This is a genomic window from Streptomyces sp. NPDC087422, from assembly GCF_044744145.1.
GTDB lineage: Bacteria > Actinomycetota > Actinomycetes > Streptomycetales > Streptomycetaceae > Actinacidiphila.
On the sequence record NZ_JBIUXT010000005.1, the window covers coordinates 680,024 to 728,863 of the forward strand.

A 48,840-nucleotide genomic window follows, 5' to 3' on the forward strand; every position below is an offset into this window, starting at 1 on the left:
CCACCTGCACGGCGAAGAGCTGACCGGCCAGGCTGCGCGGCCGGGTCCGAGTGCGGCGGAAGCGGCTCAGTCCGGGCACGGTGAACCGCGCGGCCCTGGAACGCCGGGCCGTCGCGCGCTCGCCGGTCGGGGCACCCGGGCTCGTCGGCGTACCTGGACCCGTCTGCGTACCCGGGCTCGTCTGCGTACCCGGGTTCGTCGGGGCGGCCGGGCTCGCCGCGCCGGACTGGTGCGTCGGTCCGGCCGCCGTGCTCGACGTGGGGGGTATGGCGGCCATGCACAACAGTGTGCACGCCAACCCGCGAACTCAATGAACGCAAACGTGACCTGGCTCACGCCCCGAGCGCATAGTCACCGGGACCTGTCCGATCGCGGGCGCTCGGGACGGCGCCCGCGGACTGAGGGAGACGAAGATGTCAGCCCAGGCCCCCAGCGACGTCACGAGCCGTCGAGACCATACCCACTACCTCTACACCGCCGTCATCCTGGCGACGATCGCGGGCGCCGTGCTGGGCCTCCTCGCGCCCGGTGTGGCCGTCGAGCTGAAGCCGATCGGCACCGGCTTCGTCAATCTCATCAAGATGATGATCTCGCCCATCATCTTCTGCACACTCGTGCTCGGCATCGGATCCGTCCGCAACGCCGCCAAGGTCGGCAAGGTCGGCGGCCTCGCGCTCGGCTACTTCGTCACCATGTCGTTCGCCGCGCTCGCCGTCGGCCTGCTGGTCGGCAACATCCTGCACCCCGGCAGCGGGCTGCACCTGACCGAGGCGCTGAAGAACGCGGGCCAGGCCCAGGCCACCGACGCCCCCACCGAAGGCGTGGACTTCGTCCTCGGCATCATCCCGACCACCCTGGTCTCCGCCTTCACGCAAGGCCAGGTGCTGCAAACGCTGCTGGTGGCGCTGCTCGTCGGCTTCGCCCTCCAGGCCATGGGACCGGTCGGGGCGCCCGTGCTGCGCGGCGTCGGGCACATCCAGAAACTGGTCTTCCGCGTCCTGTCGATGATCATGTGGGCGGCCCCCGTCGGCGCGTTCGGCGCGATCGCCGCCGTCGTCGGCTCCGCGGGCGTGGACGCGCTCAAGGCGCTGGCCACGATCATGATCGGCTTCTACGTGACCTGCCTGATCTTCGTCGTGGCCGTCCTCGGCGCGGTGCTGTGGCTGTTCGCCAAGGTCAACCTCTTCCACCTGCTGCGCTACCTCGCCAGGGAGTTCCTGCTGATCGTCTCCACGTCGTCGTCGGAGTCGGCGCTGCCGCGGCTGATCGCCAAGATGGAACACCTCGGGGTGAGCCGGCCCGTCGTCGGCATCACGGTCCCGACCGGCTACTCCTTCAACCTCGACGGCACGATGATCTATCTGACGATGGCGTCGCTGTTCATCGCCGACGCGATGGACCAGCCGCTCTCCCTCGGCCAGCAGATCTCGCTGCTGCTGTTCATGATGATCGCCTCCAAGGGCGCCGCCGGGGTCTCGGGCTCCGGCATGGCCGTGCTCGCCAGCGGACTCCAGTCGCACCGTCCCGCGCTGGTCGACGGCATCGGTCTGATCGTCGGCATCGACCGCTTCATGAGCGAGGCCCGCGCCGTGACCAACTTCGCGGGCAACGCCGTCGCCACCGTCCTGATCGGCACCTGGACGAAGGAGTTCGACCGCGACCGCGCGCGGCGGGTCTTCGCGGGAGAGCTGCCCTTCGACGAGTCGACCCTGTCCGACGAGGGCGACGCCTCCGCGCCGTCGGCCATGCCCGGCCAGCCCGTTCCCGGCCGGCCCGCGCCTGATCAGTCCGCGCCCGATCGGTCCGCGCCCGAGGGAGCCCTGGTCAAGAAGGAGACCGCCGCCCTCTGACCTCCCGCGCCCTCCCGAACGGCCCCGTCGGAACTCCCCCTTCCGGCGGGGCCCGCGTGTGTGCCCGGCACCCCGGAACGCCCGCCACCGGATCAACTCCCTGACGCGTGGCCGGAAGTGATCCACCTTCAGCTCGGACCGTCCACTCTTTTTGTCATCCCTATAACAACTTTTAGCAATCTCTGTGAAATCTCTAGACCGACCCTTGGTGCGGTCCTAACGTTCCGTCACAACTTCTGATGCCGTCAGAGGAAGTGTGGGCCTGTGAGCATCCAGTACCGCGTACTGAGCCGACTGCGTGACCTCGGGCCGCTGTCCCGGGCGCAGCTCTCCGACGAGCTGGAGATGCCGCGCCCACGGCTGGTGGCCGAACTCGACCGGATGATCGCGAGCGGCACGATCCTGGAGGCGGGACCCGCGGCCTCGCGCGGCGGTCGTCGCTCCACCCTCGTCCAACTCGACCCGGAACTGCGCTTCGCCGCGGTCGACCTGGGCGCGAGCTCCATCGACATCGAGATCACCGACGGCCGCCTGGCGGCGGTCGCCTCGTACTCCGAGAGCGCCGACATCCGCCAGGGACCGGGACCTGTGCTCGACCGGGTCAGCGAACTCCTGCGCAAACTGGGCGCGCAGAGCCGCAGCGCCCGGCTCGACACCATCGGCATCGGACTGCCGGGACCGGTCAGCTTCCGGGACGGCGTCTCCGTCTCCCCGCCGATCATGCCCGGCTGGGACCGCTTCCCGGTGCGTTCCACTCTGACCAGCGAGCACGGCTGCCCGGTCGTCGTCGACAACGACGTGAATCTGATGGCGCTCGGCGAACACCACAGCGGCGTCGCCCGCTCCGTCGACAACCTCCTGTTCGTGAAGATCGGCAGCGGCATCGGCTGCGGTGTCCAGGTGCACGGCCAGATCTACCGGGGCTCGGAAGGCTCGGCGGGCGACATCGGACACATCCAGGTCGAGGCGGCGGGCCTGCCCTGCTCCTGCGGCAACACCGGCTGTCTCGAAGCGCACTTCGGCGGTGTCGCCCTCGCCAGGGACGCCACCGCCGCCGCCCGCGCCGGACGCTCCGAGGCGCTGGCCGAACGGCTCGCCGCCCACGGAGCGGTGACCGGCGCGGACGTCGCCCAGTGCGCGGCGGGCGGCGACCTCGTCTGCCTCAACCTCGTCCGGGACGGCGGCCACCGTGTCGGACAGGTCCTCACCCACCTCGTCAGCCTCATGAACCCGTCGATGATCGTCATCGGCGGCGGCCTGGCCGGACTCGGCCACCTCCTGCTCGCCGAGATCCGCAGCGTGGTCTACAAACGTTCGCCGCCGCTGGCCACCGGCAATCTGGCGATCGTCCTGTCGGAACTCGGCCCGCGGGCCGGGGTCGTCGGCGCCGCGCTGCTGGCCAGCGAACTCCACTACGGGAGACAGCTATGACCGCCACCCCTCCCAGCCCACCCGCCCGTTCCCCCGCGTCCACGGGCCGCCACCTCGTCCGGGAGCCGATCCTCCGCCTGGACCGGGTCGTCAAGACCTTCCCCGGCGTCCGGGCCCTGGACGGCGTCGAGTTGGCGGTCCGGCCGGGGGAGGTGCACTGCCTGCTGGGCCAGAACGGCGCGGGCAAGTCCACCTTGATCAAAGTGCTCTCCGGAGTGCACCGGCCCGACTCCGGCCGTATCGAGTGGCGGGGCAGACCGGTCACCTTCGCCGACCCCCAGGCGGCCATGCGCGCCGGGATCGCCACCATCTACCAGGAACTCGACCTCGTCCCGCACATGACCGTCGCGGAGAACGTGCTGCTCGGCCACGAACCGCGCACCGCGGGATTCGTCCGCAGGCCCGGCATGCGCGAGCAGGCCCGCGCCGTCCTCGGCCGCCTCGGCCACGCCGAGATCCCCGTCAACCGCACCATCGACAAACTGCCCGCCGCCGCACGGCAGATCGTCAGCATGGGCCGCGCCCTGTCCCGCGAGGCCAGGCTGCTGGTCATGGACGAACCGAGCGCGGTCCTCGCCCACGACGAGGTCGCCAACCTCTTCCGGATCATCCGCGAGCTGCGCGGCCAGGGCATCGCCGTCATCTACATCTCGCACCGGCTCGACGAGATCCGCGAGATCTGCGACCGCGTCACCGTGCTCAAGGACGGCCGCACCACGGCCGCCGACCTGCCCGCCTCGACCCCCACCAAGGAACTCGTCGGCCTGATGACCGGCCGCTCCCTGGAGTACGTCTTCCCGCGCCGCCCCACCCTCTCCAAGCGGTCGGCCGCCGAGCGCGCCGACCGCCAGGAGCCGGAGACCGAACTGCTGCGGGTGGAACACCTCAGTCGCCAGGGCGAGTTCAGCGACGTCTCGCTCACCGTCGCGCCCGGCGAGATCGTCGGCATCGCGGGACTCGTCGGCTCCGGCCGCTCGGAACTGCTGGAGACGGTCTTCGGCGCGCGCCGCCCGGACCACGGCCATGTCCTCGTACGGGGGCGGCGGTTGCGGCCCGGCAGCGTCCCCGCCGCCGTGCGCGCCGGGCTCGGCCTGGCGCCGGAGGAGCGCAAGAGCCAGGCGCTGCTGCTGGACGAGGCGGTCCAACGCAACATCGGCCTGGCCTCGTTGACCCGGCACACCACCGCGGGGTTCGTACGCGGCGGCGCCGAACGTACCGCCGCGCGCGGCATCGCCGACCGGCTCGACCTGCGCCCGCGCGACGTCGGACGCAAGGCCGGCACCCTGTCCGGCGGCAACCAGCAGAAGGTCGTCGTCGGCCGCTGGCTGCTCGGCGGCACCAGCCTGCTGCTGCTCGACGAACCCACCCGAGGCGTCGACGTCGGAGCCCGCGCCGAGCTGTACCGGGTGATCAGGGACCTGGCCGACGAAGGCGTGGGGGTGCTGCTGGTCTCCAGCGAGGTCCCCGAGGTGCTGGGCCTGGCCGACCGGGTCCTGGTGATGCGCGAGGGCCGGATCGTACGGGAGGCCCCGGCGCGCGAGCTGGACGAACACCTGGTCCTCGACCTGGTCATGGCGGGGGCACTGCTGGAAGGGACGGACCAGTGACGACCGACCTCACCTCGCCGCCGTCGGCGAAGACCGAACCGACGAGTTGGTGGAGACGGGACGCGGCCGAGCCCGTACGGCGCAATCTCGGACTCACCGCGGTCCTGGCCGCACTCGTGGTCATCGGCCTGATCAGCGCCAACGACCGCTTCCTGACCAGCGGCAACATCCTCAATGTGCTCACCCAGGCATCGGCGATCGGCGTGATCGCCATCGGGATGACCTTCGTCATCATCGGCGGCGGCATCGACCTGTCCGTCGGGGCGCTCACCGCGCTGGCCGCCGTGTGGTGCACGACGGTCGCCACCCAGGACTTCGGCGTGCCCGGCATGGTCTTCGCCGCCGTGATCGTCGGCGCCGTCGCCGGTACGGTCAACGGCCTGCTGATCGCGTACGGCCGCCTCGTCCCCTTCATCGCCACCCTCGCCATGATGGTCAGCGCCCGCGGTCTGGCCGCCAAGATCTCCGACAAGAAGACCCAGGAGGTCGACGTCGGGGCCGTCAACCGCTTCGCGGAGAACAAGTTTCTCGGCATCCCGCTGCTGGTCTGGCTGTTCGCGGCCGTCGCCGCCGTCGGCTGGGTGCTGCTCAACCGCACCGCCTTCGGCCGCCGCACCGTCGCCGTCGGCGGCAACGCGGAGGCGGCCCGCCTGGCGGGCATCAACGTCCGCCGCCAGACGGTCTATCTGTACGCGCTGTCCGGCGTGTGCTGCGGCATCGCCGCGATCATGGTCGTCGCCCAGGCCAACGCGGGCTCCTCGGGCCAGGGCGACCTGTACGAACTCGACGCCATCGCCGCCGTCATCATCGGCGGGACCGTACTGACCGGCGGCCGGGGCACCGTCGTCGGCTCGCTGCTCGGCGTGGTGGTCTTCACCACCATCACCAATCTGTTCATCCTCAACAATCTGCCGGCCGAAGTGCAGAACATCGTCAAGGGCGCCATCATCGCGGGCGCCGTCCTGGTCCAGCAGTTCCAGCCGAGCAAGCTGCTGCTGCGCCGCCGCCCCTGACCGCCACCGGCGCTCTCCTCCTTCCGGTCTCTCCCAGCCGCCCGCCGTACGCCGTACGCCACGCGCACGGCACCACCCACCCTCGCGGAGGACGAAATGTCCGAACAGTCAAGAAGCTCCCGTGTCTCCCGCAGAAACATCCTCTTCAGCGGCGCGGCCGTCGGTGCCACCGCCCTGGTCGCCTCCTGCACCTCCAACAGCGAGGACAAGCCGTCCGCGCAGACCTCCGCCCCGGCCGCGCCCGTGGACAGCGGCGCACCCGGCAAGGCCATCACCATCGGCTTCTCCGCCCCCGCCGCCGACCACGGCTGGCTCGCGGCCATCACCACCAACGCGCAGCGCCGCGCCAAGCAGTTCTCCGAGGTCACCTTCAAGGCCGTGGAGGCGGGCGAGGACGCCACCGCCCAGCGCGCCGCGATGGAGACGCTGATCCAGTCCAAGCCCGACGTCATCGTGGTGCTGCCCTTCGACGGCGCCCAGCTCACGGCCACCGGACGCAAGGCCATGCAGGCCGGTATCCCGGTGGTCAACCTCGACCGGCAGTTCTCCGACGAACAGGCGTTCCGGGTCCTGATCAAGGGCGACAACTACGGCATGGGCGTGGCCGCGGGTCACTTCATCGGCAGCCGCCTCAAGGCGGACGGGAAGACCAACGCGACGATCGCCGAGATCGCCGGGATCGACAATCTGCCGCTGACCCAGGACCGCAGCCGCGGCTTCAAGGAGGCCCTGGCCACGTACGGCATGAGCGTCAAGCACCGCGTCTCGGCGCAGTTCACCATCGACTCGGGCCACCAGGTCACCTCCGACCTGCTCCAGGCGGCGCCGAGGCTGGACGCGGTGTGGAACCACGACGACGACCAGGGCGTCGGCGTGCTCGCCGCGGTCAAGCAGGCCGGGCGGGACGAGTTCTTCATGGTCGGCGGGGCGGGCTCGCGCAAGGTCATGGAGCAGATCCGCGACGACAACACGGTGCTCAAGGCCACCGTCACCTACAGCCCGACGATGGCGGGCTCGGCCGTCTCGCTCGCCCGGCTGCTGGCCAACAACCGCGGCATGGCCGACCTGACGGAGCTGGGCGTGCCCAAGGAACTGCGGCTCGCCTCGGAGACCATCACCCAGTCCAACGTGGCGGACTACCTGCCGCTGGGCTTCTGACCCCGGCGGCTCCCCTTCCTTTCACCGCGCGCTTGCGCGCACCGAACCCCGATGAGCAGGGAGACCACATGACCACTCAGCGGCTACGCGTCGGCATGGTCGGGCACGCCTTCATGGGCGCCGCGCACTCACAGGCCTGGCGTACCGTCGACCATGTCTTCGACCTGCCCGCCCGCGTCCATATGGCGGCGCTGTGCGGTCGCGACCCCAAGCGGGCCGCGACCGCCGCCGAGCGGCTCGGCTGGGCCGAAAGCACCGCCGACTGGCGGGAGTTGATCGCCCGCGACGACATCGACCTGATCGACATCTGCACACCGGGCGACAGCCACGCCGAGATCGCCGTCGCCGCGCTCGCGGCGGGCAAGCACGTCCTGTGCGAGAAGCCGCTCGCCAACTCGGTGGCCGAGGCCCGCGCGATGTGCCGGGCCGCCGACCGGGCGCGGGAGTCGGGCGTCCGCGCCATGTGCGGCTTCACCTACCGGCGGGTCCCGGCGCTCGCGCTGCTGCGCCGCCTCGTCGCCGACGGACGGCTCGGCCGGATCCGGCACGTACGCGCCGTGTATCTCCAGGACTGGATCGTGGACCCGCGGTTCCCGCTGGTGTGGCGGCTGCGGCGCGAGCACGCCGGATCGGGCGCGCTGGGCGACATCGGCTCGCACATCATCGACCTCGCCCAGCACCTGACGGGCGACCGGCTGTCGGGCGTCGCCGCGCTCAGCGAGACCTTCGTGCCGACACGACCGCTGCCCGGCGCCGTGCCCGCCGCGCGGGGCGAGGTGACCGTGGACGACGCCACGGTGTTCCTCGGCCGGTTCCACGGCGGCGCGCTGGCCACCTTCGAGGCGACCCGTTTCGCCACCGGCCGCAAGAACGCCCTGCGGATCGAGATCAACGGCTCCCTCGGCTCCGCCGCCTTCGACCTGGAACGCCTCAACGAACTGGAGTTCCTCGACGCCGCCCAGCCACCGGCGGAACAGGGCTTCCGCCGCATCCTGGTCACCGAACCCGACCACCCCTACCTGTCGGCCTGGTGGCCGCCGGGCCACGGACTCGGCTACGAGCACGCCTTCACCCACCAGGCCCGCGACCTGGTCACCGCCATCGCGGAGGGGCGCGACCCCGAGCCGTCCTTCGCGGACGCCCTGGAGGTCCAGCTCGTCCTGGACGCGGTCCAACGCAGCGCCGAGCACGACGCCGCCTGGACCCCGCTCCCTGCCCGTACCGCCGAGAACACCGACCCCGGACCGGGACCGGAGCCCACCGACCGGGGTCAGTGACCGAAAGAACGCCCCCTCACGGCTACGCGGGCGCGGCGGCGCTCAGCCCGCCGCGCCGAAGCGGTCCGCGCCCTCCACCGTCAGGCTGTCGGGAGCGTCGGCCCCCGCCCGGCCGTCCGCGTCGAGCCGTACGGCCAGCGGCTGTTCGCCGACCCGCAGACCGCTCATGGTCAGCGGGCCGAGACGGCCCGCCGCCAGCGGGGACATCCGCAGCGACCCGCCGGGCACATCGGCCTCGAGCCCGAGCGCGGCCTGGACGAGCAGGACGGCGGAGGCCGCCGACCACGCCTGCGGACGGCAGGCCGCCGGATACGGGGCGGGCGCGCTGTCCAGCTCGGAGCCGTGCCCGGCGAAGAGCTCCGGCAGCCGTCCGTCGAAACCTGCGGACGCGGCGATCAGGCCCTCGGCCAGCTTGGCGGCCTCGCGGGGGAATCCGGCGCGGACCAGGCCGTGCACCGCGATGGCGGTGTCGTGCGGCCAGACCGAGCCGATGTGGTAGCCGAACGGGTTGAAACCGGTGGAGTCCGTGCTCAGCGTGCGCAGCCCGAAACCGCAGTCCAGCTCGGGTCCCGCGATCCGGGCGGCCAGCAGGGCGCTCTCCTGCGGGTCCAGCAGCCCGGTGCCCAGCAGGTGGCCGAAGCCGGAGGTCACGGCGTCCACCGGACGCTTGTCGGCGTCGAGGGCGACGGCCGGGTAGCGGCCCTGCTCGTCCTCGACCCAGAAGCTCTCCTGGAAGCGGCTGCGCAGTCGGTCCGCCCACTGCTCCCAGCGCTCGGCGCCCGGCCGGTCGAAGGCCCGCAGCAGCGCCGCGCCCGCCATCGCCGCCTCGTAGCCGTACGCCTGGACCTCGCACAGCGCGATCGGCGCCTTGGCGAGACGGCCGTCGCGCCAGCGGATCGAGTCGCCGGAGTCCTTCCAGCCCTGGTTGGCGAGCCCGTGGCCGGTGGTGTCGATGTACTCCAGCAGCCCGTCGCCGTCCGCGTCGCCATACGTGGCCAGCCACTCCAGGGCGGCCTCGGCGTGCGGCAGCAGCTCGCGCACCTGCCGCGGGTCGAGACCCCAGCGCCACGCGTCGTGCAGCAGGATCACCCACAGCGGGGTGGCGTCCACGGTGCCGAAGTACACCGGCGGGAGCTTCGCGCCCTCGGCCAGGTGCAGGGTCTCGCGGCGCACCTCGTGCAGGATCTTGCCGGGCTGCTCCTCGGTACGGGGATCGGTGACGGTGCCCTGGCGCCGGGCCAGCGTGCGCAGCGTCCCCGCGGCCAGGTCCGTGCCCAGCGGCAGCAGCATCCGCGCCGCCCACAGCGAGTCCCGGCCGAACAGCGTCAGGAACCACGGCGACCCGGCGGCCAGGAAACGGTCCTCGGGGTGCAGCGGGTCCGACAGAAGCAGCCGCTCCAGGTCGCCCACCGACCGGGCCAGCAGCCGGTCCAGACGGCCGTCGGCGCTGCGCAGCTCGGTGGGCGACCACGGTACGGCGTCCCGCGCGACGGCCGGGAACTGGTCCGGCTCCGCGTCGCTGACACCGCACTCGACCGTCGCCCGCCAGGTGCCGCCCGACGGCAGCTCCACGGTGTAACGCAGCTCACCGCTGTCGGCGTCGACCAGCGGCTCGCGCGGTCCTGAACCGTTGCCGGAGTCCTGTTCCGGCATCGGCGGGCGGCCGGACGCCGGACCCGACACCGTACCGGCACCGGCACCGGGAGCGGTCACGGCCACCGACACCGGCCGCAGCCGTACGGTCAGCTCGTCGTCGCCCCAGGTCAGCCCGGTGTCCTCGGCCCTCGCGGGGAGCGCGGCGACCGTGCGCCCGGACTTGACGTCGGTCATCCGCGCCAGGTCCGTGGCCGCGGCGACCACCACGTCGAGACGGATCCGCCGCAGCCCCGCGTTGACGATCTCCAGCTCCTCGCGGAGCGTGCCCGGCGCCACCGAGCGGACCCGGCGCAGCGTGACCGCGGGGTCGGCGGTGTGTTCCCCGACACCGCGCAGGATCGCGCGGAAGGCGGTCCTGTCGGCGGGGCCGAGGGTGTGGCCGACCGGGATCAGGGGGACGCCCTCGACCCGGACCGCCAGGCTCGACAGCACCCGGCGGTCGCCGTGGAAGAAGCCGTCCGCACCGGCGGAGATGTCCCCGCCTGGTCGGGACAGCACCAGGCTGGGCGCGTAGAGCGTGGTGCAGGCGTCGTGCAGGAAGGGCTGCAAGCCCTCGGTGACGACGTCCGTGGGAGACGGGTTCGCGGTGCTGTGCCCTTGGACGGCCGTGTTCACAGGGTGGTGCCTCTCGTCGGTGGACCGAGATGGTGCCTCAGAATTTGGATCGATCAAAATTCACTCTAACCCTTGCCAACCAGCAGTGAAAGGGAGTTTTATCGATCCATCGAAGATGCAGCGCCGCATTTCGAGTGGTGCGGCGCATGGACAACGGAGGCCGTGGTGCCGCGTACGACCAGCTCAGGCGGGCGCAACAACAAGCCGGTCACACTGGCTCTGGTCGCCCAGCGTGCCGGCGTGTCCGTACAGACCGTGTCCAACGCGCTGAACTCGCCCGACCTGCTGGCGCCCCGCACGCTGGAGCGGGTCCGTGAGGCGATCAGCGAGCTGGACTACCGGCCGCATCAGGCCGCCCGCTCGCTGCGCACCCGGTCCAGTCGGCTGATCGGCTATGCCATCCAGCCGACGTTCGCGGGGGAGTCCACCCCCGTGCTCGACGACTTCCTGCACGCGCTGTCGGACTCCGCGGACAAGGCGGGGTACCGTGTGCTGCTGTTCGCGGCGCGGTCCGGCGCGGACGACGAGGTCGACCGCTACGACGCGCTGCTGCGCGACCACTCGGTCGACGCGTTCGTGCTGAGCAACACCCACCGCGGCGACCGGCGCCCGGCCTGGCTGCACAAACGTGGCGTACCCTTCGTGGCGTTCGGCCGGTCCTGGTCGGCCCGTGACACCGGCGACTGGGTCGACGTGGACGGCGCGTACGGTACGTCGGCGGCCGTCGACCAGCTCGTGGCCGCCGGACACACCCGGATCGCCTTCCTCGGCTGGCCGCGTGGCTCGGGCGTCGGCGACGACCGGGCCGCGGGCTGGCGAGAGGCGATGCGGCGCCACGACCTGCCGGTGCGTGACCTGCGGGTCTCCTCGGTGGGTGACGTGAACGCGGCGCGGGACGCGGTGGCGCGGGTCCTGCCCCGCGTGACCGCGGTCGTCACGGCCAGCGACACCCTGGCACTGGGCTGCTACCGGGCGCTGCGGGACAGCGGCCGGACCCCCGGCCGGGACGTGGCGGTGGTCGGCTTCGACGACTCCCCGGCGGCCGGTCTGCTCAGTCCTGGCCTCAGCAGCGTCCGTCAGCCGCTGGAGGAGGTCGGCCGGGTCTGCACCCGGCTGCTCATGGCGCGCATCGGCGACCCGCAGGCCGATCCCGAGCATGTGCTGCTGACGCCGGAGCTGATCGTCCGGGAGAGCTCCGCGGCGGGACCGTCCGCCGCGACGTCGCCCGACGACCGGCCGTCGGCCCCCTAGTTCCCGACGGACCGCCTGGTCCGAAGGGTTGAAGGACCGTGGGGTGACATGGACCGCGCCCCACGGTCCTGACCTGACAGACCGGACACGTCTGTCACGCCATAAAGCTACAAAGCGATAAAGCGGCACGGCCACGCTGGCCCACCGCATCGGGCGCCCTCATCGCCCGGCTCGCGGAGTTCCGTAGGTTCCGGATGATCCGGACAGTCCTGGAGAGAAACGATGACAGTACGCAGAGCCGCGACCGCCACCGCCGTGTGCGGGGTGTTCTTGGTCGCCGGGTGTTCGTCCAACTTCGGCAGCGACAGCAGCGGCAAGCAGGACTCGGGCGGCAAGCAGAGCCTCACGGTGATGATCGGCTCCTCGGGCGACAACGAGACCAACGCCGTGAAGCAGGCCGCGACCGCGTGGGCGAAGAAGACCGGCAACACCGTCTCGGTGATCGCCGCCCAGAACCTCGACCAGCAGCTCGGCCAGGCCCTCGCGGGCGGCAAGCCGCCGGACGTCTTCTACGTCGGCTCCAGCGTCTTCGCCAACTACGCCAAGGGCAACTCGCTGTACGCCTACGGTGACCAGCTCTCCGACAAGGACGACTTCAACAGCGCGCTACGCGCGTCCTTCACCTACGACAACAAGTTCGTCTGCGCGCCCAAGGACAGCTCCACGCTGGCGCTCGCGGTCAACACGGCCATGTGGAAGGACGCCGGGCTCACCGACGCGGACTACCCCAAGACGTGGGACGACCTGGAGAAGGTCGCCAAGAAGCTCACGACGAAGAAGACCACCGGTCTGGTCGTGAACGCCTCGTACAACCAGCTCGGCCCCTTCATGAAGCAGGCCGGCGGCTGGGTCACCAACGCCGACCAGAGCAAGGTCACCGCGGACAGCCCCGCGAACGTCGAGGCGCTGACGTATGTGAAGAAGCTGCTCAACGAGGGCGTGATGAAGTTCCCCAAGCAGGTCGACACCGGCTGGGGCGGTGAGGCACTGGGCACCCAGAAGGCCGCGATGACCATCGAGGGCAACTGGCTGACCGGCGCGATGACCGCGGACTACCCGAAGGTCGGCTACAAGGTCGTCCCGCTGCCCGAGGGCCCCAAGGGCAAGGGCACGCTGTCCTTCAGCAACTGCTGGGGCGTGGCCAACAAGAGCGCCCACCACGACGCGGCCGTCGACCTGGTGAAGGCGTTCACCACCGTCGACCAGCAGTTGTCCTTCGCCGACGCCATCGGTGTGCTGCCCTCGCGCGACAGCGCGCTGGCGACGTTCAAGGAGAAGCACCCGGCGAGCGTGGCGTTCGCCGACGGCACCGCCTTCGCGCAGGGTCCGGTGACCGTCCCCGGCTTCACCAAGGTCCTGGCCCAGTTCGACACCGACCTGTCCGGGCTGGCCACCGGCGATCCCAAGAAGATCCTGTCCAGCCTCCAGACCAACGGCGACCAGGTACTCAAGAGCGACAACTGACCGTACCGGCCGGGCAGCACCGCGGGGGCAGGAGCAGGAGGAGAAAGAGATGAGCCAGCACGGCAGCGGCACCGTCGCCGCACCGGCGGGGCCGGGAGCCCCGCCGGGAGGCACGGGCACCCGGGGCGCCCGCGGCGGCGGGACGGCGGGCGCCGGTACGCGCCGCGGTCCCCGCTTCGGCGGCGGGCGCCGCGACCGGGCGATCAAGGGGCATCAGGGCCTGTGGGGCTGGCTGTTCGTCAGCCCGATGGTGGTCGTGCTCGGCCTCTTCCTGCTCCTGCCCATCGGCATGGCGCTGTGGGTCAGCCTGCTGCACTGGAACGGGCAGTCGAACCCCTTCAGCGGCGCCGCCGACTTCGTCGGGGTGCGCAACTACTCCGATCTGCTGACCCGGCCGGGTCAGGACCGACAGCTCTTCATGACGTCGATCCGCAACAATCTGTACTACGTCCTGCTGGTCGTCCCCGTCCAGACGGCCCTGGCCCTGGCTCTGGCCGTGGCGGTCAACAGCCGCCGCGTCAAGGGCAAGAGCCTGTTCCGCACGGTCTTCTACTTCCCGTCCGTGACCAGCTCGATCGCCATATCCACGGTGTTCCTGTTCCTCTTCCAGGGCAGCGGCGCGGTCAACGCGCTGCTGAAGTGGGTGGGCATCACCGGACCGAAGTGGTTCACCGACGCGCACGGCCTGGTGTGGACCGTGCTCGGCGGCCTCGGCATCGTCGACCCGGACAAGCCCGTGCCCGCGCTCGCCGCGCACGGCTTCCTCGGACTGTCCTGGTGGGACTGGCTGGCCGGACCCTCCATCGCGATGTGCACCATCATCATCCTCGCGATCTGGACCAGCTCGGGCACGTACATGCTGATCTTCCTCGCCGCGCTCCAGGACGTACCCGCGGAGCTGGAGGAGGCCGCGCTGCTCGACGGCGCAAACCGCTGGCAGTCGTTCCGCAACGTGACGCTGCCCGCGCTGCGCCCGGTGCTCTTCCTGGTCGTCACCCTCGGACTGATCGGCACCTGGCAGGTCTTCGACGCGGTGTACGTCATGAGCCAGGGCGCACCCGCCAACACGACCCTCACCCCCGCCTACCTGTCGTACACCGCGGGATTCCAGGACGCCGACTACGGGCGCGCGGCGGCCATCGCCTTCCTGCTGCTGGCGATCATCCTGGTGATGACGCTGGTGCAGCGCGTCCTGCTGCGCGACCGCGACGCGGTCACACGATTCAGCCGACTGCGGGCGCGGCTGGTGCGAGGGAGGACGTCATGAGCGCCGGGACGATGGAACGACGCTCCTCCGGCCGGTCGGCGAAAGGCCGTCCCGGCAGCCGGTCGTCCGGCAGCCGGGTGCTGCGGATCGTGGTGTACGGGCTGCTGATCGGCATGGGACTGCTGTACGCCCTGCCGTTCTTCGTCCAGATCGCGACCTCGCTCAAGACGGACCCGGACGCGGCGGCCCATCCCCTGTCGCTGCTGCCGAACCCGTTCTCGCTGGACTCCTACCGGCGCCTGTTCGGCCTCGGCGGCACCGGCGACGCGGTGCCGTTCACCCGCTGGCTGGCCAATTCGATCGTGGTCACGGTCTTCATCACCGCCGGACGCGTCTTCTTCGACTCGCTCGCCGGATACGCCCTGGCCCGGCTGGACTTCCGGGGCCGCAACCTGCTGTTCAACGGGCTGCTGACGATCATGTCGGTGCCCGGCGTGGTCCTGCTCATCCCGAAGTTCCTGGTGCTCAACCAGCTCGGGATGTTCGACAGCTACGCCGGAATGATCGTGCCGCTGCTGGTCGACGCGGCCGGGGTGTTCATCATGCGGCAGTTCTTCGTGTCGGTGCCCAAGGAAGTGGAGGAAGCGGCGCGGATCGACGGCGCGGGCGTCTTCCGCACCTTCTGGTCGGTTGTCCTGCCGATGGCCAAGCCCGCGCTGATCACGCTGACCATCCTGTCGTTCCAGGGCTCCTGGAACGAATTCACCCACTTCCTCGTCGCCACCCAGTCCCCGCAGTACGAGACCCTCACCACGGGCCTGGCCCACCTGGTCTCCGGCGGCCTCAGCGCGGGTACGCAGTATCCGCTGAAGCTCACCGCGGCCCTGCTGTCGACGATCCCGGTCGCGCTGCTGTTCTTCGTCTTCCAACGGCACTTCGTCCGCAGCGCGAACTCGGGCGCGGTCAAGGAGTAGCTTCCCGACCCGCACTCCGCACTCCGCACTCCGCACCCCGCCCACGGCCTCCGGGCCCCTCAGTCCCCCCGGCGGGCGCCCACCTGACAGGGCGCCCGCCGGGTGTGGTGTGCCGGCGTCCGCGTCGGGCCGCCGAGGGTGCCGCGGCGCGGCGGGGACGCTTCGGCCGGCGCCGAAACGATCCGGTCGTAGCGTCGGGGCCATGAGGCATCAGACGCATGAGTTCGACCGCTGGGCGGACGTGCGGGCGGCGCTCGCCGACCCGGCGCTCGTACCGGAACCGCCGGCCGGGGACGTCGGGTCCGCCGGGGCGAGCGTGGCGTGGCTGCGGTCCGCCGCCGCCCGCTTCAGCTCCGGGCGGACGCACCGCCGACGGCGCGCTCTGGTCGAGGCGGAACTCGCGCGGCTGGAACCCGTGACGCTACGGGATGCGGCAGCCGCCGAGGGCTCGGAAGGTTCGGACAGCGAGACCCGAGTGCGGGTGCTGCGGGAAGCCCCGCCGGTACGGGTCATGCGGCGCGTCGCCGTCGCGGCCACCCGGATCGCGGGCCGCGAGATCGCCGCGGGCGACACCGCGCTCCTCGACCTCGCGACCGCCAACCGCACCCACCCGGTACCCCTCACCTTCGGCGCCCCGCCCCGCGTCTGCCCCGGCCGCGCCCACGCGCTCGCCCTGGCAGAAGGGCTGCTCCGGCGCCCGCTCACCCCCTTCGCCCGCCTGCACCACCAGGCCGCCCCGCTGCTGCTGCCCAACGCCTGGGACTACGCCAGCGCGGCCGCCCTGGCGGCGGACGGCTTTCCCGCCATCGGCACCTCCAGCCTGGGCGTGGCCGCGGCCCTCGGCCTGCCGGACGGCGCCGCCGCCACCGCGGACGCGACCGTGGCCCTGGCCCGCCGACTCGGCCGCGGCTCCTTCCTGTTCACCGTCGACGCCGAGGGCGGCTTCAGCGACGACGTGGCCGAAGTCGTCGCACTGGCCGAGCGGTTGTACGCGGCGGGCGCGGCCGGGATCAATCTCGAGGACGGCCGCGCCGACGGCACGCTCGCCCCGTCGCCCTGCACGCCGCGAAGATCACCGCCGTCAAATCCGCCGTACCGGCGCTGTTCGTGAACGCACGCACCGACACCCACTGGCTCGGCCGCGAGCAGGACACGACCTCGTCCCGCCTCGCGGTCTACGAACAGGCCGGTGCGGACGGGGTGTTCGTCCCCGGACTGTCGGACCCGGACGAGATCACCGCCCTGACGTCGTCCCTCGTCGTACCGCTGAACATCCTGTACGCGCCGAGCGGACCGCCCCTCGCCGAACTGGCCGCGATGGGCGTACGCAGGGTCAGCCTCGGCTCCCTCCTCTACCGAGGAGCCCTGGCCTCGGCGGTCTCCACCGCGACGGCTGTCCGGGACGGGCGGCCGACGGATCTCACCGCCCCCTCGTACGCCGAGGTCCAGCGGCTAGGGAACCCGGGCGAGTAGCGCGTAGAGGTTGACCTGCTCGGCCGGTACGGGGGCGTCGCCGGGGCCGGGGCGCCAGTCGGCAGGATTGACGACACCGGGGGAGACGACGTCGAGTCCGCCGACGAGCGCTTCGATCTCGGCGCGCGAGCGGGCGCCGCCGTCCGTGACGTCCTCGCGGTACAGCCGGACGAGGGCGTCCATGACCTCCGGCGCCCAGTCGCGCGTGATGTGCGTGAGGGTGAGATGCGAGCCCGCCGCCAACGGCCCGGTGAAGGCTTCGACCAGCCCGCGCGCCTGGGCGTCGTCCGCGAAGAAGTGCAGCAGCGCGTTCATGCCGAGCGCCACGGGCCGAGTGAGATCGAGGACGCCGGCGATCTCCGGACGCTCGTACAGCGCCGCGCCGTCGGTGACATCGGCCTCCACGTACACGGCCCGGCCCTGCGGTGTGCTGGTCAGCAGTTCGGCCGCGTACGCGCGGACGGCCGGGTCGTTGTCGACGTACACGACACGGCAGGCGGGGTCGACGGCCTGCGCGCTCTCGTGCAGATTCGGGTATTCGGGCGTACGGGTCGGGATGCCCGACCCCAGGTCGAGGAACTGCGTGATCCCGCGGGAGCCGACCAGATACCGCACCGACCGGTCGATGAACCGCCGGTTCACGCGCGCGCTGGTGATCAGATGCGGATTGACCTCCAGCATCCGCCGCGCGGCGGCGCGGTCGGCGGCGGTGTGCAGGGTGCCGCCGAGGTAGAAGTCGAGCATGCGTCCCGCGTGCGGCCTCGCGCTGTCGGCGTCCATGGACGGCGATTCTCCCGGAGTCCTCAACTCGCGCCGCCGGGCGCCCAGCCCTGGCGGCGCAGCACCGCTGACACGTCCGGAGCTTCGTAGTGCTCCCCCTTGAGCACCTTGCCGTCGGCCCGGCGCGAGACCTGTCCGTCGGGGCCCAGCTTGGTCATGTTGGACCGGTGGATCTCGGCGATGACCGCGTCGAGGTCGATCCCGTGCACCAGGGCCGTGCCGTACGCGATGTAGACGACGTCGGCCAGTTCGTGCGCCAGACGGTCCAGCGGACCGGTCACCGAGACCTCGGCGACCTCCGTCGCCTCCTCGGCGAGCAACTCCCCGCGATGCGCGGCGAGAGCGGGCGACACCTCCGTCGGCGTATCGCGGACGTCGAGTCCGAAGGCGCGGTGGAACGCGCGGACCAGGTCGGCGGGTGAGGAAGCGCTCATGCGCCGACTCTAGCCAACCGCGTTGCCGCCACGGGCTGTTGGTGTTCGCCACCGCCACCGCCGGCCGCCCGCCCGGTCCCGGTCCTCGCGCCCCGGAGCGCGCGGACGGTCCGCCGGTCGGCGCCCGCGACGCGCTACGTGACCTCGCCCGACTGTCCGGTGGCGTGCGCGCGCCGATGGGCCGCGACGCGTTCGCGGGTCGCGCATCGGCGGGAGCAGTAGCGGCGTTCGGGACCGCTGCCCTGCGCGAGGAAGACGTTCCGGCAACTGGGGGAGGCGCAGATCCCGCCGGGCGGGCGCTGGCGGTCCCAGACGAGAACGGTCAGGGCCATGCACGACGACGCGAGGAGCCATTCGTCCCAGGGGGCTTCGTCGTCGTGGTCGAGGTGCGGATGCCACGGCGTGCCGCCGCCGTGCGAGGATAGGCGCAGCGGTCCCGTGTGGTCCTTGAGCAGGAGGTTGAGGACGGCCGCGGCGGCGTCGGCGTCCTCGGCGGCGAAGGCGGGTCGCAGCAGGGCGGCGGCCGCGCGCATGGCCGCGACGTCGCCGGTGGTCAGGTCGATCGGCTCCGCCTCGCCGTACGCGCGGAGCGTGTCGGCGACCCCGGCCGGGTCGGGGCGCTCGTCGGCGAGGACGTTGAGCAGGGCGGCCGTCCGCCGCGCGGTGGCCAGCACCGAGTGCCGGGTGGACCAGTCGTCGCTGTGGGAGGACATCTGTCGAATGTAACGCATCTTGCCGACATTTGAGTTACCTGCGTAACGTCCTGGAGATGAGTAACCGTTACACGCTCCGCCGTTATCTCACCGGAGCGGTCGCCGCCCGTACCGGCGACGAGATGTCGGGACCGGCCCTGATGCTGGCGGGCTTCGCCCTCGCCGGTTCGACCACCGCCGCGTCCTCGCTGCTCGCGGGCATCACGGTCTCCGCCGCGGTCGGCGGGCCGCTGCTCGGCGCATTCCTCGACCGAGCCGTACGACCGGGGTGCCTGCTCGCCTGGGCCCTCGCCCTCTACGCGACCGGGCTCGGCGTGATCCTCGCGGGGCTCACCCGCCTGCCGTTCCCCGTCACCATCGTGATCGCCGTGGCGACCGGACTGCTGGGACCTGCCCTGTCCGGCGGATGGACGGCCCAACTCCCGCGCGTGGCAACGGGCGACCGCCTGCACCGCGCGAACGCCCTCGACGCGATGACCTTCAGCGCCGCGAGCCTGGCCGGTCCGGCTCTCGCGGGCGGTGTGGCGGTGGCGCTCGGCGCCTCGACAGCCGTGGTCGTCTCCCTCACGCTCATCGCCCTGGCGCTGCCCGCCGCGTGGACGCTGCCCGGCCGCCCGGGTCCGGCACGTGGTGTCCGGGCCACGTCGGTGCTCCACGACCTCGCCGCCGGAACCCGGGTCATCCTCGGCCGACCCGCGCTGGCCCGGGCGACCCTCACCTCGGTGATCTCCTGCGTCGCCCAAGGCATGGTGACCGCGTGCCTCCCGCTCCTGGGCGAACGGGTCCTGGGCGGCGCCGACCGCGGCGCCCTCCTGCTGTCCTGCGCGGCGGTCTCCGCCCTGCTGGCCACGACCGCGCTCGCCCGCTTTCCCCGTGCGGCGGCCCCCGACGCGATCATCTGGGCCGGGGCCCTCGTCCAGTCCGCCGCCTGGGCCCTGGCCGTAGGGGGCCACCCGGCCGCGCTCGTCGCGGCCTTCCTCCTGGCGGGAATCGGCGAAGGCCCCCAACTCGCCGCCCTGTTCGCCGTCCGCCACCGCGAGGCCCCCGCGCACCTGCGAGGCCAGATCTTCACCACGGGCGCCAGTCTGAAGATCACCGCTTTCGCCCTGGGGGCGGCCACCGCCGGACCCCTGGCGAGCCGGTCCCTCTCCTGCTCGCTGGCCCTCGCCGCGATCACGGCGCTGCTGGCCGCCCTGGCGTTCTCCGTCATCCCCGCGTCGGGCCGCGCGTCCGGTGGCCTGCGCGTATCGCCCTGAGCCACGTCTATCAATGACGCGTGACATGTGACATGCTACTGAAATGCGGAGTGCGGACGTCGTCATCGTGGGGGCCGGGATCATCGGGGCCGCCGTGGCCAGGAAGTTGGCTATGGGCGGATTCCGGGTGACCGTCCTGGACCGCGGCGCGTCCGCCGGAGGGACGTCGTCCAGCGGGGAGGGCAACATCCTGGTCTCCGACAAGGGCCCCGGCGCCGAACTCGACCTCGCGGTGCTGTCCGGCCGCCTGTGGACCGAATTCGCCGCCGAACTGGGGGAGGAGCTGGGGCCCGGCTTCCCCGACCTCGAGTTCGAGGCGAAGGGCGGCCTGGTGGTCGCGACGACGGGGGCGGGGGCGGACGCGCTCCTGGCATTCGCGTCCACCCAGCGGAAGGCGGGCGTGGACGCCCGTGCGGTGACGGCGGCTGAGGCCGCCGAGCTGGAACCCGACCTGACGCCGCGCGTCGAAGCGGCCGTCTTCTATCCCGGCGACGCCCAGGTCCAACCGGCCGTCGCGACGGAGGCGCTGCTCGCCTCTGCTCGTCGGCACGGCGCACGGGTACGACAGGGCGTCACCGTTCTCGGCGGCGTCGTGGACCGCGGACGGCTCGTCGGTGTGGAGACCACGGCCGGGCGCTTCGCCGCCGAGCACACGGTCGTGGCCGCCGGACCCTGGTCCGCCGAGGTCGCGGCCGGCCTCGGCGTCCGCCTCCCGGTGCTGCCCCGACGCGGGACCGTCCTGGTCACCGCGCGCATGTCGCACCGCGTCCGGCACAAGGTGTACGACGCGGATTATGTCGGAGCCGTCGAGTCGGGGGACGCGGCCCTCCAGACGTCCAGCGTCGTCGAGTCGACGGCGGCCGGGACCGTACTCATCGGCTCCTCGCGCGAGCGCCGGGGATTCGACGAGCGGATCGAGGCCGCGGTGGTCGGCGAACTCGCCGCCAAAGCCATGCTGCTCTTCCCCTTTCTGGCCGACGTTCCGGTCATGCGCGCGTACGGCGGCTTCCGGCCGTTCGTACCCGACCACCTCCCGGTCATCGGGCCCGACCCCCGGTTGCCCGGACTGTGGCACGCGACCGGACACGAGGGCGCGGGCATCGGGCTCGCGCCCGGCACAGCGGAACTGATCGGCGCGCTGATGACCGGCGCGGAGCCCGAGATCCCGGCCGCCCCGTACGCCGTGACCCGACCGTCGCTGGGACTGAAGGAGGAGACCACCGGATGAAGATCTCCGTGACGCTGGACGGCGAACGGCTGTCCGCCCCGCAGGGACAGACCGTCGCGGGACTGCTGATGACGCGGGGCCGGGTCTCCTGGCGCACCACCGCCGGCACCGGTCGGCCCCGCGGCCTGTTCTGCGGCATCGGCGTCTGCTTCGACTGCCTGGTGACGGTGAACGGCCTCGGTGACGTGCGGGCCTGCCAACGGCTGGTGGCCGACGGCGACATCGTCGAGACGGGGGCGAGCGATGTCGAGCGTTGACGTGCTGGTGATCGGGGCGGGACCGGCAGGGCTCGCCGCGGCTCGGGCGGCCCGGCTCAGCGGGGCGCGGGTCGTCCTGCTCGACGCGTCGGCCGTCCTGGGCGGCCAGTTCTGGCGACACGCGGCGACCGGGAATTCCGCCCCGGAAGGCCACGCGGCGGCTGGGTATCCCGACGAGGACAGCCACGCGGCGGCCAGGGCTTCCGCCCCGGACAACCACGCGGCGCAGCACAAGTGGTCCCGGTTCACCGCGCTGCGCGCCGCGCTGACGCGGGACCCCGACTGCGAGATCGTCACCGGCGCCCAGGTCTGGGCGGTGGACCGCCGAGACGCGGGGCCGCCGGTCGTCCACACGCTGGTCGGCCCGGCCGACGGCGCTGACCGGCGCCGCCGGCTCTTCGAACCCCGCGCCCTGGTGATCGCCACCGGCGCGCACGAGCGCACGCTGCCGTTCCCGGGCTGGGACCTGCCGGGCGTCTACACGGCGGGCGCCGCGCAGGCGATGGCCAAGGGCGACGGCGTCGCCGTGGGCAGGCGAGTCCTGGTCGCGGGCACCGGCCCGTTCCTGCTTCCCGTGGCCACCGGCCTCCTCCACGTGGGCGCGAGCGTGGTCGGCGTCGTCGAGGCGAGCAGCTGGCGGCGGATCGCCCGCGGCTGGCTGCCCCGCCCGTACGAGATGCGGCCGAAGGACGTGCTGTCCAAGTCCGCCGAACTCGGCGGATACGTCGGCGCGTTGGCCGTACGGCGCGTCCCCTACCGCACCGGCGCGGCCGTCGTGGCCGCGCACGGCGATGACCGGGTGACAGCCGTCACCGTCGCCCGGATCACCGACGACTGGACACCGCGCGAGGGCACCGGGCGGCGTATCGAGGTCGACGCGGTGTGCGTCGGCCACGGGTTCGTCCCGCGCACCGAGATCGCCATCTCGGCGGGCTGCGCGCTCACCGCCGACGGAAGCGTGTGCGTGGACGACGAACAGCGCACCTCCGTACCCGGTGTCTACGCGGCCGGTGAGATCACCGGTATCGGCGGCGCGGACCTGGCCCTCGCCGAGGGCGAGGCGGCGGGACGAGCCGCGGCCGGTCGGGCTGCGGCCGGTCGGCCCGCTGCGGGCCGGGCCGGTGGCACCGCTGAGGTGACCCGCCACCGCGCCTTCGCCGACCGCATGCACCGCGCACACGGCATCCGGCCCGGCTGGCGGTCATGGGTCGACGACAGCACCGTCGTGTGCCGCTGCGAGGACGTGACCGCGGAGCGGTTGCGCGCCGCGGCCACCGCCACCGGGAGCTGCGGGCTGCGTTCCCTCAAGCTCAGCTCCCGCGCGGGTCTTGGCATGTGCCAGGGCCGCACCTGCGGCCGGAACGTCGAGGACCTCCTGCCGACCGCGCCGCTGGACCAGGGACGTATGGCCCAGCGCCCGATCGTCGTACCGGTCCGGCTCGGCGACATCGCCACGGTCCAGCCGGCGGCGGCCCCATCGACCACCCCCCCCTTCCCGCCGACCCCCTCAGAACACCCCACCGATGAAAGGCAGACCATGACCAGTGAGCACTTCGACCTCGGCGGCGTCATCGTCGCGACGGCGCTGCCCTACAAGCCGGACAGCTCCGCCCCCGCAGGGCTCGCCGTCGACTACGAGCGATACGCGGAGCACTGCGACTGGCTGATCAGCAACGGCTGCCGCGGCGTCGGGCCGAACGGCTCGCTCGGCGAGTACTCGTCGCTCACCGACGAGGAGCGCCGCCGCGTGGTGCAGGTGGCCGTCGAGGCCGTCGGCGGGCGCGGACTGGTACTGGCCGGTGTGCACGGCGCGGGCTGGCACCAGGCCGAGCACTGGGCCGAACTGGCCAAGGCAGACGGCGCGGACGCCGTACTCGCCCTGCCGCCCACCCTCTACCGGGCCAGCGACGAGCAGGTGGTCGAGCACTACCGGCACATCGCCGGGGTCGGCCTGCCGACGATGATCTACAACAACCCGGTCGACACCAAGGTCGACCTGCTGCCGCCCCTGATCGCGGAACTCGCCGAGATCGACGGGGTGGTCGCGGTCAAGGAGTTCAGCGGCGACGTCCGGCGGGCCTTCGAGATCAGCGAACTCTGCGACATCGACATCATCGCGGGCGCCGACGACGTCCTCCTGGAGCTGATGCTCGACGGCGCCGTCGGCTGGTTCGCGGGCTTCCCCAACACCTTCCCCGCCGAGTCCGTCGCGATCTACGAGCACATGGTCGCCGGGCGGTACGACCAGGCCCGGGAGCTCTACAAGCAACTGGTCACCGTCTTCCGCTGGGATTCGCGGACGGAATTCGTGCAGGCCATCAAGGTGGGAATGGACATGGTCGGCCGATACGGCGGCCCGTGCCGCCCGCCGCGCGGACCGCTCACCCCTGACCACGAGAAGCAGGTGCGCGCCGCGATGGACCGCGCGATCTCCGGCATCGAAGCGCTGTCCGCGGAAGCGGCCTGACATGCGGGCGCGACGACGGCTGCGCCCGGCAGCCGGCCCGTGTCCGGCGGCTCTCGCGCCGTCCTAGGAGGCGGCATGGATCTGACCGAGACCTCCCCGGCCGAGCGCGCGGCGCTGCTCAACGCGATCGCGGACGAGTTGTCGTCCGCGGCCGACGAGCTGATCCCGCTCGCCATGGCGGAGACCGGACTGGCCGAGGCACGCCTGACCGGAGAGCTGAAGCGCACGGTCGTACAACTGCGGATGTTCGCCGACGTGTGCGCCGAGGGGGAGTTCCTCGACGTGCGGCTCGACGCGGCCGACCCGGACTTCGTCCTGGGCCCCCGTCCCGACCTGCGGCGGTTCAATCTGCCGGTGGGGCCGGTGCTGGTGTTCGCCGCGAGCAACTTCCCTTTCGCGTTCTCCGTCGCCGGAGGCGACACGGCTTCCGCGCTGGCGGCCGGCTGTCCGGTGATCCTGAAGGCGCACCCCGGCCACCCGCGGCTGTCGGCGCTGACCGCCGAGAAGGTGCGGGCCGCGGTGGCCACGGCCGGCCTGCCCGCGGAGACCTTCGACGTGGTCCACGACCAGGACGCCGCGGTACGGCTGCTGCGCGACGACGACCGGATCGCCGCGGCGGCGTTCACCGGCTCCTACAAGGTCGGCCGGCTGCTCGCCGCGATCGCCGCCGGACGTGAGCGCCCGATCCCCTTCTACGGCGAACTGGGCAGCGTGAACCCGGTCGTCGTGACACCGGGCGCGCTGGTCGAGCGGGCCGACACCCTCGCGACCGGCTTCGTGGCCAGCGTGTCCGGCTCGGCGGGACAGCTCTGCACCAAACCCGGCTTCCTCTTCCTCCCGGACGGCCACGGCCTCGCCGACACGCTCGGCTCGGCGGCGGGCGCGGTGCCCGGCCACCCGCTGCTGCACGAGGGCATAGCCGCCGCCTACGCCGCGCGCCGCGCCGCCGTGCTCGCGACCCCGGGCGTGTCCGTACTGGCCGAGGGATCGGTGGAGGTCGGGCCATCCGGCCGGAGCCTGGCCGCACCGACCCTGGTCGAGGTCGGACTCGGCGATCTGCTGAAGCACCGCGTCACACTGCTCGACGAGGCGTTCGGTCCCCTGTCGGTCGTCGTGCGCTACGACCCCGACCGCCCCGACCTCCTGGTGGCGGCGGTCGGGGAGTTGTTCCCCGGCGCGCTCACCGCCACGGTGCACCGCGCCGCGGGGGAGAGCGACGCGTGGCTGCGCGGCCTTGTCGCGGTGCTGAGGGAACGGGTGGGCCGCCTGCTGTTCGACGGCTGGCCGACCGGCGTCGCGGTGACCCCCGCGATGCAGCACGGGGGGCCATTTCCCGCCACCACCGCCCCGGCGACGACGTCCGTCGGCACGGCCGCGATCCAGCGCTTCCTGCGCCCAGTGGTCTTCCAGGACTGCCCGCCGGAGCTACTGCCCGCGCCGTTGCGCGACGACAACCCCTGGCGGGTTCCCCAGCGGCGCGCGGCGGCGGGTGCGTCGCAGAACTGGGGACACCGCTCCGCCTGACAGCGGCTGGCGGCGGTCACCGGGCGGAACCGGAATCTTCACACGGCGATCGCCGCCATGGCGCCGGGCAAGCAGATCCGCCGCACCGCCCGGGTGGCGTTCGACGGGACCCGTCCGTTCCACGACCGGGACACCTACCGCCGGTTCGCCGAGGACGCGGCAGCGGCCGGATTGGACGGACTCACCGTGCGCGCGCCACGCCCCGACGGCCGCCGCATTCGACACGGTCGTCCCGACACACGCCGCGTGCGGGACCTGACCGATCGGTAAGATGTGCCATTGCACTGACAGGGAATGGCTGTCGACTGGTGATGGGGACGATCATGGCGATTGAGGACAGCACATCTCTGGGGCTGCTCACCCCCTCGACCAGCCTGCGCGAGCGGGTCGAGGAGGCGATCGCCGCGGCCATCGTCTCCGGTCAGATGCCCGCGGGCGAGGTGTTCTCCGCGCCGACCCTCGCCGCCCGCTTCGGCGTCTCGGCCACCCCGGTCCGCGAGGCCATGCTCAACCTCGCCAAGCGCGGCATGGTCGAGATCCTGCGCAACAAGGGCTTCCGCGTCACCGCCGTGAGCGAGGACGATCTCCGCGCGATCGTCGACGTCCGCCAACTGCTCGAAGCCCCGGCGGTCCGCCGCCTGTCGGGCCGGCTCACCCCCACCGACCTGGCCCATCTGCGCGGCCTCGCCGAGGAGATCGTGCGCGGCGCCCGTGACGGCGACCTCGCCCGCTACCTCCAGGCCGACACGACCTTCCACCTCACCCTGCTCAAGCTCGTCGGCAACACGCGCCTGCACGACATCGTCGCCGACCTCCGCGCCCAGACCCGCCTCACCGGCCTCGCCGACCTGGTCGCCACCGAAGAACTCCAGGCATCCGCCCGCGAGCACCTGGAGATGCTCGACCTCCTCGAAGCGGGCTCCGCCGACGCGTGCGAAGACCTCATGGTCCGCCACATCGGCCACGTCCTCGGCTGGTGGTCCGGCCACACCGAAGCCTGACTTCTTCCCCCTAGCCGAGCAGGGCGGCGAGGGTCGCCGACAGCGAAGCCGCGCTCAGGGGCTCGTCGCGGGTGAGTCCGTGGAGGAGAGCGCCGTCGAGGTACGTGACGGCCGCTCGCGCGGCTCGCGGGGTGGCGTACGCGGTGAGGATGTCGGTGAGGCCGTCGGCCCAGACACGGGCGGCGGGGCGGAGTTCGGGGCGGTAGGCGGCGGCGAGATAGAGCTGCATCTCGGTCAGGGCGCGGGGACGGTCGGCGAGATACGCGGCGGTCAGCTCGGCCAGTGCGGCCGGAACGTCGGCGCTGCCGTGGAGAGCCGTCTCCCAGGCGCGCAGTTCCTGCGCCGAGAGGTCGGCGGCGTAGCGGAGCGCGGCGGCGGTGAGGTCGTCCAGGCTCGCGAAGTAGTACGTGGTCGCGCCGAGCGGCACCCCGGCGCGCGCGGCGACGAGGCGGTGCGTGACGGCGGCCACCCCGGACTCGGCGATGACCTGGCACGCGGCCTCGGTGATCCGCCGCCGACGCCCCTCGGGATCGCGCCGCCCGGTCAATGCGCACCGCTGAGGTTCAGCACCGCGACCCCGGCGACCACCAGGGCCACCCCGAGCACCTTCACCGCCGTGACCGGCTCGCCCAGGAAGAGCGCCCCGATGATGACGATCAGCGTCGTCCCCAGCCCCGACCACACGGCGTACCCCACACTGACCTGCAATCCCTTCTGCACGGCCACCGCCAGGGCGACGAACGCGCCCGCGTACGCGACCAGGCACACCACCGTCGGCCACAGCCGGGTGAACCCCTCGGTGCTCTTGAGCAGGCTGGTGCCCAGCACCTCCGCCACGATGGCCAGACCGAGCAATACGTACGGCACGCCGGACGCCCTCCCGAGTAGTACGGATGTACAAGTACAAACGTACTACTCGGTGGTCTCACGTCGTGGTCCGGGCGCCGGCGAGAAGACGCGCGAACGGCGGGACAGAGGTAGGCGAGCGCCCTCCTGAGGGCCGCTCACGGCGAGGACCGCTCCGGGTCCGGACGGGCGGTGACGGGAGGTCAGGGCCGGGGGGCGCGGTCCAGGCGCACGCGGAGGGTCGCGGCGAAGTCCTCGGCGCGCGCCAACTGGACGCGCAGATCGTGGATCTTCTGGACGGCGGCCTGCTCATAGGCCCTGACACGCTCCAGGAGCGCGTCGCGCTCGGCGCCCGGAGCGAGGTCCGCCGCGTCGAGCCGGTCCGTGGCGTCGAGGAGGTCGCGCATCTCCTCCAGGGTGAAGCCGAGCGGCTTCATCCGGCGGATGACCATGAGGCGGGCGACGTCGGTCTCGGTGTAGAGCCGGAAACCGCCCTGGGACCGGGCGGAGGGGGTGACCAGTCCGGCCTCCTCGTAGTGCCGGATCGTCCGCAGGGACAGCTCGGTTCGTTCGGCGACCTCGCCGATCTGCATGTGTGTGCTGCCCACGACCGTCTTCTCGGCCCCTTCTCGTCGCGGGACGCCGCCCCGGTGGTGAACCGCCGCGTCCCGTGCGGCCCTGAACCCATCTCTACCCTAACGTTAGGGTAGAGTCGCTGCTGTTGAGGACGACGTGCGTCGTTCCCCAACGGTGCGCGGCTCCGTCGTGTCCGCCCACCGCCGTGTCGGGGCCGACGACGCCCCCGCTCATTTCGCGAGCAGGAGAGACGAAGCGTGCGCATGCCACAGCCGTACGCCGCCTGCTGCCCGCCGTGACATCACCAGCGTACTGAGTCGCCTCCGCCAACTGCCGTGCGGCTCGGCCGCGCTCCCGGACGTCCGCCCGCGCCGACGGGCGATCCGCGCACCGCCGTCCCGGCCCTGCGCCCCACGACCGCGCTGCCCCGACCGGCCGCGCCCGAGCACGACAGGTCACCCCGGTGTTGCCGACCTCCTTCCCGTCCGCGCGCCTGCGCGCTCTGCCCCCGCCCCCGTGGCTGTCCCCGAAGGTCTTCCGCGTCGAGGTCCTGGCCGGTCTGGTCGTCGGACTCGCGCTGATCCCGGAGGCGATCTCGTTCTCCGTCATTGCGGGCGTCGACCCCAAGGTCGGCCTGTTCGCCGCCTGCACGATGGCGATGGTCATCGCGTTCGTCGGCGGCCGGCCCGCGATGATCTCCGCCTCCACCGGCGCGGTCGCGCTCGTCGTCGCTCCCGTGGCCCGCCAGCACGGTCTCGGCTACCTCATCGCCACGGTGATCCTCGCCGGGATCATCCAGATCGTGCTGGGCGCGCTCGGCGTGGCCACGCTCATGCGGTTCGTGCCGCGCGCGGTGATGGTCGGCTTCGTCAACGCGCTCGGCATCCTGCTGTTCGCCGCGCAGATCCCCAACCTCCACGACGTGCCCTGGCAGGTCTATCCGCTGGTCGCGGCCGGTCTGGCGATGATGGTGTTCTTCCCCCGGCTGACCAGGGCGGTGCCCGCGCCGCTGGTCTCGATCGTGATCCTCACCGTGGTCACCGTCGCCGCCGGTATCGCGGTGCCCACCGTCGGGGACAAGGGCAAACTGCCCTCCTCGCTGCCGGTGCCAGGACTGCCGGAAGTGCCCTTCACCGTCCACACCCTGACCGTCATCGCCCCCTACGCGCTGGCGATGGCGCTGGTGGGGCTGATGGAGTCGCTGATGACCGCCAAGCTCGTGGACGAGATGACCGACACCAACTCCAACAAGACCCGTGAGTCCATCGGGCAGGGCGTCGCCAACATCGTCACCGGCTTCTTCGGCGGCATGGGCGGCTGCGCGATGATCGGCCAGACGATGATCAACGTCAAGAACGGCGCGCGGACCCGCCTGTCCACCTTCCTGGCCGGGTTCTTCCTGCTCATCTTGTGCATCGTGCTCGGCCCGGTCGTCTCCCACATCCCCATGGCCGCCCTCGTGGCCGTCATGGTCCTGGTCTCGGTCGGCACGTTCGACTGGCACTCGATCAAGCCCGCCACCCTCAAACGGATGCCGGTCGGGGAGACCGTGGTGATGGCCGTGACCGTCGCGGTCGTCGTCGCGACCAGCAATCTGTCCATCGGCGTCGTCGTCGGCACGATCACCGCCATGGTGATCTTCGCCCGCCGCGTCGCGCGCTTCACCGAGGTCACCGCCGTCACCGACCCGGACGGCGACAGCGTCGTCTACGCCGTGACCGGCGAGCTCTTCTTCGCCTCCGCCAACGACCTGGTGACCCGCTTCGACTACGCCGCCGACCCCCGTACCGTCGTCATCGACCTGACCGACGCGCACATCTGGGACGCCTCCTCCGTCGCGGCCCTGGACACGGTCACCGCCAAGTACGCCGCCCGTGGCAAGAGCGTGGAGATCGTCGGCCTCAACCGGGCCAGCGCCCAGATGCACGGCAATCTCACCGGTGAACTCACCAGCACGTGACGCGCGTGTCCGGGGCGGCCGACCTCAGCGGCGGTCGCCCCGGACGGGTCACCACCCGCCGGCGAAGAAGTCGGCCAGCGCCTGCGGCGAGTGCGCGGCGCTGCTGGCGTTCGCGAAGGCGATGACGAGCACGATGAGCGTCATCGCCGCGCCGGCGGCGACGCCGAACGTCATCGTGCGCTTCGACCGGGCGTCGGCCGCCGCCCTGGACCGCCTCCACAGCAGGACGCATCCGACCGCCGCCGCGAGCGCGACGAGCGCGGCCATGGCGGCCAGGACGGCGTGGTAGACGGCGAAGTCGTTGACCATGACGGTGAGCGCGGGGGAGTGCTGACCGGCGGGATAGTCGGCGAGCTGCCTGCGTACGTCGGTCAGGGTTCCGTCGAGTGCGCGGTCCGTGCCGCCCCCGGTCAGCATGGGAAGCAGCGAGGCGAACGGCGCCGTCGCGCCCTGCACGTTGGCCACCAGCGCCACCAGGGCGAAGAGCCCGAGGAGCGTGACGACGGCCCCGGGCGCCACGACGGACAGGCGTCCCACACGCCCGCCGGTCCGCTGCCTGGCCTGGCGCCACAGGACGACGCCCAGCGCCACGACGGTGGCGAGGAGCAGCGCCGAGACACCGGCTTTCACCACGTGAAAGCGGAACCAGAAGCTCACCGTCGCGTCCAGTTGGCCCGGAAAGCCCTCCCTGCCCGAGCCCCAGTAGGCGACCATCCCGCGGCGGAACGTGTGGCTGACGTTCCCCGTGTTGACCGAACTGCGGGCGAGCGCGTTCGGCGCGATGAAGAAGGCGACCAGAAGCGCCCCGGTCAAGGCGGTCAGCGCCCCGGCCTGCCGTCGCGGCGTGGCGGTCAAGCGGGGCAGAAGTCCCAAGCTGTTCATGTAGATCTTCCCGAGTAGGAGCGAGCGCCGTTCCGCGCGAGGTCCGGGAGCCGCGTCTCCTCCGCGATCCCCGCAACCGGAAGCTATCGAGACCGCGCCCCGCCGGTCTGTGGGGCCAGCCTCCAACTCGGGGTGGGGTTAACCCCCTTCCGCGGGCGGCGCGGACGTCTCCCCGGTGCGCGTGCGTACATGGCGACGCCGAACTGCGGTGCGCCAGGCCCGCGTTGGCTCCACGCGTCAGACGCCCCGCGCCCCCCGACGCGCTCCCACCCGGCCGCGAACTCCCCCCGCACAGCGGCGCGCCCCGGCCCCGGGCCCATCACACACCCCGCACGCCTCCGCGGCACCGGCGGCTCCGCCGCATCTCGGAGCCGTCACCATCCGTGACCACTCGTGCTTTACCGGAATGTGATCCGCATGTCTGGATCTGTTCGCCGATTGGTCGCTACAGTAAGCGCATCGAATTAATCTCAGCCTGAGAGGAATTGTGGCAACTACCTCGCTACCCCGAGCGTCCAACCGCAGCGCGGTCCTGGCGGCGCTGCTCTCGGGTGCCCAGATGGACCGTCAGCAGTTGATCGCGACCACCGGCCTGAGCCGGGCGACCGTGTTCCGGATCGTCGACGACCTGATGGAGGACCGGCTCGTCCACGAGGGCGAAAGACTGGTGCGCGAAGGCCCCGGCAGACAGTCCACCGCGGTCGGTTTCAACGCCGACTCGGCTCTGGTCTGCGGAATCGACCTCGGCGGCACCAACTGCCGGGTCGTGGTCGCCGACGCGCTGGGCCGCGCGGTGATCAGGAGCCGGGACGCGACTCCGCGCGGCGCGACCGACGAGGAGCTGGCCCGGTGGGTGGCCGACCGGGTCACCGGCCTGGTCGCCCGGTACCGGGAGGACGCGCCTTTGCGGGCGGTCACGATCGGCCTGCCCGGTGTGGTCAGCGGCGACGGCACGACCGTCCTCGCGTCGCACAATCTCGGCCAGATCAAGGGCACCGCTTTCATCGACGCGGTCTCCGACTTCGTCGGAGTTCCGCTTACTGTCGGTAACGACTCCAACGTCGCTATGCTCGGTGAGCTCCAGTACGGATCGCTCCCCGACCGGGAGACCGCGGTCCTGCTGGCGATGGGCACCGGCCTCGGCTCCGCGGTCTCGATCGACGGGCGCGTCCTGCTCGGCGAGCAGGGGCTGCTGGGCGAGTTCGGACGGCTCCCGCTGCCCGGCCGCGCCGAGCGGCTGCGCGATCTGCTGTCCGGCGCGGACCTGGTCGCGTACGCCGCCACCCGCGGCGTACAGGTCCGCGGCGCCCAGGAACTGTTCGCGGACCCGGTGACGTACGCCGATCTCCTCGCCGAGGTGCGCGCCTCGCTCGCCCACCTCGTGTCGATCGTCGCGCTCGCCTACGAGCCGAAGACCGTGGTGCTGACCGGCGGATTCTCCGAGTCGTTCGGCGCCGACGCGCTCACGGCCATCAGCGACCAGGTCGCGGAGACCGTCGGGGTGCGCAGCGCGGTCAGGCACTCCGACCTGGGGGACTCCGCGGGGCTCCTCGGCGCCATGGCGTCCTCCCTCGACCGGCACTACACGTCGCTCGGCATCAGCGCCGAGCACATCGCGGGCATCGACGTCGACCGGCACCTGGTGCTCGAACGGCTCGGCGCGTGCCCCACAACCAGCACCACGCAGGGCGACCAGCCCACCCCAGCAGCAGAAAGGTGAGAAGGATGAACCGTGCACGGTGGCGGTACGCGGTCACGTCGGTCCCGGTCATGGCGCTCGCGCTGACGGCTTGTGGCGGCAGCGGCGGCGCGGACGCCGCTTCCGACGGCAAGCTGACGGTCTGGATGATGACCGGCGGCCCCGGTGACAACGCGCTCATCAAGGACGTCAACGCCGCGTTCGCCAAGCAGCACCCCGACATGAAGGTCGACGTCCAGATCCAGCAGTGGGACGGCATCGCCACGAAGATCACCACGGCGCTGGCCAGCGGGAATCCGCCGGACATCGTGGAGATGGGCAATACGCAGACCCCGCTTCAGACGTACTCCGGCGGCCTCGCCGACCTCACCGCCGAGAAGGCCGGCTTCGAGAACTCGGCGAAGTGGCTGGCGGGGCTGTCCGGCCCGTCCCAGTACGACGGCAAGCTCTACGCCACACCGCTCTACGGCGGCACGAAGGTCGTCATGTACAACAAGAAGCTCTTCGCCGACGCGGGCATCCAGCAGCCGCCGACGACGGTCGCCGAGCTCCAGGAGAACTGCGGGAAGCTGGCGGCGGCCAACAAGAAGACGGCGAATTTCTCCGGCTTCTACCTGCCGGGCCAGTACTGGTTCAACGGCATGCCGTTCCTGTTCGGCAAGGGCGGCACCATCGCCACGCAGAAGGACGGCACCTGGAAGGCCGAGATGTCCTCACCGGCCAACCAGGCGGGCCTCGCCGCGTGGCGCACCTTCCAGAACACCTGCTCCACCAAGTCCTCGGTCGGCGTCAACACCGACAGCCCCGACCAGGACCAGCTCTTCGCCGACGGCAAGGCCGCGATGGTCTACGTCAAGGCGTGGGAGCCCGCGGCGGTCCTGGAGAAGAACCCCGCGCTCAAGGACGACATCGGCTTCTTCGCGATGCCGGGCTACACCGCGGACAAGACCATGCCGGTGATCGTGTCCGGCTCGACCATCGGCATCGCGGCCAACAGCCCCGACAAGAAGGCCGCGCAGGACTGGCTGCGGATCATCACCGGCAAGCAGTTCCAGCAGAAGATGGCGCTCGCCCTCAATCTGCTGCCGATCTCGCCGGACTTCACCCCGACCGGTGTTCCCGAGCAGTTGACCGTCGCGTCGAAGGCGGCGGAGATCAGCCAGCCGCTGCCGGGCAGTCCGGGCGAGGCGACGCTGGAGACCGAGCGGTACAACGAGCAGTTCTTCTCGAAGATCGCGGGCGGCGCCGATATCGCCAAGGCGTCCGCCGACTACGACAAGCACGCCACCGACGCATTCAACTCGCTCCACTAGGACCTCGGGGAACCCGATGGCAATGACCGAAAAGCGGAGCGCCCGGCGCGCTCCGACCGGTGTCCGCCCCCGGCCGCAGGCCCGGGGCGGCGCCGCCCGGCGGCGTCTGCTGCCGTGGGCGATGATCGCCCCCGCGGCTGTCGCGCTGCTGTTGATCCAGGGGTATCCCCTGCTCCGCCTGCTGGTGCTGTCCACGCAGGATTTCGGCCCCCGGTCGCTGTTCACCGGGCACGCCGATTTCGTGGGCGTCGACAATTTCACCCACCTGTTCTCCGACGCGGACTTCCGCTCGGTCCTGCTGCGCACGGTGGTCTTCACCGTGGTGTGCGTGGCACTGCTGATGGTGCTCGGATTCCTGATCGCGCATCTGCTGACCGGCGTCTCGGCGTGGGCCCGCGTGATCACGACCGTGTCGCTGGTCCTGGTGTGGGCGATGCCGATGGTCGCGGCGACGCTGGTGTGGCAGTGGATGTACCAGCCGCAGTACGGGGTCGCTAACTGGCTGCTCACCAAGGTGCGGGTCTTCGGAGACCTCACCGCGTACGACTGGTTCTCCCACCCCCACCAGGCGCTCGGGCTCGTCATCCTGCTCACGGTCTGGAAGGGCCTGCCGTTCGTCGCGCTGACGCTCTTCGCGGCGCGCGGCCAGATATCCGAGTCGCTGTACGAGGCGGCGCGCCTGGACGGTGCGGGGACGCTACAGACATTCCGGCACATCACGATTCCGGTGCTGCGGCCGGTGCTGGCGATCCTGACCCTGCTGGAGGTCATCTGGTCGGTGAATTCGTTCACCCCGATCTGGGTGCTGACGCAGGGCGGGCCCGACGGGCAGACCACGACGCTCGGGGTGTACGCGTACATCACCGCCTTCAGCCGCAACGACTACGGCAGCGGCGCGACGATCGCGGTGGTGACCGTACTGATCCTCGCCGTGTTCTCCGTCGCCTACGTCCGCAGGACGGCGAAGCAGGGAGACGACCAGGGAGAGACGGCATGAGTATGCGCATGACCCCCGCGCGGCGCCGCCGCAGCGTCAACAACACGATCGCCGTGGTGATCTCCGCGGTGATGCTCTTCCCCGTCTACTGGATGGTGGCCACCGCGCTGAAGCCGCGCGGGAAGATCCTCAGCGCGGTGCCGCAGTTCATTCCCTGGCCGATCAGCCTGGGCAACTTCCAACGCGCCCTGGCCAAACCGCACTTCTGGGTGTTCGTGCGCAATTCGCTGACGGTGACCCTGTCGTCGGTGGTGCTGTCGCTGGTCATCGCGCTGTTCGCGGCGATCGCCATAGCCCGTTTCCGGTTCGCGGGGCGGAAGGTGCTGCTGGCGATCCTCGTTCTGGTGCAGATGATTCCGGCGGCGGCCATGGTCATCCCGGTGTATCTGATGCTGCGTTCCATCAACGCGCTGGATTACGTACCCGGCCTGGTGCTGACGTACATGACGTTCGTGCTGCCGTTCACGATCTGGACGCTGCGCGGCTTCGTGGACGGGGTCCCGGTGGAACTGGAGGAGGCGGCGCTGGTCGACGGGTGCGGCCGGTTCCAGATGTACGTACGGGTGCTGCTGCCGCTGCTGATGCCGGGCATCGTCGCCACTTCCATCTTCGCGTTCGTCAACGCGTGGGACGACTATCTGTTCGCCTACGTGATCATGAAATCGCAGGGCAATTACACGCTCCCGGTGTGGCTGGTGTCGTTCAAGACGTCGGAGAGCGTCGATTACGGCGCGATGATCGCCGCCTCCACCATTTTCTCGCTGCCGGTCCTGGTCTTCTTCCTGCTGGTGCAGCGCCGTCTTGTCGGCGGGATGACCAGCGGCGCGGTCAAGGGATGACCCGCGTGCCGCGTACCGGACCGGCTTTCGCTGTAGGGCTTACCGATCGAAGGAGTGAGGATTCCATGACCGAGCTGTCACGCCTTGCCCATGGCGTGCTGTTCCCCGCGCTGGGGCGCAAGACCGTGCCCCGGTGGGCCCGCGCCCGTGTCGAGGAGGGACTCGGCGGCTTCGTCCTGTTCGGCAAGGACATCGCCTCCGCCGAGCAGATCCGGCAGTTGACGTCCGACCTGCACGGCCTGCGTGAGCATGTGCTGCTGTCCGTCGACGAGGAGGGCGGTGACGTCAACCGGCTGGAGTCGTACGGGGGTACGTCGGTGCCCGGCAATCACGCGCTGGGGCGGCTGGACGATCCGGAGTCGACGCGTGAGGCGGCGTACCAGATCGGGCTGTCGCTGGTGGCGGCCGGCATCGACTGGGACCTGGCGCCCGCCGTCGACACCGCGGTCAATCCCCTGAGCCCGAACGGCATCCGCTGTTTCGGCGCGGACCGGACTCTGGTGGCCCGGCACGCCGCCGCGTGGGTGGAAGGTCTCCAGGCGGCGGGGGTGAGCGCGTGCGCCAAGCACTTCCCCGGCCACGGGCTGAGCTCCACCGACGCCCACCTGGGCACGCCCACCGTCGACCTCTCCCGCCAGGAGCTGGTCGACCACTATCTGGACCCGTTCCGAGCGGCGATCGCGGCGGGCGTCGACAGCATCATGGTCTCCCACGTGCTGCTGACGCAGCTCGACACGGTGCCCGCCACGATCAGCCCGGCGGTTCTGACGGGTCTGCTGCGCGGTGAGCTCGGGTACGACGGGGTCGTGATCACCGACGCGCTGGAGATGCGCGGCATCAGCGATGTGGCGGGGCTGCCGGAGGCATCGGTCCGGGCGATCGCGGCGGGCGCGGACGCGCTGTGCCTGGGCGCGTGGGCGTTCGGCGACGACGTGGACGCGGCAGCCGCGGCCCTGGTCGCGGCGGTCGAGGACGGCAGGCTCCCGGAGGAGCGGCTGCGCGAGGCCAACGCCCGTATCGCCAAGCTCGGCACGCGCCCCAGGGCGGCCGACGCCGTGCACGACGACGCGGTGGGCGCGCGGCTGGCGCGCGAGGTGGTCGAGGTCCACGGCGACCCGGTGCTGCGCGGCCGGAAGGTGATGGTGGTCCGGCTGGACCCGACGCATTCGCCCGCTCAGGGCGGTGCGTCGTGGGGGATCGCGGAGCCGTTGCGGGCGGCGGGTCTTGAGGTGGAGTCGGTGGCGGTGGCCGGTGACACGTACAACGCGGAGGGAGTGATCAGGGCCGAGATCGGCCTGTACCTGGACGAGTTCGGGTCGGACGCCGACGTCGTGCTGCTGGTCCGCAGCCCGCACCGCTTCCCCTGGCAGCGGCCGGTCCTGGACGAGGTCCTGGCCCGGTGGCCGGAGTGCGTCGTGGTCGACATGGGCGTGCCGGGCGACGACTTCGGCGGATTCCGCGGCTGGGTGCGGACGTTCGGCGCTTCCGGGGTGTGTGCGCGGGCAGCGGTGGACGTGCTGCTGGCGGCCGGGTGACCGGCGGCGGGCAGGTGCTGACCGGCGGGCGCTTCGTGCGGGCCGACGGCGGTGTGACACCGGGGTGGCTGCTGGTCCGCGGCGGTCTGATCCATGCCATGGGCGAGGGCGGTCCGCCCCCGGTGCCGGAGCCGGTGGTGGATCTGCGGGGGCGGCTGGTCGTGCCGGGGTTCGTCGATCCGCACTGTCACGGTGGGGCGGGCCGTTCGGTCTACACCGGCAACGCCGACGACGTACGGATCGCCGCGGCCGGGCACCTCGCCCGCGGCACCACGTCGATGCTCGCGTCGGTGGCCAGCCTCGCCCTGCCCGCGATGGAGGCGGCGGCGCGCGCGGTCGCCTCGGTCATCGACGACGGATCCGCGCCCAACGTGGTGGGCATCCATTTCGAGGGCCCGTTCCTGTCGCCGGGCCGCCGCGGCGCGCAGAGCCCGGACGCGCTGCGGGCGCCGGACCGTGCGGTGGTCGAGCGGCTGCTGACGGCGGCCGGGGGCCATGCGGTGTCGATGACGGTGGCTCCGGAGCTGCCCGGTGCGCTGGAGCTGATCAGGGAGTACGCCGGTCGTCTCGTGATCAGCCTCGGCCACACCGAAGCGTCCGCGGCGGTCTTCGCGCGGGCGGCCGGTGCGGGCGCCCGCTCGGTGACCCACCTGTTCAACGCGATGCCCCCGCTGGACCACCGGGAACCGGGCCCCGTCGCGGCGGCGCTCCTGGACCCCCGGCTGTCCTGCGAGCTGATCGTCGACGGCCACCACCTGGCCGACGACACGGTGCGCCTGGCCCACCGCACGGCAGGCGCCGACCGCCTGCTCCTGGTCAGCGACGCGATGCCGGCGGCGGGCATGGGCGACGGCACGTACCGTTTCGCGGACCGTGAGGTGACGGTGTCGGGAGGCGCGGCCCGGCTGTGCGGCACGGACACTCTCGCGGGTTCGACGCTCTTCGTGTCCCGCGCGTTCGGTCGCTCGGTCACTACGGTGGGTCTGCCGCTCGCGGACGCCGTACGCATGTCGTCCACCACCCCGGCCCGGCTGCTGGGCCTGTCCGACCGCGGTGCCCTGCGCCCGGGCCTGCGGGCGGACTTGGTCGAGCTGGACGCGTCCCTGTCCCCGTCCCGTGTCTGGCTGGGGGGCCGCCCGGTCCTGCCCGGCGGCGGCGCGGGCCGGTAGGGGAGTCCGGTGGGCGGGCGCCCGGTGCCGGTCCGGGTGCCCGCGTGCTGGGTCCGATGAGTTCGCCGTCGTCGAACGGTCTACCCAGCGACACGACCGTTCTCGACAGGAGTGCCATGTCCACCATCCAGCCCGTGATCGTGACCGCGAACCAGGACGTTCTGCTCGGCTTCTATACGCAGTTGTTCGGCGCTGCGGAGATCTTCCGGGAGCCGGCGGAAGGGCCGGCCTTCTACCTCGGCCTGCGCATCGGCGACACCGACCTCGGGCTGGTGGCCAAGGCGGACCCGGGTACGCCTGCGGCGCCGCGGATCCTGCTCAGCATCGGGGTCGCCGACGTCGAGGAGACGCTCGGGCGGGTGGAGGCGCTGGGCGGCTCGGTCCGCGGCGGCCCCACCGACATGCCGTGGGGACAACGTGTCGCCCACATCTCGGATCCTGACGGCAATCCGGTGAATCTCACCCAGCCGGTCCCGTCCTGCTGAGGCTGCTGTGGGGTGTGTTGTTGTGGTGGTGGTTGTCGTATTTGATTCGCGGTGGGTGGTGCTGTGTGCGGCGTCCCGTGGCTTCGTGATGTGGGGCGGTATCTGTGCGGGTCAGGGGGTGGGACGGCCGGTGAGTGTGTCAGAAAGCCGGGCGGTGCGGTCCGCCCTGCGCCGCCACGGCCCCGGGGCAGCATTCTCCTGAAGGAGAAAAGGGGCATGACAGCACTGATGTTCAAGGCCGCGTCGGCGGCGATCGGCGCGCTCGCTCCGGTGTGCGGGGCGTTCATCGTGGGCCCCACACGGAGCGCTTCCGCCGCGGGCTGCGGGAGTTGGGGCTGGGGCACCGGCGGCACGGCCGGGGACGTCGCGGGGGCCTCCACGCACGGGGAGGGATGCGCCCCGGGGCAGCGGCAGGGTCCAGATCGGCGTCACCGTCGAGGACGCCGAGGGCGAGGGCAAGGGGGCCTGCGCGCAGTTCCGCGCCACGTATGCCGACGGTGGGACCCGGGATGAGTGGGCGTACGTCGCGGGGGCCGGCCACACCCTGGACACGTCTTTCAGCTGTGCCTTCAGCGTGCGCAAGATCTGGGTCCGGGAGGGCCTGGGCAACAACGGTAAGTGCACCGGGATGGCCGGGGGCGTGCACATGGTCCGGCCCAAGTAGCAGGGGCCCGTTTCCCCGGTGGGCGCGGCAGCGTCGCCCGCCCGGATCTCACCGAATGCCAGGGGCCGGGCTCCGGGGCCTGGTCCTCGCCGCCGTCACCCCGTACGCCGACCGTGACCTCGTTGCCCGGCAGTTCGCCCGCGAGGAGGAGAGGCTCGGCCGCGACGGGTCGGGCCAGCGTCCCGGTCCGGCACCAGCGCTCCCAGGGCACCGCCTGCTTCGTGGCTTTCCGGCTCCGGCAGGATGGGGGCATGCTCATTGTGATCGGCGGACTCCCCGGCACCGGCAAGACCACCCTGGCCCGGCTGGCTGCGGCGCGCATCGGCGCGGTCCACCTGCGTATCGACACCATCGAACAGGCCATCGTCCGCTCGGGCCTGGCACAGCACCCCGTCGGACCGGCCGGCTACGTCATCGGATACGCCCTGGCCGAGGAACATCTCCGGCAAGGACTGACCGTGATCGCGGAATCCGTGAACCCCATGGCGGTCACCCGCGACAGCTGGCAGAGCGCGGGGACCCGGGCGGCCGTCCCCGTCGTCGAAGTGGAAGTCATCTGCTCGGACCCCGCCGAGCACCGCGAGCGCGTGACCACACGATCGATCGACATCCCCGACCTGCCCCTGCCCGACTGGCAGCAGGTCCTCAACCGCGACTACGAGCCGTGGAACCGGGAACACCTCGTCATCGACACCGCCGGACAGGACCCGCAGCAGTCACTCGCCCTGCTCCTTCACCATCTTGATCGCTCCGGCGGGATGCCAACCGAGGCCACCGAAGGCTGACGCACCGCGCTATGTCATGACTGGCTCTGGAGCAGGCTCTTACGGCGAGTGTGGGCCGGCGCAGGCCGGGCCCCCTGGGCTGTGGCTTGACTGGGATCAAGCTCCGGCGAGCCCGGAGGCGACAGTTCATGACACGCTAATTTTGGGGCATCCCAACAGCAGAGGAGAGCCCCGTGGGCAAGGTGGTCATGTACAGCTCGGTGTCGGTGGACGGCTTCGTCGCCGACGACAAAGACCAGCCCGGACCGCTGTTCGACTGGCTGTCCAGCGGTGACGTCCCGCTGGACAAGAGCGGCGTGCTGACGGTGTCGCAGGCGTCCTACGACTACATCCGGCCGTACTGGGACCAGATCGGAGTCACCGTCGTCGGCCGCCACGTCTTCGACCTGACGGACGGCTGGGACGGGAAGCCGCCGAGCGGGATCGACCACGTGGTCGTCGTGACCCACCGGCCGATGCCCGAGGGCTGGGACCCCGAGGCGCCCTTCCACTTCGTCGGCGGCGTCGAGGCAGCCGTGGCCAAGGCACAGGAGCTCGCGGGTGACCGCCTGGTCGAGGTCGCCGCCGGCGACGTCGGTGGCCAGGTGCTTGCCGCCGGCCTGGTCGACGAGGTCCGCATGGACGTCGTGCCCGTCGTGTTCGGCTCCGGCAAGCGCTACTTCGGTTCGGCCCCCACGCAGCACCTGTTGGAAGACCCTGACGTGGTAATCCAGGGCAACCGCGTCCTTCACCTGCGCTATCAGGTGCGCCGCTGACCGACCTAACCGGACTCCGCGAAGAAGTCCACCGCGATCGAACACACACAGGGCGCCCCCCTCGTGGCCAGACACAATGCGGTCCCCAATGCCGGGAGTTGACCTGCGGCGGTTCGAACCCCGCTGACGCGAACGACTCCCGGTCCAATTGTGTTGGCACGCGCCCGAGCTTCGGTGTCACAGGACAGCGGGGGCTACCAGCCTGGCCCGGCCCGCTCGGCGCCTCCAGGCACGGGCTCGTCTGGTCGGGCGCGGAGCTGGGCTTCCCGGGCGCCGGATTTGGGCTTCCCGGGCCCGAGCTCGGGCCCGGCTCGGTGTCGGGCCGGGGTGGTGGGGACTGGAGGCCTCTCGGCGGTAGCGTGCGGTCTGGTGTCCTTGGGCGCGTTGGGGGAGGGCCAGGCCGTTCAGAGCAACCGAGAACTTTATGCCGGGCTCAGTGCGGCTGTCCGGGCGTGTCGCGCTGGGGCAGGGACGTGGTGTTTGCTGTCAGGGGTGAGGAGTCCGTGGTCGCGGACGCCGTCGGTGCCGCGCGGCAGGTGCGTTACGACCGGTACGTCCGGGCCCCGGATGGTCCTCGGCGCGGCGGTTCTCGAGATAGGCAAAACGGTCGGCCGGTGCGTGGGTGCCGGCTGTCGCCTAGTCCGGCGTCTGCGGCTGATTCTCTCGGGAGGAGGGCCTGTCTGCCGTGCGGACGCGCGGCTTGTTCGGGCGAAGCGGTGGTTCGCGGGGTCCTCGTCCGGTGCGGTGTATCTGCTCCGGGATGCGTTGCGTGCCGAACTGGGTGTGCACGGTGCGCTGTCCGTCGAACGACTCGGGGCCAAGGCGGCGGTGCTGTCCGGTGCCCGCGTGGCTCTCCGGCAGGAACGACGGCGCCTCCAGGCCCGACAGTCCGAACTGGTGGGCCGGGGCCGGTATGCGCGCCCGGCCGCTGTCCGCTGTGTGGCCGTTGTACGTTTCTTGTCGGGTTCCGCACTACGGGGCGGGTGCCCTTTGCCGGCGGATCGTCTGCGGCTGTGCGCGGGTTGTTGGCCGGCGGGCTTGGGTGCCAGGGCGTGCTGGGCGTGGGTGCAGGTGTCGGACCACCCCCAGGGCCTCGTCGCGGTTCCTGAGGGTGTGGACGTCCTGCCGGGCGGCGTCGGCCACGCTGGCGATCTCCCCGCGGGGCGCAGGGGGAAGCGTGGTGGGTAGACCGTTTCGATGGTGCCGGAGCGGATCTTGCCGTCCACCGGGTTGACGTTGCTGCCGTGGAGGGTGACGGAGTCCTGCGGTGCGTCCTTCCCCGTGGTTTCCCGGGGGTTCGCCAGCGGTTTGGGGGTCAGGTGCGGGGGCATCCGGCCGCTATGGCCGATGAGACGACTGGAACACCCGCCGAAGACCACCTCCTCCTCAGTGTCGACACCAACGGTGACGGAAAACCCGACGTATGGATGACCGACACCACCGGTGACGGCAAGCCCGACCTCTATCAGTTCGACACGACCGGTGACGGCGCGGTGGACGTGACTATCGTTGAAGAGCCCGGTGCGGGGGAAGCGGGACGCACCGTCATCGAGGGCGACGGAGGTCACCCCGTTTCTTCCTGACTGTCGTGCCTGCCCCGCCCCTTGTGTGCGCGGGGGCGGGGCAGGCGGGTGTGATGCGGGTACGGGGCTGCCTTGCTCGACGCCTGGCCGGCCGGAGGTGGGAGGCCGGTGAATGTGCGGCCGGCCTGATGGGCCGCGACCCCAGCGGTCTGCGCCGCGCCCTTGCCGGGCTTGTCGTGTTTCTGCTGCCTCGCCGCCCTTGCCGGCCCGCGTGACCTGCTCCGTGCCCCGGCCCGCAGCATCGGGAATGCCGAGGCCCGGGGCGCGCGCCTGCTCACCTGGGATGCCGTGCCCGAGCCGGACTGCTGGCCTTGGCGGCACGGCCATCGCCGTTGGTGGTCTGGTCCGGCGGGGGCCGTCTGCTGCTGGGCGGAAACATCTACGGCGCCGGGCACGGCATGCTTGTCGTCCGCGCGCACTCCGAAGACCGTCGTGGTGCCGCCGGGCGCGGGAGACGGGCACCGGATGAGCGCTCTTGACGCCGGCCGGAGGGGTGCTGCCGGTATGCCGCGGTGAGTGTCTGCTCGTAGGCCGTCCGCAGCGGTTCGGAAGGTCCGGGGCGGTGGGGGTCCGGGCGGGAACTCCCGGGTGCGTCCCGCGGGGTTCTTTCGTGAGGGCGGCCCGGAGAGCGGGCAGGCTCCGGCGGCGTACCGGCTAGCCAGATGCATTCTTCAGCGTGCGGGTGCCGGCAGATCTGTGGTGGCGTTGTCGACCAGGGTGGCGAGTTGTCTGTCGCTGAGGGCGTAGGGGCCGGTGGGGCCGTGCCTGTATCTGAGGGTGATGTTGACGCCGTTGAAGCGCAGCCACGCTCACCGGGTCACGCACTCGTCCTGCTCCCGCTCACCGCATGTGAATTGCGCTTGGTCTGCGCCCTCGGAGCGTAAGCCGATATCGTACGGGCTGGCATTTACGTAAGCGTCCGGGGTCATTTTCTCTGGTGGGGATGAACGGAAGTCCCGTTATTTTGCTGTCGGCTCGGATGCGAACCCGTAGACCACTTCGGTGAAATCGTCTGGCCCCCGGTTCCAGGTTCGAGAAACCGATTCGTCGATCGCATAGTCACGTGCCGCGGTACCGCTCCAATTGCCGGGCCCGCGCAGTGCGGGCAAAAGCATGTCACGCCGCTGTCCGCTGTCGCCGCCGGCTGCCCTGTGGACAATGACCGCTGTGACCAGTACGGCAACTGCGACGGCTCCTGCCATGGCGGCCTCTCTTCGTGTGTTCACCGCCCGGCATATTTGATCTGATCGAACCCGGCGGTGGCGTTGATTCTCATGAAGTGCAAAAGCGATTTATCGAACTCCGTGAAGGTGAGTCCTGCTCCCGTTGCCGTCCCGCGGGTTCATGCCCAGATCGCTCACGGCCAGGTCTCCAGGGTCGGTGTGACCGGTTCCGGGGAGTTGCTGGCCTTCCTTCGGTGCCCGTCGGATGAACTCGGCACTGCGTCCGGCATAGCCGTAGTGGATATTCGACCAGATGTCGTGGAGAACCTCCCATTGCATTCCCGGAACTTGAGCCCGTGTCTGGCCACCCGTCATTTCCAAGACGGCTGGCTCATGATCCCGATCGCCTCCGGGGCGCGCTTCGGAAATCCGCGTCCTCCGTCTTCCGGGGGCGGTGGATGCAGAATCTGCTGTCGGGCAGGACGTGGCGGATGCGTCGTCCCAGCGTGTGAGGAGCTGCGCCAGATCCTGCGCGGCACCGTCCGGGGCGGCGATCTGCGGCTCCACCAGTGCTGTCGGCGGATTTTTCGGGAGCGGCAGGAGGACGGCCTGGAGGGCATCGGCTGGGTGGAGATCACACAGTCGCTTCAAGAGCCGCGGTCTCTCCCCGAAAGCAAGAGGCATCAGTGGCTTCAGTGGGGGACTTGCGGAAGTCGCGGATCCAGTGAGCGGCTCCGTAGCCGTTGAGGAAGACCGTTCGCTGTTGATGAAGCGCCGTTCGGCTGTCTCTTCGCCGGTGGGTTCGAGTGTGACGTCTGTGGGGAAGAGAGGGGCTTGGCCTCCCGCGAAGCTTGTCCGAGGCGGCGGCGTGCGGCGCCCGGGGCGATGCCCGGCAGGCTCAGGCGCTGAGATAGGGTGCCCCGCTGTCCGCGCAGTGAGTAGGAAATCGTGAACGACGTCAGCCGCGGTCTCGGGATCGGTGATGTTGACCCGTTCAACCGTGAGCATGTCGTCGGTGAACGCTGCGAGGAGGATATTGTCCGGTGCGTCTCTCGGTTGGCTGACCTGCATATGTTCACCCGCAGGCTCTCCGGCTGTCCACGTGTCCCCCTCCGCGCCTGCACGCGGGATCCTCACTGCCAGTTTCCGTCCCGGCCGATCGCCAGTTGTGCTTTCCCAGGGGTTGCTCCGGGCGTTGCCGCCGGTGGTGTGCGTGTTTGCGCAGGGGCTCTGGCCGACGGTCATCAGAGGATCAGGCTCAGCAATCCTGCTGCGGAAACCAGAGTGACGCCGGCCAGGATGAGGTTCACTGCGCGCCGCAGCATCTGAAATTTTGAGCTGATGATACGGGACAAGAAGACGATCGTCTCCGCCCGTCTCTCGACGGCCAGGTGGAGGCGCAACTCGTCGCTGTCCATTGCTCTCCACCGCGACCAGCCCAGCGAGGTACCCGAACGGTCAACTACGTTCGGGCGGACCGCTATGAGCAAGGTGACAGTGGCTAAGAGGAGGAAGCCCGCACCAACGGCTCCGGTGACGGTCACAGCAGTGGGCTGGCCACTGTCGAAGTTCGTCACGACGAAGCCCAGTACAACGCTGTTAATGGCAAGGAGAATGCTCGCCTTCGTCTCTCCGCGAGCTAGTTCGACGGCGGTGGTTCTGAGAGCCGAATCCAAGTTGCCCGACAACGGTTCCGAAACATCAAGCCCGGGTTGACCCATGAGTGCTCCTTCTGCCGCGTCTGATGACGCCTGTATACCCCTGACCGGTTCCGGGCGGCCCCCTTCGCAGCGGGTTCTCGACGGCGCACCGAGCCGTCCTGCACTGGCGCCTGCGAGAGTTCATCGATGTCCCCGGCCGTCTGTCAGCGACCCGGGTCGGCGCTGCCTGCGGGAGTCCGGGCGGCGTCGTGGTTCGGCCACGGCTGACGGCGGCACGCGCACCCTGGTGTTACAGGGGAGGGCGAGATCCGGGTGGGGGGCTTCTGTCCCGGGCTGTCGATCTTCTGTGTAGTTGCAACATCTGAAGCTTGCTGGCCTTGAGTGCTGAGGCTTGGGCTACAAGGCATTGGTATGGCAGTTGACTTGGGATGGTGTAGTTCTAGGCATCTGGCTGCCCAGGAAGCCGAGGCTCTGAGCTGCACTGCTGGAGTTTGACAGAGAATGTCGTGACTAAGGGCTGTCCCGTAATGATCTTGAGGTCGGTGAGGGCGTAGCGTGGCGCTGCATCGTCCCTTCTCTATCCGGTGAGGGTGAGATTGTGCAGACGGGCGATGCCGAGCATGGCGTGATGGACGCCGTCGCCCTTGAGGCGGCAATCACGAAGGATCTTCCAGCCCTTCATGCGTGCGAAGGTGTGCTCGACGCGGGCCCTGACCTGTTTGTGGGACCGGTTGTGTTCCTGCTTCCAGTCGGGAAGTTCCTCACCCTTGCGGCGGCGGTGCGGGATAACCAGACCAGTGCCCTGAGAGCCGCCGTCGGCAATCGTCATCGTCGTGCCGACGGCGGCCTTGGCCCCAGATTCCTCCCAGCCACGGGAGTTGTGACGGTGGCCGGGTACGGGCCGACCCGCCACGACGACCAGACAGGTGTCGGCATCGATGACCACCTGGTGGGCGGTGGAGTAGCGGTAGTTCTTCGATTGTTCGGCGATCGTGTGGTCGCGGGTGGGCACCAGGGTGCCGTCGACGATGAGGACGGCGTCCTTGCGGAACCTATTGCGTTGCTGGAGCGCGAGCATCGGGCCGAGGTGGTCGATGATCCGGTTCGCGGCCGACTTGGAGATGCCGAACAGCGGGGCCAGCTGGCGCATCGTCAGGTTCGTGCGCCAGTAGGCCGTGACCAGGAGGATGCGATCCTCCAGGGGAAGGCTCCACGGGCGCCCCCGCTGTGGCACTGCTTGTTGTTCGCGCCGTACCACGGTTACCGGCTTGCCGAAGCAGCGTGGGCTCAGCCCGGTGAACGGGCCTATCCAGGACGGCTCCGACGCCGTGATCACACCAGCCACACCAGGACCGTAGAGGTGGCCCCGTATATCGCCGCCCGACTGCGACCCTCGCCTTGGACTTTCTGGGGTCGTACGGTTGCCCCCGGCACCTTAAAGCTTGTGCTTTAACCAACGGTCAGATCGCAGCTTGCCCCCAACCCCGTTCGGTGCTGTACCGCCGACGGTAGGTTGGCTTCTGTCAGCACTGGCTGATCGAAGTAGCAGCGTAAAGGGGGCTGGTGTGTCCCACGAGATGGACATCCAGGTCGGGACTGACGTGCTGATCACCGGGGGACCGTTCACAGACTTCACGAGCTCTGTCGTGGCTGTTGACCATGTTCGTGGCCGTGTCGAGTTGACCGTGGACATCTTCGGCGACGTGACCAGGATCGATATCCCCTTGTCGGATGTCGTGAGGGTCGCCTGATCTTGCTCCTCAGGGTCTGATCCGGTCGCGTTCGCTGATGGTTTCGGGGCGTCGGATGGTTTTGCCCACGTCGTAGCGGGTGGCGGGTCGCTGGTTCTTCGAGCCGAGTGGCCTGCCGGGGCCGGGCCTGGTGGGTTTCGGCGCACGGGCCGGGCAGGGCAGCGCCTGGCGGAGGTTTCTGAACCCCCGGCGGACCCGGGCCGGGGTGAGCCTGTTTGGTTTCACCGGTCGTTCCCAAGGGCGGCGAATGTCCTCGGCGAGTGGCCGGGTGAGACGGAGCTGGGTGTGCGCGACGATGATCAACCAGGTCCAGCGGTCCGCTGCTTCGGGGGTGCGGAGCTTCGGCCGGGTCCAGCCGAGCGTCTGCTTGATCATGCGAAACGTGTGTTCCAGATCGAAGCGCCGCAGGAATGCCTGCCAGCGCAGATCGACGTCGGCGCCGGTTAGGCCGGTGGCGGAGGACCACAGCCACAGCGGCAGCGGATCTCCGCCGCCGGGCAGGTGGTCGACTTCAAGGCGGATCAACGTCCCTTCGATGATGGGGAGTTCGCCGTCGTGGTCGATCCAGGCGGAGCGGGTGGTGAGCCGGGGGTGGAGGCGGTCCCAGGCCATTGCCTTCGCGGTGCCGTAGCGGTCGGTGACCTGGACGGTCGCCGTGTCCGGCTCACCCCAGGTCTCGGGCTTGGCGAAGCGGAACTCCTTGCCGTGCTTGGGTAGCCGCCCGCCCTTCGGGTGGGCCCGGTAGAACTCCTCCCACGAGGGCGCCGGGCGGCGCATCACCCGGTCCGACCGGGTCCGGCCCAGGACCTCGACGGGCAGTCCGTCGAGCAGGTAGGCGATGCGCGGAGCGTCGTAGCCGGCGTCGAAGACGACCAGGATGTCCGGATCGCCTTCGCGCCAGCGGCCGGCGGTGATCAGGTCCTCGACGACACGGCGGACCTGGACGGCGGTGACCTCGGCGACGTCGTCCTCGGGGCCGAGCCGCAGCGCGTCCAGCAGCTGGCACCAAGACGTGCGGCCCGCCTCCAGCGCGGCGCCGAACGAGTACGGCCAGCCGGGGATCATCAAGTGCTGGTCGCGGCCGCGGCCGAAGGTGTGGCAGAACAGCCTGTCCACGCTGCACCCGGCGTCCGGCCGCAGCCAGTTGCTCACGTCCACGGCCAGGACGAGCCGGTCGTCGGCGGCCTTCGGCTGGGACAGCGCAGCCAGCGTCCGCCGTAGCCGAACCGCGTCGAGACGGCCACGGTTGAGCGCGCCGTACATAGCACCGTGCCCACGGCGATGCTCAGCCACCAGTGTCAGGTCCACCGGTGCCGTCACCGGCCCGTCCGCACACAACAACGCGTCCGCGAGCTCGAACAGTGCGTCACGCCGCGCGGTCAGACACGCGAAGAACTCCTCCCGGAAGTGCGACGCTTCAGCAAACGGCTCCCGCTGGACATCGTGGTGCAGCAGACTCACCCTCGCGGCCTTGGCGTGATCAACAGCGTCTCGACAACGCACATGATCACACCAAGGCCGCACTGCTGTCGTCCCGGCCC

Annotated in this window: 40 protein-coding genes and 2 pseudogenes (1 of these 42 running past the window's edge); 30 read left to right on the forward strand and 12 right to left on the reverse strand. The window is 71.0% G+C overall.

Features of this window, described 5'->3' with window-relative positions:
* Positions 1-277, reverse strand: the 5' end (the start) of a protein-coding gene (locus ACIO6U_RS20100; RefSeq protein ID WP_401720820.1) for an ATP-binding protein. The gene continues 1,553 nt to the left of window position 1, outside the view; the window shows 277 of its 1,830 coding nt (coding positions 1-277); its start codon is at positions 275-277; its stop codon lies off the left edge, out of view.
* A 136-nt stretch (positions 278-413) separates the two neighbouring features.
* On the opposite strand from ACIO6U_RS20100, the gene ACIO6U_RS20105 reads away from it, so the two are divergent.
* The 6 genes and pseudogenes from ACIO6U_RS20105 (at position 414) to ACIO6U_RS20130 (ending at position 8,336) form a co-directional block, all read left to right on the forward strand.
* Positions 414-1,850, forward strand: coding sequence for a cation:dicarboxylate symporter family transporter (locus tag ACIO6U_RS20105; RefSeq protein ID WP_401720823.1), 1,437 nt, complete (start codon positions 414-416; stop codon positions 1,848-1,850).
* A 264-nt stretch (positions 1,851-2,114) separates the two neighbouring features.
* Positions 2,115-3,281: an ROK family protein gene (locus tag ACIO6U_RS20110; protein WP_401314132.1), complete on the forward strand. Its 1,167-nt coding sequence runs from the start codon at positions 2,115-2,117 to the stop codon at positions 3,279-3,281.
* Positions 3,278-4,888 carry a sugar ABC transporter ATP-binding protein gene (locus ACIO6U_RS20115; protein ID WP_401720826.1) on the forward strand — a complete coding sequence of 537 codons (1,611 nt, stop codon included), beginning with the start codon at positions 3,278-3,280 and terminating at the stop codon, positions 4,886-4,888. The genes ACIO6U_RS20110 and ACIO6U_RS20115 overlap by 4 nt, the downstream gene beginning before the upstream one ends.
* 80 nt (positions 4,889-4,968) lie before the next feature.
* A pseudogene (locus ACIO6U_RS20120) lies at positions 4,969-5,901 on the forward strand (ABC transporter permease); the annotation flags it as partial.
* A 96-nt stretch (positions 5,902-5,997) separates the two neighbouring features.
* Positions 5,998-7,059 carry a substrate-binding domain-containing protein gene (locus ACIO6U_RS20125; protein WP_401720829.1) on the forward strand — a complete coding sequence of 354 codons (1,062 nt, stop codon included), beginning with the start codon at positions 5,998-6,000 and terminating at the stop codon, positions 7,057-7,059.
* A gap of 68 nt (positions 7,060-7,127) precedes the next feature.
* On the forward strand, positions 7,128-8,336 hold the full coding sequence (locus tag ACIO6U_RS20130; protein ID WP_391051791.1) for a Gfo/Idh/MocA family oxidoreductase: 1,209 nt from the start codon (positions 7,128-7,130) through the stop codon (positions 8,334-8,336).
* Between the two features lie 42 nt (positions 8,337-8,378).
* Here the strand turns inward: ACIO6U_RS20130 and ACIO6U_RS20135 are convergent, their stop codons facing one another.
* Entirely contained in the window at positions 8,379-10,607 is a 2,229-nt protein-coding gene (locus tag ACIO6U_RS20135) for a glycogen debranching N-terminal domain-containing protein (RefSeq protein ID WP_401720832.1), read from the reverse strand.
* A gap of 165 nt (positions 10,608-10,772) precedes the next feature.
* Here ACIO6U_RS20135 and ACIO6U_RS20140 point away from each other — a divergent pair, with 165 nt between their 5' ends.
* The 5 genes and pseudogenes from ACIO6U_RS20140 to ACIO6U_RS20160 all read left to right on the forward strand — a co-directional run bounded on the left by ACIO6U_RS20140 (position 10,773) and on the right by ACIO6U_RS20160 (position 16,976).
* Entirely contained in the window at positions 10,773-11,858 is a 1,086-nt protein-coding gene (locus ACIO6U_RS20140) for a LacI family DNA-binding transcriptional regulator (protein WP_401720835.1), read from the forward strand.
* Between the two features lie 222 nt (positions 11,859-12,080).
* A complete protein-coding gene (locus ACIO6U_RS20145; protein ID WP_391051784.1) occupies positions 12,081-13,322 on the forward strand; it encodes an extracellular solute-binding protein in 1,242 nt (413 codons plus the stop codon).
* Between the two features lie 49 nt (positions 13,323-13,371).
* A complete protein-coding gene (locus tag ACIO6U_RS20150) occupies positions 13,372-14,589 on the forward strand; it encodes a carbohydrate ABC transporter permease (protein ID WP_401720838.1) in 1,218 nt (405 codons plus the stop codon).
* Complete coding sequence (locus ACIO6U_RS20155; protein ID WP_391164309.1) at positions 14,586-15,503, forward strand: ABC transporter permease subunit; 918 nt, start codon at positions 14,586-14,588, stop codon at positions 15,501-15,503. The genes ACIO6U_RS20150 and ACIO6U_RS20155 overlap by 4 nt, the downstream gene beginning before the upstream one ends.
* A 511-nt stretch (positions 15,504-16,014) precedes the next feature.
* Positions 16,015-16,976 (forward strand): annotated as a pseudogene (locus ACIO6U_RS20160) (isocitrate lyase/phosphoenolpyruvate mutase family protein).
* On the opposite strand, the gene ACIO6U_RS20165 reads toward ACIO6U_RS20160, so the two are convergent.
* The 3 genes from ACIO6U_RS20165 to ACIO6U_RS20175 all read right to left on the reverse strand — a co-directional run bounded on the left by ACIO6U_RS20165 (position 16,956) and on the right by ACIO6U_RS20175 (position 18,903).
* Positions 16,956-17,756, reverse strand: coding sequence for an SAM-dependent methyltransferase (locus tag ACIO6U_RS20165; RefSeq protein WP_401720841.1), 801 nt, complete (start codon positions 17,754-17,756; stop codon positions 16,956-16,958). The pseudogene ACIO6U_RS20160 and the gene ACIO6U_RS20165 overlap by 21 nt on opposite strands.
* A 23-nt stretch (positions 17,757-17,779) precedes the next feature.
* Positions 17,780-18,190, reverse strand: a complete 411-nt coding sequence (locus ACIO6U_RS20170; RefSeq protein WP_355343521.1) for a MazG nucleotide pyrophosphohydrolase domain-containing protein — start codon at positions 18,188-18,190, stop codon at positions 17,780-17,782.
* Between the two features lie 134 nt (positions 18,191-18,324).
* Positions 18,325-18,903 carry a CGNR zinc finger domain-containing protein gene (locus ACIO6U_RS20175; RefSeq protein ID WP_401720844.1) on the reverse strand — a complete coding sequence of 193 codons (579 nt, stop codon included), beginning with the start codon at positions 18,901-18,903 and terminating at the stop codon, positions 18,325-18,327.
* A gap of 56 nt (positions 18,904-18,959) precedes the next feature.
* Between ACIO6U_RS20175 and ACIO6U_RS20180 the strand changes: the two genes are divergently transcribed.
* From ACIO6U_RS20180 to ACIO6U_RS20210, 7 genes are all read left to right on the forward strand, one after another.
* The gene (locus tag ACIO6U_RS20180; RefSeq protein WP_401720847.1) at positions 18,960-20,159 is read left to right on the forward strand and encodes an MFS transporter; all 1,200 of its coding nucleotides are present in this window, start codon (positions 18,960-18,962) and stop codon (positions 20,157-20,159) included.
* Between the two features lie 43 nt (positions 20,160-20,202).
* Positions 20,203-21,387, forward strand: coding sequence for an NAD(P)/FAD-dependent oxidoreductase (locus tag ACIO6U_RS20185; RefSeq protein ID WP_401720849.1), 1,185 nt, complete (start codon positions 20,203-20,205; stop codon positions 21,385-21,387).
* Positions 21,384-21,644, forward strand: a complete 261-nt coding sequence (locus ACIO6U_RS20190; protein WP_391051762.1) for a 2Fe-2S iron-sulfur cluster-binding protein — start codon at positions 21,384-21,386, stop codon at positions 21,642-21,644. The genes ACIO6U_RS20185 and ACIO6U_RS20190 overlap by 4 nt, the downstream gene beginning before the upstream one ends.
* Positions 21,631-24,111, forward strand: a complete 2,481-nt coding sequence (locus ACIO6U_RS20195) for a dihydrodipicolinate synthase family protein (RefSeq protein ID WP_401720852.1) — start codon at positions 21,631-21,633, stop codon at positions 24,109-24,111. Before ACIO6U_RS20190 ends, ACIO6U_RS20195 begins: the two co-directional genes overlap by 14 nt.
* Before the next feature lie 75 nt (positions 24,112-24,186).
* The gene (locus ACIO6U_RS20200; protein ID WP_401720855.1) at positions 24,187-25,635 is read left to right on the forward strand and encodes an aldehyde dehydrogenase (NADP(+)); all 1,449 of its coding nucleotides are present in this window, start codon (positions 24,187-24,189) and stop codon (positions 25,633-25,635) included.
* A gap of 57 nt (positions 25,636-25,692) precedes the next feature.
* Positions 25,693-25,905: a hypothetical protein gene (locus tag ACIO6U_RS20205; protein WP_401720858.1), complete on the forward strand. Its 213-nt coding sequence runs from the start codon at positions 25,693-25,695 to the stop codon at positions 25,903-25,905.
* A gap of 53 nt (positions 25,906-25,958) precedes the next feature.
* A complete protein-coding gene (locus ACIO6U_RS20210; protein ID WP_355343494.1) occupies positions 25,959-26,636 on the forward strand; it encodes a GntR family transcriptional regulator in 678 nt (225 codons plus the stop codon).
* A 10-nt stretch (positions 26,637-26,646) separates the two neighbouring features.
* Here ACIO6U_RS20210 and ACIO6U_RS20215 read toward each other — a convergent pair whose 3' ends face one another.
* The 3 genes from ACIO6U_RS20215 to ACIO6U_RS20225 all read right to left on the reverse strand — a co-directional run bounded on the left by ACIO6U_RS20215 (position 26,647) and on the right by ACIO6U_RS20225 (position 28,090).
* Positions 26,647-27,183, reverse strand: a complete 537-nt coding sequence (locus tag ACIO6U_RS20215; protein WP_401720861.1) for a TetR/AcrR family transcriptional regulator — start codon at positions 27,181-27,183, stop codon at positions 26,647-26,649.
* Entirely contained in the window at positions 27,180-27,503 is a 324-nt protein-coding gene (locus ACIO6U_RS20220; RefSeq protein WP_188282846.1) for a multidrug efflux SMR transporter, read from the reverse strand. Before ACIO6U_RS20220 ends, ACIO6U_RS20215 begins: the two co-directional genes overlap by 4 nt.
* A 182-nt stretch (positions 27,504-27,685) precedes the next feature.
* Positions 27,686-28,090 carry a MerR family transcriptional regulator gene (locus tag ACIO6U_RS20225; protein ID WP_355343487.1) on the reverse strand — a complete coding sequence of 135 codons (405 nt, stop codon included), beginning with the start codon at positions 28,088-28,090 and terminating at the stop codon, positions 27,686-27,688.
* A 431-nt stretch (positions 28,091-28,521) separates the two neighbouring features.
* On the opposite strand from ACIO6U_RS20225, the gene ACIO6U_RS20230 reads away from it, so the two are divergent.
* Positions 28,522-30,018 carry a SulP family inorganic anion transporter gene (locus tag ACIO6U_RS20230; RefSeq protein WP_401720865.1) on the forward strand — a complete coding sequence of 499 codons (1,497 nt, stop codon included), beginning with the start codon at positions 28,522-28,524 and terminating at the stop codon, positions 30,016-30,018.
* 48 nt (positions 30,019-30,066) lie between these two features.
* Here the strand turns inward: ACIO6U_RS20230 and ACIO6U_RS20235 are convergent, their stop codons facing one another.
* The gene (locus tag ACIO6U_RS20235) at positions 30,067-30,900 is read right to left on the reverse strand and encodes a tat (twin-arginine translocation) pathway signal sequence (protein ID WP_401720868.1); all 834 of its coding nucleotides are present in this window, start codon (positions 30,898-30,900) and stop codon (positions 30,067-30,069) included.
* 487 nt (positions 30,901-31,387) lie between these two features.
* Between ACIO6U_RS20235 and ACIO6U_RS20240 the strand changes: the two genes are divergently transcribed.
* From ACIO6U_RS20240 to ACIO6U_RS20285, 10 genes are all read left to right on the forward strand, one after another.
* Complete coding sequence (locus ACIO6U_RS20240) at positions 31,388-32,620, forward strand: ROK family protein (protein ID WP_401720871.1); 1,233 nt, start codon at positions 31,388-31,390, stop codon at positions 32,618-32,620.
* 5 nt (positions 32,621-32,625) lie between these two features.
* Entirely contained in the window at positions 32,626-33,912 is a 1,287-nt protein-coding gene (locus ACIO6U_RS20245; RefSeq protein ID WP_401720874.1) for an extracellular solute-binding protein, read from the forward strand.
* A 22-nt stretch (positions 33,913-33,934) separates the two neighbouring features.
* The gene (locus ACIO6U_RS20250) at positions 33,935-34,909 is read left to right on the forward strand and encodes a carbohydrate ABC transporter permease (protein WP_401720877.1); all 975 of its coding nucleotides are present in this window, start codon (positions 33,935-33,937) and stop codon (positions 34,907-34,909) included.
* On the forward strand, positions 34,906-35,748 hold the full coding sequence (locus ACIO6U_RS20255) for a carbohydrate ABC transporter permease (protein WP_355343469.1): 843 nt from the start codon (positions 34,906-34,908) through the stop codon (positions 35,746-35,748). The genes ACIO6U_RS20250 and ACIO6U_RS20255 overlap by 4 nt, the downstream gene beginning before the upstream one ends.
* A gap of 65 nt (positions 35,749-35,813) precedes the next feature.
* The gene (locus ACIO6U_RS20260; RefSeq protein WP_401720880.1) at positions 35,814-37,283 is read left to right on the forward strand and encodes a glycoside hydrolase family 3 protein; all 1,470 of its coding nucleotides are present in this window, start codon (positions 35,814-35,816) and stop codon (positions 37,281-37,283) included.
* Positions 37,280-38,452: an N-acetylglucosamine-6-phosphate deacetylase gene (gene nagA / locus ACIO6U_RS20265; RefSeq protein WP_401720883.1), complete on the forward strand. Its 1,173-nt coding sequence runs from the start codon at positions 37,280-37,282 to the stop codon at positions 38,450-38,452. The genes ACIO6U_RS20260 and nagA overlap by 4 nt, the downstream gene beginning before the upstream one ends.
* 116 nt (positions 38,453-38,568) lie before the next feature.
* Positions 38,569-38,937 carry a VOC family protein gene (locus tag ACIO6U_RS20270; protein WP_401720885.1) on the forward strand — a complete coding sequence of 123 codons (369 nt, stop codon included), beginning with the start codon at positions 38,569-38,571 and terminating at the stop codon, positions 38,935-38,937.
* Between the two features lie 915 nt (positions 38,938-39,852).
* Entirely contained in the window at positions 39,853-40,386 is a 534-nt protein-coding gene (locus ACIO6U_RS20275; RefSeq protein WP_401720888.1) for an AAA family ATPase, read from the forward strand.
* Positions 40,387-40,559: 173 nt separating this feature from the next.
* Entirely contained in the window at positions 40,560-41,141 is a 582-nt protein-coding gene (locus ACIO6U_RS20280) for a dihydrofolate reductase family protein (protein ID WP_391051722.1), read from the forward strand.
* Between the two features lie 1,340 nt (positions 41,142-42,481).
* Entirely contained in the window at positions 42,482-42,724 is a 243-nt protein-coding gene (locus ACIO6U_RS20285; RefSeq protein ID WP_355343450.1) for a hypothetical protein, read from the forward strand.
* Positions 42,725-45,131: 2,407 nt separating this feature from the next.
* On the opposite strand, the gene ACIO6U_RS20290 is transcribed toward ACIO6U_RS20285, so the two are convergent.
* Both ACIO6U_RS20290 and ACIO6U_RS20295 read right to left on the reverse strand, forming a co-directional pair.
* Positions 45,132-45,608, reverse strand: coding sequence for a Pycsar system effector family protein (locus tag ACIO6U_RS20290; protein WP_391051717.1), 477 nt, complete (start codon positions 45,606-45,608; stop codon positions 45,132-45,134).
* A 517-nt stretch (positions 45,609-46,125) separates the two neighbouring features.
* Positions 46,126-46,893, reverse strand: coding sequence for a transposase (locus tag ACIO6U_RS20295; RefSeq protein ID WP_401720892.1), 768 nt, complete (start codon positions 46,891-46,893; stop codon positions 46,126-46,128).
* A 220-nt stretch (positions 46,894-47,113) separates the two neighbouring features.
* Here ACIO6U_RS20295 and ACIO6U_RS20300 point away from each other — a divergent pair, with 220 nt between their 5' ends.
* Entirely contained in the window at positions 47,114-47,299 is a 186-nt protein-coding gene (locus ACIO6U_RS20300) for a transcription termination/antitermination protein NusG (RefSeq protein ID WP_391051714.1), read from the forward strand.
* Positions 47,300-47,308: 9 nt separating this feature from the next.
* On the opposite strand, the gene ACIO6U_RS20305 is transcribed toward ACIO6U_RS20300, so the two are convergent.
* Positions 47,309-48,760: an NF041680 family putative transposase gene (locus tag ACIO6U_RS20305; RefSeq protein ID WP_401720895.1), complete on the reverse strand. Its 1,452-nt coding sequence runs from the start codon at positions 48,758-48,760 to the stop codon at positions 47,309-47,311.
* Positions 48,761-48,840: the final 80 nt, after the last annotated feature.

Bases quoted from the DNA above. Each gene is read 5' to 3' on its own strand.
- ACIO6U_RS20185 (WP_401720849.1), top strand. From the start codon at position 20,203: ATGCGGAGTGCGGACGTCGTCATCGTGGGGGCCGGGATCATCGGGGCC.
- ACIO6U_RS20170 (WP_355343521.1), bottom strand. From the start codon at position 18,190: ATGAGCGCTTCCTCACCCGCCGACCTGGTCCGCGCGTTCCACCGCGCC.
- ACIO6U_RS20150 (WP_401720838.1), top strand. From the start codon at position 13,372: ATGAGCCAGCACGGCAGCGGCACCGTCGCCGCACCGGCGGGGCCGGGA.
- ACIO6U_RS20290 (WP_391051717.1), bottom strand. From the start codon at position 45,608: ATGGGTCAACCCGGGCTTGATGTTTCGGAACCGTTGTCGGGCAACTTG.
- ACIO6U_RS20155 (WP_391164309.1), top strand. From the start codon at position 14,586: ATGAGCGCCGGGACGATGGAACGACGCTCCTCCGGCCGGTCGGCGAAA.
- ACIO6U_RS20200 (WP_401720855.1), top strand. From the start codon at position 24,187: ATGGATCTGACCGAGACCTCCCCGGCCGAGCGCGCGGCGCTGCTCAAC.
- ACIO6U_RS20190 (WP_391051762.1), top strand. From the start codon at position 21,384: ATGAAGATCTCCGTGACGCTGGACGGCGAACGGCTGTCCGCCCCGCAG.
- ACIO6U_RS20270 (WP_401720885.1), top strand. From the start codon at position 38,569: ATGTCCACCATCCAGCCCGTGATCGTGACCGCGAACCAGGACGTTCTG.
- ACIO6U_RS20210 (WP_355343494.1), top strand. From the start codon at position 25,959: ATGGCGATTGAGGACAGCACATCTCTGGGGCTGCTCACCCCCTCGACC.
- ACIO6U_RS20195 (WP_401720852.1), top strand. From the start codon at position 21,631: ATGTCGAGCGTTGACGTGCTGGTGATCGGGGCGGGACCGGCAGGGCTC.
- ACIO6U_RS20180 (WP_401720847.1), top strand. From the start codon at position 18,960: ATGAGTAACCGTTACACGCTCCGCCGTTATCTCACCGGAGCGGTCGCC.
- ACIO6U_RS20275 (WP_401720888.1), top strand. From the start codon at position 39,853: ATGCTCATTGTGATCGGCGGACTCCCCGGCACCGGCAAGACCACCCTG.
- ACIO6U_RS20245 (WP_401720874.1), top strand. From the start codon at position 32,626: ATGAACCGTGCACGGTGGCGGTACGCGGTCACGTCGGTCCCGGTCATG.
- ACIO6U_RS20115 (WP_401720826.1), top strand. From the start codon at position 3,278: ATGACCGCCACCCCTCCCAGCCCACCCGCCCGTTCCCCCGCGTCCACG.
- ACIO6U_RS20250 (WP_401720877.1), top strand. From the start codon at position 33,935: ATGACCGAAAAGCGGAGCGCCCGGCGCGCTCCGACCGGTGTCCGCCCC.
- ACIO6U_RS20175 (WP_401720844.1), bottom strand. From the start codon at position 18,903: ATGTCCTCCCACAGCGACGACTGGTCCACCCGGCACTCGGTGCTGGCC.
- ACIO6U_RS20130 (WP_391051791.1), top strand. From the start codon at position 7,128: ATGACCACTCAGCGGCTACGCGTCGGCATGGTCGGGCACGCCTTCATG.
- ACIO6U_RS20165 (WP_401720841.1), bottom strand. From the start codon at position 17,756: ATGGACGCCGACAGCGCGAGGCCGCACGCGGGACGCATGCTCGACTTC.
- ACIO6U_RS20125 (WP_401720829.1), top strand. From the start codon at position 5,998: ATGTCCGAACAGTCAAGAAGCTCCCGTGTCTCCCGCAGAAACATCCTC.
- ACIO6U_RS20105 (WP_401720823.1), top strand. From the start codon at position 414: ATGTCAGCCCAGGCCCCCAGCGACGTCACGAGCCGTCGAGACCATACC.
- ACIO6U_RS20260 (WP_401720880.1), top strand. From the start codon at position 35,814: ATGACCGAGCTGTCACGCCTTGCCCATGGCGTGCTGTTCCCCGCGCTG.
- ACIO6U_RS20205 (WP_401720858.1), top strand. From the start codon at position 25,693: ATGGCGCCGGGCAAGCAGATCCGCCGCACCGCCCGGGTGGCGTTCGAC.
- ACIO6U_RS20255 (WP_355343469.1), top strand. From the start codon at position 34,906: ATGAGTATGCGCATGACCCCCGCGCGGCGCCGCCGCAGCGTCAACAAC.
- ACIO6U_RS20285 (WP_355343450.1), top strand. From the start codon at position 42,482: ATGGCCGATGAGACGACTGGAACACCCGCCGAAGACCACCTCCTCCTC.
- ACIO6U_RS20145 (WP_391051784.1), top strand. From the start codon at position 12,081: ATGACAGTACGCAGAGCCGCGACCGCCACCGCCGTGTGCGGGGTGTTC.
- ACIO6U_RS20235 (WP_401720868.1), bottom strand. From the start codon at position 30,900: ATGAACAGCTTGGGACTTCTGCCCCGCTTGACCGCCACGCCGCGACGG.